Origin of the sequence: Citrobacter sp. Cu231 (assembly GCF_030332265.1) — a bacterium.
Classification (GTDB): Bacteria; Pseudomonadota; Gammaproteobacteria; order Enterobacterales; family Enterobacteriaceae; genus Citrobacter; species Citrobacter meridianamericanus.
The window spans coordinates 4,112-61,627 of sequence record NZ_JAOWIE010000053.1; the positions used below are offsets into that span (position 1 = coordinate 4,112).

At 52.9% G+C, this 57,516-nt stretch carries 52 protein-coding genes and 2 pseudogenes (1 of these 54 running past the window's edge); 36 read left to right on the plus strand and 18 right to left on the minus strand.

Features of this window, described 5'->3' with window-relative positions:
• Positions 1–119: 119 nt before the first annotated feature.
• Positions 120–557: an acetyltransferase gene (locus tag OGY15_RS22895; protein ID WP_151218097.1), complete on the minus strand. Its 438-nt coding sequence runs from the start codon at positions 555–557 to the stop codon at positions 120–122.
• A 157-nt stretch (positions 558–714) separates the two neighbouring features.
• On the opposite strand from OGY15_RS22895, the gene metA reads away from it, so the two are divergent.
• The 4 genes from metA to aceK all read left to right on the plus strand — a co-directional run bounded on the left by metA (position 715) and on the right by aceK (position 6,701).
• Positions 715–1,644 carry a homoserine O-acetyltransferase MetA gene (gene metA / locus OGY15_RS22900; RefSeq protein WP_151224594.1) on the plus strand — a complete coding sequence of 310 codons (930 nt, stop codon included), beginning with the start codon at positions 715–717 and terminating at the stop codon, positions 1,642–1,644.
• Between the two features lie 268 nt (positions 1,645–1,912).
• Positions 1,913–3,514, plus strand: a complete 1,602-nt coding sequence (gene aceB / locus OGY15_RS22905; RefSeq protein WP_187253996.1) for a malate synthase A — start codon at positions 1,913–1,915, stop codon at positions 3,512–3,514.
• A gap of 31 nt (positions 3,515–3,545) precedes the next feature.
• Positions 3,546–4,850, plus strand: a complete 1,305-nt coding sequence (gene aceA, locus OGY15_RS22910) for an isocitrate lyase (protein WP_016155323.1) — start codon at positions 3,546–3,548, stop codon at positions 4,848–4,850.
• Between the two features lie 102 nt (positions 4,851–4,952).
• Positions 4,953–6,701: a bifunctional isocitrate dehydrogenase kinase/phosphatase gene (aceK, locus tag OGY15_RS22915; RefSeq protein ID WP_286541242.1), complete on the plus strand. Its 1,749-nt coding sequence runs from the start codon at positions 4,953–4,955 to the stop codon at positions 6,699–6,701.
• Between the two features lie 21 nt (positions 6,702–6,722).
• Here the strand turns inward: aceK and iclR are convergent, their stop codons facing one another.
• Positions 6,723–7,547, minus strand: coding sequence for a glyoxylate bypass operon transcriptional repressor IclR (iclR, locus tag OGY15_RS22920; RefSeq protein WP_003031613.1), 825 nt, complete (start codon positions 7,545–7,547; stop codon positions 6,723–6,725).
• Positions 7,548–7,742: 195 nt separating this feature from the next.
• Here iclR and metH point away from each other — a divergent pair, with 195 nt between their 5' ends.
• Together metH and OGY15_RS22930 are read left to right on the plus strand one after the other, a co-directional pair.
• Entirely contained in the window at positions 7,743–11,426 is a 3,684-nt protein-coding gene (gene metH, locus OGY15_RS22925) for a methionine synthase (protein ID WP_187253993.1), read from the plus strand.
• A gap of 136 nt (positions 11,427–11,562) precedes the next feature.
• A complete protein-coding gene (locus tag OGY15_RS22930) occupies positions 11,563–13,194 on the plus strand; it encodes a Na/Pi cotransporter family protein (protein WP_003031618.1) in 1,632 nt (543 codons plus the stop codon).
• Positions 13,195–13,247: 53 nt separating this feature from the next.
• Here OGY15_RS22930 and pepE read toward each other — a convergent pair whose 3' ends face one another.
• Complete coding sequence (gene pepE / locus OGY15_RS22935; protein WP_151218102.1) at positions 13,248–13,937, minus strand: dipeptidase PepE; 690 nt, start codon at positions 13,935–13,937, stop codon at positions 13,248–13,250.
• 108 nt (positions 13,938–14,045) lie between these two features.
• Positions 14,046–14,325, minus strand: a pseudogene (locus tag OGY15_RS22940) (addiction module antidote protein).
• A 484-nt stretch (positions 14,326–14,809) separates the two neighbouring features.
• Between OGY15_RS22940 and OGY15_RS22945 the strand changes: the two are divergent.
• The gene (locus OGY15_RS22945; protein WP_286541246.1) at positions 14,810–15,196 is read left to right on the plus strand and encodes a VOC family protein; all 387 of its coding nucleotides are present in this window, start codon (positions 14,810–14,812) and stop codon (positions 15,194–15,196) included.
• 139 nt (positions 15,197–15,335) lie between these two features.
• Here the strand turns inward: OGY15_RS22945 and OGY15_RS22950 are convergent, their stop codons facing one another.
• The gene (locus OGY15_RS22950; protein ID WP_045378298.1) at positions 15,336–15,557 is read right to left on the minus strand and encodes a hypothetical protein; all 222 of its coding nucleotides are present in this window, start codon (positions 15,555–15,557) and stop codon (positions 15,336–15,338) included.
• A gap of 97 nt (positions 15,558–15,654) precedes the next feature.
• Here OGY15_RS22950 and OGY15_RS22955 point away from each other — a divergent pair, with 97 nt between their 5' ends.
• Both OGY15_RS22955 and OGY15_RS22960 read left to right on the plus strand, forming a co-directional pair.
• A complete protein-coding gene (locus tag OGY15_RS22955) occupies positions 15,655–16,167 on the plus strand; it encodes a GNAT family N-acetyltransferase (protein WP_286541248.1) in 513 nt (170 codons plus the stop codon).
• Positions 16,168–16,316: 149 nt separating this feature from the next.
• On the plus strand, positions 16,317–17,105 hold the full coding sequence (locus OGY15_RS22960; RefSeq protein ID WP_286541250.1) for a phosphotransferase family protein: 789 nt from the start codon (positions 16,317–16,319) through the stop codon (positions 17,103–17,105).
• Between the two features lie 87 nt (positions 17,106–17,192).
• Here the strand turns inward: OGY15_RS22960 and OGY15_RS22965 are convergent, their stop codons facing one another.
• Positions 17,193–17,354: a phage protein gene (locus OGY15_RS22965; protein ID WP_003841416.1), complete on the minus strand. Its 162-nt coding sequence runs from the start codon at positions 17,352–17,354 to the stop codon at positions 17,193–17,195.
• 103 nt (positions 17,355–17,457) lie between these two features.
• Here OGY15_RS22965 and OGY15_RS22970 point away from each other — a divergent pair, with 103 nt between their 5' ends.
• The 4 genes and pseudogenes from OGY15_RS22970 (at position 17,458) to rluF (ending at position 19,488) form a co-directional block, all read left to right on the plus strand.
• Entirely contained in the window at positions 17,458–17,616 is a 159-nt protein-coding gene (locus OGY15_RS22970; protein ID WP_187254001.1) for a hypothetical protein, read from the plus strand.
• A 130-nt stretch (positions 17,617–17,746) separates the two neighbouring features.
• Positions 17,747–18,040: a type II toxin-antitoxin system CcdA family antitoxin gene (locus OGY15_RS22975; RefSeq protein ID WP_187253990.1), complete on the plus strand. Its 294-nt coding sequence runs from the start codon at positions 17,747–17,749 to the stop codon at positions 18,038–18,040.
• Positions 18,040–18,357 carry a CcdB family protein gene (locus tag OGY15_RS22980; protein ID WP_286541253.1) on the plus strand — a complete coding sequence of 106 codons (318 nt, stop codon included), beginning with the start codon at positions 18,040–18,042 and terminating at the stop codon, positions 18,355–18,357. The genes OGY15_RS22975 and OGY15_RS22980 overlap by 1 nt, the downstream gene beginning before the upstream one ends.
• 250 nt (positions 18,358–18,607) lie before the next feature.
• Positions 18,608–19,488, plus strand: a pseudogene (gene rluF, locus OGY15_RS22985) (23S rRNA pseudouridine(2604) synthase RluF).
• Here the strand turns inward: rluF and OGY15_RS22990 are convergent.
• The 3 genes from OGY15_RS22990 to rtcR all read right to left on the minus strand — a co-directional run bounded on the left by OGY15_RS22990 (position 19,485) and on the right by rtcR (position 22,488).
• Positions 19,485–19,757 carry a YjbD family protein gene (locus OGY15_RS22990; RefSeq protein WP_003031655.1) on the minus strand — a complete coding sequence of 91 codons (273 nt, stop codon included), beginning with the start codon at positions 19,755–19,757 and terminating at the stop codon, positions 19,485–19,487. The pseudogene rluF and the gene OGY15_RS22990 overlap by 4 nt on opposite strands.
• A gap of 97 nt (positions 19,758–19,854) precedes the next feature.
• Positions 19,855–20,796: a ketopantoate/pantoate/pantothenate transporter PanS gene (gene panS / locus OGY15_RS22995; RefSeq protein WP_151218085.1), complete on the minus strand. Its 942-nt coding sequence runs from the start codon at positions 20,794–20,796 to the stop codon at positions 19,855–19,857.
• A gap of 111 nt (positions 20,797–20,907) precedes the next feature.
• Complete coding sequence (gene rtcR, locus OGY15_RS23000) at positions 20,908–22,488, minus strand: RNA repair transcriptional activator RtcR (protein ID WP_151218084.1); 1,581 nt, start codon at positions 22,486–22,488, stop codon at positions 20,908–20,910.
• Between the two features lie 448 nt (positions 22,489–22,936).
• On the opposite strand from rtcR, the gene OGY15_RS23005 reads away from it, so the two are divergent.
• Both OGY15_RS23005 and OGY15_RS23010 read left to right on the plus strand, forming a co-directional pair.
• Positions 22,937–24,064, plus strand: coding sequence for a slipin family protein (locus tag OGY15_RS23005; RefSeq protein WP_210905478.1), 1,128 nt, complete (start codon positions 22,937–22,939; stop codon positions 24,062–24,064).
• 5 nt (positions 24,065–24,069) lie between these two features.
• Positions 24,070–24,855: a nucleotidyltransferase domain-containing protein gene (locus OGY15_RS23010; protein WP_286541255.1), complete on the plus strand. Its 786-nt coding sequence runs from the start codon at positions 24,070–24,072 to the stop codon at positions 24,853–24,855.
• 42 nt (positions 24,856–24,897) lie between these two features.
• Here the strand turns inward: OGY15_RS23010 and lysC are convergent, their stop codons facing one another.
• Positions 24,898–26,247 carry a lysine-sensitive aspartokinase 3 gene (lysC, locus tag OGY15_RS23015; protein ID WP_252838893.1) on the minus strand — a complete coding sequence of 450 codons (1,350 nt, stop codon included), beginning with the start codon at positions 26,245–26,247 and terminating at the stop codon, positions 24,898–24,900.
• Positions 26,248–26,548: 301 nt separating this feature from the next.
• Between lysC and pgi the strand changes: the two genes are divergently transcribed.
• The 5 genes from pgi to OGY15_RS23040 all read left to right on the plus strand — a co-directional run bounded on the left by pgi (position 26,549) and on the right by OGY15_RS23040 (position 32,461).
• A complete protein-coding gene (gene pgi / locus OGY15_RS23020; RefSeq protein WP_151218080.1) occupies positions 26,549–28,195 on the plus strand; it encodes a glucose-6-phosphate isomerase in 1,647 nt (548 codons plus the stop codon).
• Between the two features lie 469 nt (positions 28,196–28,664).
• A complete protein-coding gene (yjbE, locus tag OGY15_RS23025) occupies positions 28,665–28,907 on the plus strand; it encodes an exopolysaccharide production protein YjbE (protein ID WP_061382702.1) in 243 nt (80 codons plus the stop codon).
• Positions 28,908–28,992: 85 nt separating this feature from the next.
• A complete protein-coding gene (locus OGY15_RS23030) occupies positions 28,993–29,631 on the plus strand; it encodes a YjbF family lipoprotein (protein ID WP_286541258.1) in 639 nt (212 codons plus the stop codon).
• On the plus strand, positions 29,628–30,365 hold the full coding sequence (locus OGY15_RS23035) for a capsule biosynthesis GfcC family protein (RefSeq protein ID WP_151218078.1): 738 nt from the start codon (positions 29,628–29,630) through the stop codon (positions 30,363–30,365). Before OGY15_RS23030 ends, OGY15_RS23035 begins: the two co-directional genes overlap by 4 nt.
• Positions 30,365–32,461, plus strand: a complete 2,097-nt coding sequence (locus tag OGY15_RS23040; RefSeq protein ID WP_151218077.1) for a YjbH domain-containing protein — start codon at positions 30,365–30,367, stop codon at positions 32,459–32,461. The genes OGY15_RS23035 and OGY15_RS23040 overlap by 1 nt, the downstream gene beginning before the upstream one ends.
• A 34-nt stretch (positions 32,462–32,495) precedes the next feature.
• Here the strand turns inward: OGY15_RS23040 and OGY15_RS23045 are convergent, their stop codons facing one another.
• Positions 32,496–32,948, minus strand: a complete 453-nt coding sequence (locus OGY15_RS23045) for an acyltransferase (RefSeq protein ID WP_151218076.1) — start codon at positions 32,946–32,948, stop codon at positions 32,496–32,498.
• Between the two features lie 138 nt (positions 32,949–33,086).
• Between OGY15_RS23045 and psiE the strand changes: the two genes are divergently transcribed.
• The gene (gene psiE / locus OGY15_RS23050) at positions 33,087–33,497 is read left to right on the plus strand and encodes a phosphate-starvation-inducible protein PsiE (protein WP_003031674.1); all 411 of its coding nucleotides are present in this window, start codon (positions 33,087–33,089) and stop codon (positions 33,495–33,497) included.
• A 45-nt stretch (positions 33,498–33,542) separates the two neighbouring features.
• Here psiE and xylE read toward each other — a convergent pair whose 3' ends face one another.
• The 4 genes from xylE to malE all read right to left on the minus strand — a co-directional run bounded on the left by xylE (position 33,543) and on the right by malE (position 39,169).
• The gene (gene xylE, locus OGY15_RS23055; protein ID WP_187253980.1) at positions 33,543–35,018 is read right to left on the minus strand and encodes a D-xylose transporter XylE; all 1,476 of its coding nucleotides are present in this window, start codon (positions 35,016–35,018) and stop codon (positions 33,543–33,545) included.
• Positions 35,019–35,341: 323 nt separating this feature from the next.
• The gene (malG, locus tag OGY15_RS23060) at positions 35,342–36,232 is read right to left on the minus strand and encodes a maltose ABC transporter permease MalG (protein WP_005132680.1); all 891 of its coding nucleotides are present in this window, start codon (positions 36,230–36,232) and stop codon (positions 35,342–35,344) included.
• A gap of 14 nt (positions 36,233–36,246) precedes the next feature.
• Entirely contained in the window at positions 36,247–37,791 is a 1,545-nt protein-coding gene (malF, locus tag OGY15_RS23065; RefSeq protein ID WP_151218075.1) for a maltose ABC transporter permease MalF, read from the minus strand.
• A gap of 187 nt (positions 37,792–37,978) precedes the next feature.
• A complete protein-coding gene (gene malE, locus OGY15_RS23070; protein ID WP_151218074.1) occupies positions 37,979–39,169 on the minus strand; it encodes a maltose/maltodextrin ABC transporter substrate-binding protein MalE in 1,191 nt (396 codons plus the stop codon).
• 360 nt (positions 39,170–39,529) lie between these two features.
• Between malE and malK the strand changes: the two genes are divergently transcribed.
• The 5 genes from malK (at position 39,530) to ubiA (ending at position 44,699) form a co-directional block, all read left to right on the plus strand.
• A complete protein-coding gene (gene malK, locus OGY15_RS23075) occupies positions 39,530–40,639 on the plus strand; it encodes a maltose/maltodextrin ABC transporter ATP-binding protein MalK (RefSeq protein ID WP_151218073.1) in 1,110 nt (369 codons plus the stop codon).
• Between the two features lie 79 nt (positions 40,640–40,718).
• A complete protein-coding gene (locus OGY15_RS23080; RefSeq protein WP_151218072.1) occupies positions 40,719–42,074 on the plus strand; it encodes a maltoporin in 1,356 nt (451 codons plus the stop codon).
• Between the two features lie 113 nt (positions 42,075–42,187).
• Entirely contained in the window at positions 42,188–43,135 is a 948-nt protein-coding gene (gene malM, locus OGY15_RS23085; protein WP_286541267.1) for a maltose operon protein MalM, read from the plus strand.
• Positions 43,136–43,315: 180 nt separating this feature from the next.
• Complete coding sequence (gene ubiC / locus OGY15_RS23090; protein ID WP_044715430.1) at positions 43,316–43,813, plus strand: chorismate lyase; 498 nt, start codon at positions 43,316–43,318, stop codon at positions 43,811–43,813.
• Positions 43,814–43,826: 13 nt separating this feature from the next.
• Positions 43,827–44,699, plus strand: a complete 873-nt coding sequence (ubiA, locus tag OGY15_RS23095) for a 4-hydroxybenzoate octaprenyltransferase (RefSeq protein ID WP_151218070.1) — start codon at positions 43,827–43,829, stop codon at positions 44,697–44,699.
• A gap of 53 nt (positions 44,700–44,752) precedes the next feature.
• On the opposite strand, the gene plsB is transcribed toward ubiA, so the two are convergent.
• On the minus strand, positions 44,753–47,173 hold the full coding sequence (gene plsB, locus OGY15_RS23100) for a glycerol-3-phosphate 1-O-acyltransferase PlsB (protein ID WP_286541272.1): 2,421 nt from the start codon (positions 47,171–47,173) through the stop codon (positions 44,753–44,755).
• A 171-nt stretch (positions 47,174–47,344) separates the two neighbouring features.
• Here plsB and OGY15_RS23105 point away from each other — a divergent pair, with 171 nt between their 5' ends.
• From OGY15_RS23105 to OGY15_RS23120, 4 genes are all read left to right on the plus strand, one after another.
• A complete protein-coding gene (locus OGY15_RS23105) occupies positions 47,345–47,713 on the plus strand; it encodes a diacylglycerol kinase (protein WP_003826594.1) in 369 nt (122 codons plus the stop codon).
• A gap of 109 nt (positions 47,714–47,822) precedes the next feature.
• On the plus strand, positions 47,823–48,431 hold the full coding sequence (gene lexA, locus OGY15_RS23110; RefSeq protein ID WP_003826596.1) for a transcriptional repressor LexA: 609 nt from the start codon (positions 47,823–47,825) through the stop codon (positions 48,429–48,431).
• A 70-nt stretch (positions 48,432–48,501) separates the two neighbouring features.
• Positions 48,502–49,821 (plus strand): MATE family efflux transporter DinF, encoded by a 1,320-nt coding sequence (gene dinF / locus OGY15_RS23115; protein ID WP_187260062.1) that lies wholly within the window; start codon positions 48,502–48,504, stop codon positions 49,819–49,821.
• Positions 49,822–49,957: 136 nt separating this feature from the next.
• Positions 49,958–50,167 (plus strand): CsbD family protein, encoded by a 210-nt coding sequence (locus OGY15_RS23120; RefSeq protein WP_003031706.1) that lies wholly within the window; start codon positions 49,958–49,960, stop codon positions 50,165–50,167.
• Between the two features lie 48 nt (positions 50,168–50,215).
• On the opposite strand, the gene zur is transcribed toward OGY15_RS23120, so the two are convergent.
• Entirely contained in the window at positions 50,216–50,734 is a 519-nt protein-coding gene (gene zur / locus OGY15_RS23125) for a zinc uptake transcriptional repressor Zur (RefSeq protein ID WP_151218068.1), read from the minus strand.
• Between the two features lie 115 nt (positions 50,735–50,849).
• On the opposite strand from zur, the gene OGY15_RS23130 reads away from it, so the two are divergent.
• The 3 genes from OGY15_RS23130 (at position 50,850) to pspG (ending at position 52,819) form a co-directional block, all read left to right on the plus strand.
• A complete protein-coding gene (locus tag OGY15_RS23130; RefSeq protein WP_003031710.1) occupies positions 50,850–51,338 on the plus strand; it encodes a cupin domain-containing protein in 489 nt (162 codons plus the stop codon).
• A gap of 106 nt (positions 51,339–51,444) precedes the next feature.
• On the plus strand, positions 51,445–52,443 hold the full coding sequence (gene dusA, locus OGY15_RS23135) for a tRNA dihydrouridine(20/20a) synthase DusA (RefSeq protein ID WP_151218067.1): 999 nt from the start codon (positions 51,445–51,447) through the stop codon (positions 52,441–52,443).
• Positions 52,444–52,576: 133 nt separating this feature from the next.
• Positions 52,577–52,819 carry an envelope stress response protein PspG gene (gene pspG / locus OGY15_RS23140; protein WP_151218066.1) on the plus strand — a complete coding sequence of 81 codons (243 nt, stop codon included), beginning with the start codon at positions 52,577–52,579 and terminating at the stop codon, positions 52,817–52,819.
• Between the two features lie 370 nt (positions 52,820–53,189).
• Here the strand turns inward: pspG and OGY15_RS23145 are convergent, their stop codons facing one another.
• On the minus strand, positions 53,190–54,173 hold the full coding sequence (locus OGY15_RS23145; RefSeq protein ID WP_187253976.1) for a quinone oxidoreductase: 984 nt from the start codon (positions 54,171–54,173) through the stop codon (positions 53,190–53,192).
• Positions 54,174–54,237: 64 nt separating this feature from the next.
• Between OGY15_RS23145 and dnaB the strand changes: the two genes are divergently transcribed.
• From dnaB to tyrB, 3 genes are all read left to right on the plus strand, one after another.
• Entirely contained in the window at positions 54,238–55,653 is a 1,416-nt protein-coding gene (dnaB, locus tag OGY15_RS23150; RefSeq protein ID WP_061067020.1) for a replicative DNA helicase, read from the plus strand.
• A gap of 214 nt (positions 55,654–55,867) precedes the next feature.
• Positions 55,868–56,947 (plus strand): alanine racemase, encoded by a 1,080-nt coding sequence (alr, locus tag OGY15_RS23155; protein WP_286541279.1) that lies wholly within the window; start codon positions 55,868–55,870, stop codon positions 56,945–56,947.
• A gap of 133 nt (positions 56,948–57,080) precedes the next feature.
• Positions 57,081–57,516, plus strand: the 5' portion of a protein-coding gene (tyrB, locus tag OGY15_RS23160) for an aromatic amino acid transaminase (protein WP_151218065.1). Its footprint extends 758 nt past the window's final position; 436 of the gene's 1,194 nt are visible here — the first part of the coding sequence; the start codon lies at positions 57,081–57,083; the stop codon falls past the right edge of the window.

Genomic DNA, 57,516 nt, shown 5'->3' on the forward strand with positions numbered 1-57,516 from the left:
CCATGCGAGAGTAGGGAACTGCCAGGCATCAAATAAAGTGAAGAAGCCCATCCTGCCGGATGGGCTTTTTTGCGTCTGTGTGCCGTGAAATCCGCCGGCTGCGGCGTCCGGAAGTACGGCTAGCCGTGTACGAGGCTGAGTAACGGGTACGGTCGTCCAAGATCGTCCACTTCTGTCCGTTCCGTCACGTTAAATCCCATCTTTTTATAGAATCCAACCGCCTGCTCATTCTGTTCATTAACGTTGGTCGTTAGCATTGAAGTCATTGATAAAGCATGTTCAATGAGTAACTTACCAATACCACGACCACGTGCATCCGGGTCGACGAACAGGGCATCCATATGCTGATCGGTCAGAAGCATAAAGGCGATAGGCTCATCTTGTTCTGTCACTGCAACCCATAGTGGAGCTTCTGGTAAAAATGAACGTACCAGCTCTTCCAGCTCAATGCGATAATCCGGTGAGAGAAAATGGTGCGTCGCATCGACTGAACGACCCCAGATAGATACGAGCTTATCGCCTTCGTCCTTACGCGAACGACGAATGGTAAAGGGCATAGCATTCTCCTTTTTTCTTTACTGCACTATTCTACAGCAAGGGGCCGTGAAACTTTCTCAACTTGAGGATGCAGGCTCGACATTCGCATGATTCCTGGGTATCTTCAGCTGTCTGGATGTCTAAACGTTTAAACGTATGTAGTGAGGTTATCAGGTTATGCCAATTCGCGTGCAGGACGAGCTACCCGCCGTCAATTTCTTGCGTGAGGAAAACGTCTTTGTCATGACGACATCCCGCGCTTCCGGTCAGGAAATTCGACCACTGAAGGTGCTCATCCTCAACCTGATGCCCAAGAAGATTGAAACGGAAAACCAGTTCCTGCGCTTACTGTCTAACTCACCGCTACAGGTAGATGTTCAGCTATTGCGCATCGATGCCCGGGAGTCACGCAACACCCCTACGGAGCATCTGAATAACTTTTACTGTAATTTCGAGGATATCAGCGATCAGAACTTTGACGGACTGATCGTGACCGGCGCGCCGTTGGGTCTGGTTGAATTTAATGACGTGGCTTACTGGCCTCAGATTAAACAAGTGCTTGAATGGGCCAAAGATCACGTTACCTCGACGCTATTTGTCTGTTGGGCGGTACAAGCCGCGCTGAATATCCTGTACGGAATTCCTAAGCAAACCCGTACGGATAAACTCTCAGGCGTTTATGAGCATCATATTCTGCACCCACATGCACTACTGACGCGTGGATTTGATGATGCGTTCCTGGCTCCGCATTCGCGCTATGCCGATTTTCCTGCTGCACTTATCCGGGACTACACCGATCTCGAGATTTTTGCCGAGACAGAAGAGGGAGATGCTTACCTGTTTGCCAGCAAAGATAAACGAATTGCCTTTGTGACGGGTCATCCTGAGTATGACGCTCATACGCTCGGCAGTGAGTATTTTCGTGATGTCGAAGCGGGCCTAATGCCGGAAGTACCCTATAACTACTTCCCGAAAGATGACCCGCAAAACAAACCGCGGGCAACCTGGCGTAGCCACGGCAATCTGTTGTTTACTAACTGGCTCAACTATTACGTCTACCAGATCACGCCATATGATCTGCGTCACATGAATCCAACGCTGGATTAATCTTCTGTAGCAGACGATCCTTAAGCGTTTCAGCATGTTGAATCAGGCACCTTCGGGTGCCTTTTTTATTTCCGAAATGCACCTCATCATGTAATTAAATTTTATTTATATTGTTATCAATGAGTTAATTGATATTTAAATTAAAAATGGAAATTGTTTTTGATTTTGAAAATTAAATGAGTAGTCTTAGTTGTGCTGAACGAAAACCGCACAACGATCCTTCGTTCGCATTGGGGATGTGTTTGGATCAATGACGAGGAACTACGCAATGAATCAACAGGCAACGACAACCGATGAACTGGTCTTCACCAGGCCGCGTGGCGAACAGGAGCAACAGATTCTGACCGCTGAAGCGGTGGAGTTTCTGACCGAATTGGTGACAAGATTTACACCAAAACGCAATAAACTTCTGGCTGCACGTATCCAGCAGCAGCAGGATATTGATGACGGTAAGTTGCCTGATTTTATTTCGGAAACGGCTTCCATTCGTGAGGGCGACTGGAAAATTCGCGGTATTCCTGATGATTTACTGGATCGCCGCGTAGAGATAACCGGGCCTGTTGAGCGCAAGATGGTCATCAACGCGCTGAACGCAAATGTCAAAGTCTTTATGGCTGATTTTGAAGATTCGCTGGCTCCTGAGTGGAGCAAAGTAATCGATGGGCAGATCAACCTGCGCGATGCGGTCAATGGCACCATTAGTTACACCAACGAAGCCGGTAAAATTTATCAACTTAAACCCAATCCGGCCCTGTTGGTGTGTCGCGTTCGTGGTTTGCACTTGCCGGAAAAACACGTCACCTGGCGTGGTGAATCCATCCCGGGCAGCCTGTTTGACTTTGCCCTCTATTTCTTCCACAACTACAAAACGTTGCTGGCAAAAGGTAGCGGCCCTTACTTCTACCTGCCAAAAACGCAGGCCTGGCAAGAAGCAGCATGGTGGAGCGAAGTGTTCAGCTATGCAGAAGATCGCTTTAATCTGCCGCGCGGCACCATCAAAGCGACTCTGCTGATTGAAACTCTGCCGGCCGTCTTCCAGATGGACGAAATTCTGCACGCGCTGCGAGACCATATTGTCGGCCTGAACTGCGGTCGCTGGGACTACATTTTCAGCTATATCAAAACGCTGAAGAACCACCCGGATCGCGTGTTGCCGGACCGTCAGGTGGTGACGATGGATAAGCCATTCCTCAGCGCCTATTCACGCCTGCTGATTAAAACCTGCCATAAACGCGGCGCGTTCGCGATGGGCGGTATGGCGGCGTTCATTCCCAGCAAAGATGCAGAACGTAACAACCAGGTGCTGACCAAGGTAAAAGCGGACAAAGCGCTGGAAGCCAATAACGGTCATGACGGCACATGGATTGCTCATCCGGGACTGGCTGATACCGCAATGGCGGTGTTCAACGACGTGCTCGGTGAAAACAAAAATCAGCTGTTCGTGACCCGTGAAGAAGATGCGCCGATTACCGCAGAACAACTGCTGGCACCTTGTGAAGGTGAGCGTACTGAGGAAGGTATGCGCGCCAACATCCGTGTCGCAGTGCAGTACATCGAAGCGTGGATCTCCGGTAATGGCTGCGTACCGATTTACGGTCTGATGGAAGATGCGGCCACAGCCGAAATCTCCCGTACCTCCATCTGGCAGTGGATCCACCACCAGAAAACGCTCAGCAATGGCAAACCGGTGACCAAACCGCTGTTCCGCCAGATGCTGGCCGAAGAGATGCTGGTGATTCAGGACGAGCTGGGCGAACACCGCTACAGCAGCGGACGTTTTGACGATGCCGCGCGCCTGATGGAGCAAATCACCACATCAGATGACTTAATCGACTTCCTCACCCTGCCAGGTTACCGCCTGCTTGCGTAATCCACCACATAACAATATGGAGCATCTGCACATGAAAACCCGTACTCAACAAATCGAAGAATTACAGAAAGAATGGACTCAACCGCGTTGGGAAGGCATTACCCGCCCATATAGCGCGGAGGAAGTGGTGAAATTACGTGGCTCGGTCAACCCGGAATGCACGCTGGCACAGCTTGGCGCGGCGAAAATGTGGCGTTTGCTGCACGGTGAATCGAAGAAAGGGTATATCAACAGCCTCGGTGCGCTGACCGGCGGCCAGGCGCTGCAGCAGGCGAAAGCCGGTATTGAGGCGGTCTACCTTTCAGGCTGGCAGGTGGCGGCAGATGCCAACCTGGCGTCAAGCATGTACCCGGATCAATCGCTGTATCCGGCGAACTCCGTCCCGGCAGTGGTGGATCGAATCAACAACACATTCCGTCGCGCCGATCAGATCCAATGGTCAACCGGTATTGAACCGAACGATCCGCGCTATGTGGATTACTTCCTGCCGATCGTTGCCGATGCGGAAGCGGGTTTTGGCGGTGTACTGAACGCGTTTGAACTGATGAAGTCGATGATTGAGGCTGGTGCAGCGGCCGTTCACTTCGAAGATCAGCTCGCATCGGTGAAAAAATGCGGTCATATGGGTGGCAAAGTGCTGGTACCGACTCAGGAAGCTATCCAGAAACTGGTGGCGGCCCGTCTGGCGGCCGACGTTATGGGCGTTCCGACGCTGGTGATTGCGCGTACCGATGCTGACGCAGCCGACCTGATTACTTCTGATTGCGATCCCTACGACAGCGAGTTCATCACCGGCGAACGCACCAGTGAAGGGTTCTACCGTACACATGCGGGTATTGAGCAGGCGATTAGCCGTGGTCTGGCCTACGCACCGTATGCGGATCTGGTGTGGTGTGAAACCTCCACGCCGGACCTCGAACTGGCGAAGCGCTTTGCCGATGCTATTCATGCCAAATTCCCTGGCAAACTGCTGGCCTACAATTGTTCACCGTCGTTTAACTGGCAGAAAAACCTGGATGATAAAACCATTGCCAGCTTCCAGCAGCAGCTGTCAGATATGGGATACAAATATCAGTTCATTACCCTGGCGGGCATCCACAGCATGTGGTTCAACATGTTCGACCTCGCACACTCCTATGCGCAGGGTGAAGGCATGCGCCACTACGTTGAGAAGGTTCAGCAGCCAGAATTTGCGGCGGCGAAAGACGGTTACACCTTTGTATCCCATCAGCAGGAAGTGGGCACTGGTTACTTCGATAAAGTTACCACCATCATTCAGGGCGGTACTTCCTCGGTGACCGCACTGACCGGCTCGACTGAAGAATCGCAGTTTTGATCAATGCCCGGTGGCGCTGCGCTTACCGGGCCTACGAAGGGATGTAGGCCGGATAAGCGAATGCGCCATCCGGCATGACGTTGTGCCGGATGGGAGAAATCAATGACGCGTGGCCTGGAATTACTGATTGCTCAGACGATTTTGCAAGGTTTCGACGCCCAATACGGGCGTTTTCTGGAAGTCACCTCCGGCGCGCAGCAGCGTTTTGAACATGCCGACTGGCATGCGGTTCAGCAGGCGATGAAAAGCCGTATTCACCTTTATGATCATCACGTCGGTCTGGTGGTGGAGCAGTTGCGCTGCATTACTGACGGTAAAAGCACTGATGCGGATTTTTTACTTCGCGTGAAAGAGCATTACACCCGGCTATTGCCGGATTACCCGCGCTTCGAGATTGCGGAGAGCTTTTTTAACTCCGTTTACTGCCGGTTATTTGACCACCGCTCGCTGACTCCCGAGCGGCTGTTTATTTTCAGTTCTCAGCCAGAGCGCCGTTTTCGCACGATCCCACGCCCGCTGGCGAAAGACTTTTTCCCTGATTCAGGTTGGGAGTGGCTGCTCACACGCGTCCTTAGCGATCTGCCCTTGCGTCTACCGTGGCAGAACAAACATCGGGATATCCACTACATCATTGAGCACCTGACCGAAACCCTCGGTGCGAATGTGTTGCAGGGCTGCCATTTACAGGTGGCGAATGAACTGTTTTATCGCAATAAGGCCGCCTGGCTGGTCGGTAAGCTGATTACCCCTTCCGGGACGCTGCCGTTTTTATTGCCAATTCACCGGACAGACGAAGGTGAATTGTTTGTCGATACCTGCCTGACTACGACGGCGGAGGCGAGCATTGTGTTTGGCTTTGCCCGTTCCTATTTCATGGTGTATGCACCGTTGCCGGCCGCACTGGTGGAGTGGCTGCGCGAGATCCTGCCCGGTAAAACCACCGCGGAATTGTATATGGCGATTGGCTGTCAGAAGCACGCCAAAACCGAAAGCTACCGTGAATATCTGCTCTATCTTGCCCATTGCGATGAGCAATTTATCGAAGCGCCGGGGATCCGCGGCATGGTCATGCTGGTGTTTACCCTGCCGGGCTTTGATCGGGTGTTTAAAGTTATCAAAGATAAATTTGCCCCGCAAAAAGAGATGTCTGCCGCCCACGTCCGCGCTTGTTATCAACTGGTCAAAGAGCACGATCGCGTTGGGCGAATGGCTGACACCCAGGAGTTCGAAAACTTTGTGCTGGATAAACGGCAAATCGCCCCGGCGCTGATGGCGCTGTTGCTACAGGAAGCCCCGGACAAAATTACCGATCTCGGCGATCAGATTGTCATTCGCCATTTGTATATCGAACGGCGCATGGTGCCGCTGAATATCTGGCTGGAGCAGGTCGAAGGCCAGCAACTGCGCGATGCCATTGAAGAGTACGGCAACGCGATTCGTCAGCTGGCCGCCGCCAATATTTTTCCCGGCGATATGTTGTTTAAGAACTTTGGCGTGACCCGCCACGGGCGCGTGGTGTTCTATGACTACGACGAAATTTGCTATATGACGGAGGTGAATTTCCGCCATATCCCGCCACCGCGTTACCCGGAAGATGAGATGAGCGCTGAACCGTGGTACAGCGTATCTCCAGGGGATGTTTTCCCGGAAGAGTTTCGCCACTGGCTGTGTGCTGACCCGCGTATTGGTCCGCTATTTGAAGAGATGCACGCTGACTTATTCAACGCCGACTACTGGCGGGGTTTGCAAACGCGGATCCGTGAAGGGCATGTGGAAGATGTTTACGCCTATCGGCGCAAGCAGCGGTTTTGTGTGCGTTATGAAACCGACCGTAAGCCGGGTAAGGCGTAGCCGCAACCCGGCAATGCCATCTTAGCGAAAGCCGCCATACGCCAGCGTTACTTCTTTCGCCGCTTTGATCGCCATGGCGCCAAACTCGGTCACGCGATCGTCGGTAATGCGCGAAATCGGACCGGAGATGGAAATGGCGGCAAACGGCTGGCGGTGCTCGTCATAAATGCATGATGCCACGCAGCGCAGGCCCAGCGCATGTTCCTCATCATCAAAGGAATACCCGCGCTTACGCGTCTGGGCGAGATCCTCTTTCAGATGCACCGGCGACACCAGCGTGGCGTGGGTGTATGCGTGCAGCCCTTTACGGTGCAGCAGCCCAGTCACCTGTTCTTCGCTCAGCTGGGATAAAAACGCTTTACCCGCACCGGAGGCGTGCATCGGCAGTTTGCCGCCGATGGGTGCAGACATGCGCATCAGTTGGGTACACTGCACCTGGTCGATAATAATCGCCTGATGGTCGCTTTGATCCAGCACGGCGAGGTTGACCGTTTCACCGGAATCTTCCATCAGTTTGCGCAGGATTGGGTGGACAATCGCCAGCAGATTGCGACTTTGCAGAAAGCTGCTGCCGACAATAAACGCATGCGCGCCCACGGCCCAATGCCCTAATTCACCGACCTGACGAACAAATCCCTGCTGCTGCATGGTGGTCAATAATCGGTGAGTCGTGGAGTTTGGCAGGCCGGCCTGCTGCGCCAGCTCGGTCAGCGCCACGCTGCCGTTGGATTCCGCAATCCACTCGAGCAGTTTCAGGCCGCGCGTCAGGGACTGAACCTGCCCGGTTGCGGGCGCAGTGGTAGCTGCGGGTTTTCTACCGCGTTTCGCGGGAACGGGGGCAACCATGGCAGACTCCTTTTCTGTATCGTGGAAATCATTTTCGTTTTATTCAAATATAATGCAAGAATTCCTGTACTGATCGGATGAGTGAAGCTGAACATGTCTCATGTTGGCCGTTGTTCTCTTTTCCGCCTCTCAGGTTTGTGCCAGTATGGTCTGTTGAGTTTTTTTCGGTCTGGTTGAGCGTTGTCGGGAGCGAGTGTGAGCAGCAAAGTTGAACAATTACGTCAGCAGTTAAATGAACGTATTCTGGTGCTGGACGGCGGTATGGGCACCATGATCCAGGGATATCGTCTGAGTGAAGAGGATTTCCGCGGCGAACGCTTTGCCGACTGGCCGTGCGATCTGAAAGGCAACAACGACCTGCTGGTGCTCAGCAAACCGGAAGTGATCGCTGCGATTCACAACGCCTACTTCGAGGCGGGTGCGGATATCATCGAGACCAACACTTTTAACTCCACGACTATCGCCATGGCGGATTACCAGATGGAATCCCTGTCGGCGGAAATCAACTTTGCGGCAGCCAAACTGGCGCGCGCGGCAGCAGACGAATGGACGGCGCGTACGCCAAATAAACCGCGCTACGTCGCGGGCGTGCTTGGCCCAACCAACCGTACGGCGTCTATATCGCCCGACGTCAACGACCCGGCTTACCGCAATATTACCTTTGATCAGCTGGTGGCCGCCTACCGGGAATCCACCAAAGCGCTAGTGGAAGGCGGCAGTGACCTGATCCTGATTGAAACTGTATTTGATACCCTGAATGCCAAAGCCGCTATTTTCGCGGTAAAAACCGAATTTGAAGCGCTGGGCGTTGAGCTGCCGATTATGCTCTCCGGCACCATCACCGACGCTTCTGGCCGTACGCTCTCCGGTCAAACCACCGAAGCGTTTTATAACTCGCTGCGCCACGCCGACGCGCTGACTTTTGGTCTGAACTGCGCCTTAGGGCCGGATGAACTGCGCCAGTATGTGCAGGAACTGTCGCGTATTGCCGAATGCTACGTTACCGCACACCCGAACGCCGGGCTGCCGAACGCCTTTGGCGAATACGATCTTGATGCCGACACTATGGCGGCGCAAATTCGCGAGTGGGCCGAAGCGGGCTTCCTGAATATTGTTGGCGGCTGCTGCGGCACCACGCCGGAACACATCGCCGCCATGAGCCGCGCAGTGGACGGGCTGCCGCCGCGCAAACTGCCGGAAATCCCGGTGGCCTGCCGCCTGTCTGGCCTCGAACCGCTGAATATCGGCGATGACAGCCTGTTTGTGAACGTCGGCGAAAGGACCAACGTTACCGGCTCAGCGAAGTTTAAGCGCCTGATCAAAGAAGAGAAATACAGCGAGGCGCTGGACGTCGCCCGCCAGCAGGTAGAAAGCGGCGCACAGATTATCGATATCAACATGGATGAGGGGATGCTCGACGCCGAAGCGGCGATGGTTCGTTTCCTTAACCTGATTGCCGGTGAACCGGATATCGCCCGGGTACCGATCATGATCGACTCCTCAAAATGGGACGTTATCGAAAAAGGGCTGAAGTGCATTCAGGGCAAAGGCATCGTTAACTCCATTTCGATGAAAGAGGGGGTTGAGACCTTTATTCATCACGCGAAGCTGCTGCGTCGCTACGGTGCGGCGGTGGTGGTGATGGCCTTTGACGAGCAGGGCCAGGCCGACACACGCGCGCGCAAAATTGAGATCTGTCGTCGCGCCTACAAAATTTTGACCGAAGAAGTCGGCTTCCCGCCGGAAGATATTATCTTTGACCCGAACATCTTCGCGGTCGCGACCGGCATTGAGGAACACAACAACTACGCGCAGGACTTTATCGGTGCCTGTGAAGACATCAAACGCGAACTGCCGCATGCGCTGATCTCCGGCGGCGTTTCTAACGTGTCGTTCTCGTTCCGTGGCAACGACCCGGTACGTGAAGCCATTCATGCGGTATTCCTCTACTACGCCATTCGCAACGGCATGGATATGGGGATCGTCAACGCCGGACAACTGGCGATCTATGACGACCTGCCCGCCGAGCTGCGTGATGCGGTTGAAGATGTGATCCTCAATCGTCGTGACGATGGCACCGAGCGTCTGCTGGAGCTGGCCGAGAAATATCGCGGGAGCAAAACCGACGAGACTGCCAATGCCCAGATGGCGGAATGGCGCAGTTGGGACGTGAAAAAGCGCCTCGAATACTCGCTGGTGAAAGGCATAACCGAATTTATTGAACTGGATACCGAAGAAGCGCGCCAGCAGGCCGCGCGTCCGATCGAGGTGATTGAAGGGCCATTGATGGACGGCATGAACGTGGTTGGCGACCTGTTCGGCGAGGGCAAAATGTTTCTGCCGCAGGTGGTGAAATCCGCCCGCGTGATGAAGCAGGCGGTGGCCTACCTCGAACCGTACATCGAAGCCAGCAAAGAGAAAGGCTCCAGCAATGGCAAAATGGTCATCGCGACCGTGAAGGGCGACGTGCACGACATCGGTAAAAACATCGTCGGCGTGGTGCTGCAGTGCAACAACTACGAAATCGTCGACCTTGGCGTGATGGTACCCGCGGAGAAAATCCTCAGAACCGCGCGTGAAGTGAATGCCGATCTGATCGGCCTGTCCGGGCTGATTACCCCGTCGCTGGATGAAATGGTCAACGTAGCGAAAGAGATGGAGCGTCAGGGCTTCACTATTCCGCTGCTGATTGGCGGCGCGACCACCTCGAAAGCGCACACGGCGGTGAAAATTGAGCAGAACTACAGCGGCCCGACGGTGTACGTGCAGAACGCCTCGCGTACCGTAGGCGTAGTGGCCGCGCTACTCTCTGACACTCAGCGCGATGACTTTGTCGCCCGTACGCGTAAAGAGTACGAAACCGTGCGTATCCAGCATGCGCGTAAGAAACCGCGTACCCCGCCGGTAACGCTGGCTGCCGCGCGTGAAAACGATTTGGCGTTTGACTGGGAAAATTACACCCCGCCGGTGGCGCACCGCCTCGGCGTACAGTCAGTCGAAGCCAGTATCGAAACGCTGCGTAACTACATCGACTGGACGCCATTCTTTATGACCTGGTCGCTGGCGGGAAAATATCCGCGCATTCTCGAGGATGAAGTGGTGGGTGAAGAGGCGAAGCGCCTGTTCAAAGACGCCAACGACATGCTGGATAAACTCAGCGCAGAGAAGACCCTGAATCCGCGTGGCGTGGTGGGGTTGTTCCCGGCCAACCGTGTCGGCGATGACATCGAGATTTACCGTGACGAGACGCGGACGCACGTCATCAACGTGAGCCATCACCTGCGTCAGCAGACGGAGAAAGTCGGTTTCGCCAACTACTGCTTGTCTGACTTTGTCGCGCCGAAACTGAGTGGCAAAGCAGATTACATTGGGGCTTTCGCAGTTACCGGTGGTCTGGAGGAAGATGCGCTGGCGGACGCCTTCGAAGCCCAGCATGACGACTACAACAAGATTATGGTGAAAGCGATCGCTGACCGTCTGGCGGAAGCCTTCGCAGAATACCTGCACGAGCGCGTGCGTAAAGTCTACTGGGGCTATGCGGCGAATGAGAACCTCAGTAATGAAGAGCTGATCCGCGAAAACTACCAGGGCATTCGCCCGGCACCGGGCTATCCGGCGTGCCCGGAACATACCGAAAAGGCCACCATCTGGGAACTGCTGGATGTGGAGACGCACACTGGAATGAAGCTCACCGAATCCTTCGCGATGTGGCCTGGTGCGTCGGTATCCGGTTGGTATTTCAGTCATCCGGACAGCAAGTACTACGCCGTGGCGCAAATTCAGCGCGATCAGGTTGAAGATTACGCCTTCCGTAAAGGCATGAGCGTGGCGGAAGTCGAGCGTTGGTTAGCGCCTAATCTGGGTTACGACGCTGACTGAGCCACAAAACTGTCATCTTTATTTACAACAAACAGGGCACTCAATGAGTGCCCTGTCTCTTTATTACGTTTAAACCCTTATACTGAAAGAAGGCTTCGGCCTCAGGAACATATAACGATAAGGAGTACCTGATTCCGTGTTAACTCTGTTACACCTGCTTTCTGCCGTCGCGATGCTGGTTTGGGGTACGCATATTGTGCGTACCGGTGTGATGCGCGTCTTCGGCGCTCGTTTACGCACCGTCCTCAGCCGTAGCGTTGAAAAGAAACCGCTCGCCTTCTGTGCTGGCATCGGCGTCACTGCCCTGGTGCAAAGCAGTAACGCTACCACCATGCTGGTGACGTCGTTTGTCGCGCAGGATCTCGTGGCGCTCACTCCTGCGCTGGTGATTGTGCTCGGTGCCGACGTGGGGACCGCGCTGATGGCGCGTATCCTGACCTTCGATCTCTCCTGGCTGTCGCCGCTGCTGATTTTTATCGGCGTGATCTTCTTTCTCGGACGGAAACAGTCCCGCGTGGGACAACTTGGGCGAGTCGGCATTGGGCTGGGATTGATTTTACTGGCACTGGAGCTGATTGTGCAGGCGGTAACGCCGATCACCCAGGCTAACGGCGTACAGGTTATTTTCGCCTCACTTACCGGCGATATCATGCTGGATGCGCTGATTGGCGCCATGTTTGCGATTATCAGTTACTCCAGCCTGGCGGCGGTACTGCTGACGGCTACGCTGACCGCCGCAGGCATTATCTCGTTCCCGGTAGCGTTGTGTCTGGTGATTGGCGCCAACCTCGGCTCGGGTCTGTTGGCGATGCTCAACAACAGTGCTGCGAATGCTGCTGCCCGTCGTGTGGCGCTCGGCAGTCTGCTGTTTAAGCTGGTGGGCAGCCTGATTATCCTGCCGTTTGTTCATCCGTTGGCGAATTTGATGGATGAGCTACCGCTGCCGAAATCCGAACTGGTTATCTACTTCCACGTCTTCTACAACCTGGTACGCTGTGTGGCGATGGTACCGTTCGCTGAACCGATGGCGCGTTTTTGTAAGCGCATCATCCGCGATGAACCGGAGCTGGACGCGCATCTGAAGCCCAAGCATCTGGACGTCAGCGCGCTGGATACGCCAACGCTCGCTCTCGCCAATGCCGCCCGCGAAGCGCTGCGCATCGGTGATGCGATGGAACAGATGATGGACGGGTTGAAGAAGGTGATGCACGGCGAGCCGCGCGAAGAGAAAGAGTTGCGCAGGATGGCGGATGACATCAACGTGCTGTACACGGCGATTAAGCTCTATCTGGCGCGGATGCCAAAGGATGAACTGGCGGAAGAGGAGTCACGCCGTTGGGCGGAGATTATCGAAATGTCGCTCAACCTCGAACAGGCATCCGATATCGTCGAACGTATGGGGAGTGAGATTGCTGATAAGTCGCTGGCCGCCCGTCGGGCATTCTCTGTGGAAGGGCTGAAAGAGCTGGATGCGCTTTACGATCAGCTGCTCAGCAATCTGCAACTGGCGATGTCGGTGTTCTTCTCGGGCGATGTGACCAGTGCCCGTCGTCTACGCCGCAGCAAGCACCGTTTCCGTATTCTCAACCGTCGTTATTCGCACGCGCACGTTGACCGACTGCATCAGCAGAACGTGCAAAGCATCGAGACCAGTTCCCTGCATCTGGCGTTGTTGGGCGATATGCAGCGTCTGAACTCGCTGTTTTGCTCCGTGGCCTACAGCGTGCTGGAACAGCCGGATGAAGATGATGAGCGCGACGATTACTAACTGAGTCAATGCCGGATGGCACTGCGTTTATCCGGCATCAGACAACCAATCAATTAAAAGCAGTGACCCGCCTCAACGGCAACCGCCTCTTCACCTGCTTTAAAGATATATGTGGTGTTCGGGCCGCCGAGCACAGATTGACCGTTGCTTACCTTAATCCAGTTACCTTCCGGCAAGCCAATCACCGTCAGCTCTGGCGCAACCACCAGCAGCTCGCGAATACGCTGTTCACGTGTTTCGCCTTTGTGACCTTCCGGCAGCGCGTTGGTGAAATGTGGGTTAATCTGCAGCGGGAACAGACCCAGCGCATCAAAGCCTTTGGGATCGACAATTGGCATGTCATTGGTGGTGCGGATGGTCTGGCAGGCAAGGTTGGAACCCGCGCTCCAGCCAATGTACAGCGCCCCGCGCTTGACGACATCGACAATCGGCGACAGCAGCCCACGCTCGCGGCTCTCTTTCAGCAACTGGAAGGTATTACCCCCGCCGACAATCACCAGCTCTGCATTTTCAATGGCAGCAATCGGATCGGCAACGGTATGAATGCCTGTAACATTGACGCCCATTGGCGCAAAGATGGCTGCCGTTTTCGCTGTGTACTCATCCCAGGTTTGCGTCACGCCGGCGAACGGAATAAACACCGCCGTACGGCGACCATTCAGTTGCTCAGCAATCAGCGGCAGCGCATGTTCCATCCATCCCTTGCCCGGCAGCGTCGAGTTACTCAATAAAAGCAGTTCCATCATTTCTCCCTGTAATCAGAAAATTACAAACCGCGCTAATGCTACCACTATCAGCCTGACGCCTTACTGATATGGCTCACGATGTTGGAAGGGGGACAGAAGCTATGGCTATTTTATAAGTGTCAATCCAATACCGAGCGCCTTCATCACAGCCAACGTGGTTTTTCAGCGTCGGATTTCCTTTCTCACTAAACGAGCGATAGAGTTGTTCGCGGGATAATCCCGTTTCTGCCGCGATGTTCGCCATTCCCTTCGCGCGTGCCACCACGCCCAACGCTTTTGCAATGTACGTTGCTTCGCCTGTTTCGAGGGCATCCGCCATAAATACAGCAATTTCTTCATCATCAACTAGCGCAGCAGCGGGATCGTACTGAGTAAGCTTATTCATGGCGGAATGTCTCCTGATAGTCCAGTGAACGGGCGAGCATTCCCCAACAGGTTTAACATCGCCAGCTAAACCATTCGCCAGTCGGAAAAGGCGTGCGGCAATGAGCGTTTTGGCCCTGCGATCCCGTAGATTCTGCTCCCAGCGTTGGAAAACCGTGGTCTGAAGAATTTCCATTATTACGTTCCATGTATTTTATAAACTACATTCTGAATTGACACGTTGAGACCAGAGAATAAAAAAATGGGGAGTAAGGGGAAATGCTGGCAGGAGGAAACAGGAAGGCGCCTCGCAGTAATGCATAATTTTCCAGGATGCTGCGGTTGATACGCGAAACGATAACAGGGGAGAGGCGGCTTTGTGCCAATAGCAGACGTTAACAAGGCAGTATATTTCGCGGGCACTCCTGAACAAATTAAAAACATGATAGCGTGTAAACTCTGGTTAGATTTCAACGTACAAGCGGTATCTTCCAGGAGAATTCCAGATGTTTACTCATATGCGTATTGCTAAACCCGTCACCAATCTTGAAAAGTCTTTCCTGATGTACAGTCAGGGGCTCGGCCTGCATAAAATTGCTGAATTCAACGATCATAATGGTTTCGATGGAATCATGTTAGGACGAGAGGAATTAAACTGGCACATAGAATTCACTTTTTGTCTTAACCATCCAGTACAACCTTTGCAAACCGAGGAAGATTTGCTCGTTCTTTATTACTCGGATAAAAACGAATGGGTACATGCCTGTAAAAGAATGACTGACGCTAGTTTTAAAATGGTGAATTCGTTTAACCCTTATTGGGATATGAATGGAAAGACATTTATTGACTCCGACGGATATAAAGTAGTTCTCCAAAATAAGGCCTGGGTGTAACTGTTCGTCTTGTTGCAAACCTAAACTTCCGCTTCTCGCTCAAAGCTGCCCCTCAGCTCCATGCCAGACGCGGAGTAAACGCATCCGTGTAAGTGCACAATTTTCATGCGCTACTTAAGCAGCGTGCTCCCATCGACATTCAGTCAGCTTTATACGCCTGCCACTCGCGCCAGACATTCTCAGGATCAATATCGCGGTAACCGCGCTCTCTGATTATATCCTCGGCTGCTTCGGCCGGCAGGCGGATGGCTGTAGCACCATCGCGGATAGACTCAACCTCATCGCGGGTCAATTCCCGTCCCATGTCCTGTTCTTTATCAATCAGGACGACGATCAGCGCAGGGATAAAAACAATCTTCATACTGATAAGCCTCTGAAATATTCGCATACCACTGTATCACTGACAGTTTTGATATAGTTCAGTAATCGTTAATTTATTACCAGGACAGGAATCATTCATGACATTACAAATCCGTGAAGCCACACCTGCCGACGCGATGTTGCTTAATGCGCTGGGCTACCGCATCTACCGCGCACACTTTGAACATCTGTGGGAGTCAAAGTCTGAACTGGAAGCTTTTTTAGCAAGCGAATATTCTCTGGACGAGCTGGAACAGAGCCTGAAAGAGCAAGCGGTCTGTTGGTATGTAGCAGAGACCGATAGGCCAATTGGTTTTGCGAAAGTGACCTATGAAAGCAGCATCCCTGATACGAATATGTCAGGGATGCAGCTTAACAAACTCTATCTTGATCCTGCAGACACCCGTAAAGGTTACGGTCAGGTGATGTTTGACACCGTCAAAGAGCTGGCCCGGGCCAAGGGGAAAGACTTTGTATGGTTGGAGGTTCTTGAACAGAACGAACGTGCCTGTAATTTCTACCGCAAACAGGGCATGACCTTAATTAAAAGAGACTATTTCAAAACAGCTTCACAGCAGAGCGTCATCAGGATCATGGGGATTGCTGTCTAGCGGGTGACCGGCCGCTTCGTGCCAGGAGCGGACGTTGCCATACGCGCAAATTAGGAATGGTGCTTTATAACTTCATCCGCACCACTACCTATTTGCATTACACTTAATAAACAAGAACAACCAATCCGCTAATTTTGAAGGGATAGTGCATGTCTGCCATGGATTTATCCAAAATGGGCACTGCCAGAGTGGCTCTGAATACCAGTGATTGTGATCATATAGTTATAGAGAAGTGGCCTGTCAGCGAAGTTGAGTGGGCCTTTTATAAATACGTGGCAACAGAGCTTAATCAGGCAGAGGTTGCAACTCCTAAGCTCTTGTCTGCTGATGCAGCCTTACGCCAATTAAGTATGGAGTATATTCCTTATTCGGTTGAACAAGCCAATGTGGCCAATGATTATGCCATAGCTATGCTGGGCCGCCTGCATCGTTATCCTGCGCATTCTGAATGGCTTTATCACACTCATACTTGGACAGAAAAAGCGTTAGAAAACTCTCTCGTGCTTTTGGCGTTACCAGAAAAAAGTGCACAGCAGCTACGACGATTTCAGCAATGTAGTAATGAGTTATTTGGCTACCAAAGCCTGGTTTCAGGCGACAGCAACGCAGGCAACTGGGGAATGAGAGAAAACGGTGATTTAGTTCTTTTTGACTGGGAAAGATTTGGCAAAGGGAGTCCTGCTATCGACCTGGCTCCCCTTATAAATGGAATGGGGAAAAAACAAATGTTTATGGCCCTTTCAGAACGCTATTGCAAGCTATCCTCCCACAAAAATATCATAGATCTGGCCAGAGAAATTGCTATAGCCAAAGCCTGGATTGTCACGGAAGTGATTACCCTACTTCAAAAGCGGAAAAAGGCTGCATTTCCCATTTATCTAAACTGGTATAGAGAGCATCTTCCAGACTGGTTAGACAACGTCAAAAAAATGTTATGAAGAATGAATTTAAAAAAATGCACTTTACCGGAATGTCCGCTCCTCGCTCTAAGCAGACCTCCAGAAAACGATACATAATGTCGATCGCTAGACTTCAATCCCTTTCTGCTTCAGTTCTTTTCTAATCACACGTTTAATCCAGGCTGCCAACGATTCGTCGCCATCCTGCCGTTGTGCTTCTTCCATCGCTTTGCGCAGTTCCGGATCCAGACGGAATTGAAACGGGGGATTGCCTCTTCTTTCGTTCATGTGTGGTGACACCTTAATTACACAAGAGTGGTGTGGGTATGTGTGATGACACATTACGCTCACATATCAAAAATAACAACGCCCCGAAAGTGCGGGAACACGCATGCCGCAAGCTGATCTGCTTTATTTTCCACTCGCCGAGGCGTTCCGCCATCTTGATTGTCGCCATCTCACTACCGAAGAGAATCTGGTGCTGTCGTTCGGTTGTGAAGAGGCGCTGGCAGGGCTGTACCATACGCTGAGTTTTATGGGCGAAAGCTGACCAGCAACTGTTTGTCAGCGCCCCCCTAAACTCATCTGGAAAGCGCCTCGCAGACTTCTTCTTCGGGATGTGACAGACCTGTGCAACCACCTTAGTGTGACATAATGATTTGTTGGTCTGGGAATAGGAAATGCTCGTTTATTACGCTAATCTTAGGCATGTCATGCGCACTGTTATGGGGGTTGTCATGCGCACTGTGTCTAAGGTAAAAAAATCAGTCAATGTCTCTCTGGCTCCAGAGATACTGGAAGAGGCGCGCAAGCTTAAAATCAATCTGTCAGCTGTTTTAACTGAAGCCCTAATCGAAAAATTTCGCGAGAACAAACGTGAAGAATGGTTGCGGGATAATAAAAAATCGATAGAAGCATTGAATCAATGGGTGGAAGAAAACGGTTCGTTCAGTGATTTTCAAAGGACATTCTGATGGAGCAGTATTGCGCTTATGAGAATACTGGCAGTGGAAAAAGCGTTTATCCGTTTTTAATTAGCTTACAGCATCCGGTGGCCGCTGTTTTGCAACATGTACTGGTTGCCCCCGTTATCGTGCTAAGCCAGTTCCCCAACGAAGTACCGCCAGCTAAAATTTGTCCTGTTGTTAGTATTGGTGGGCAAGCCTATGTGGTGATGACGCATATGATGACAGGCATACCGGTGAAGAATATGGGTAACTGTGTGGGAGATCTGACCGCAAACAGGGCTGAACTTCGCGATGCGATTGATTTCCTGCTTAACGGTTATTAGAGCACCATGACGGGGCTGATTATGTTGAAAGGTGTGACGGATCACAAATAGCCCTCGGGCATTCGCGCACGATTATTTTTATCGCCTGCAAGGTAAGGTATATTTCGCTTTTAATACACAAAAGCATTCAAGTTGTATCAAGGCGGCAAGGGAACGAATTCCTGGGAGCATAGATAACTATGTGACCAGGGTGAGTGAGGGCAGCCAACGCAGAGACGGCTTGAAGGATGAAGTGTATACAGGAGAAATTATGCTGCCCGACTCATCCATCCGATTAAATAAATACATCAGTGAAAGCGGAATCTGCTCGCGTCGCGAGGCGGATCGCTTTATCGAACAAGGGAATGTCTTCCTGAATGGTAAACGCGCCACCATTGGCGATCAGGTGATGCCTGGCGACGTCGTAAAAGTGAATGGTCGGTTGATTGAGCCGCGTGAAGCGGAGGATCTGGTTTTTATCGCACTGAACAAGCCGGTAGGGATTGTCAGCACCACCGAAGATAGCGAACGCGACAACATTGTTGATTTCGTTAACCACAGCAAGCGCGTGTTCCCCATTGGCCGTCTGGACAAAGATTCCCAGGGGCTGATCTTTCTGACCAACCACGGCGACCTGGTGAATAAAATCCTGCGGCCGGTAACGATCACGAAAAAGAGTATCTGGTGACGGTCGATAAGCCCGTAACCGACGACTTTATTCGTGGGATGGGAGCCGGTGTGCCAATCCTCGGCACCGTTACCAAGAAATGTAAGGTCAAGAAAGAAGCGCCGTTTGTGTTTCGCATCACGCTGATTCAGGGGCTGAACCGCCAGATCCGCCGTATGTGTGAGCACTTTGGTTATGAAGTGACGAAGCTTGAGCGCACACGCATCATGAACGTGAGTTTGTCCGGCCTGCCGCTAGGTGAATGGCGCGACCTGACGGATGACGAACTGATCGATTTGTTCAAGCTGATTGAGAATTCTTCTTCAGAAGCTAAACCGAAGGCGAAAGCGAAGCCAAAAGCCGCCACCGCAGGTATCAAGCGCCCGGTAGTGAAAATCGAAAAATCAGCGGAGAAAGAGAAATCGCGCCCGGCGGCAAACGGGAAGCGTTTTACCTCGCCGGGGCGTAAGAAGAAAGGACGTTAACGTCTGCCGCGCGTTGGCGTATTCGCCGACCAGGAGAATGACGCCTCTGAGTCCGGTTTATAAGCCTGCTTTTTCTTCAACTGGCGGGCTTTTTTAGCTTCGGCTTCGCGCAAGGCCATCAGCTTATCGATGTACTCTTTCTTGATGCTGTTGGTCTCTGCGTTGGTCAGCAGTCGACCATGCGCAATGCGTGCGCGGTCAAGCAGCGTTTTCAGTTCACGCTGTTCGCGCTCAGTCATCTCTTTTTGGGTAATGCGGGGGAGTGCCATACGGGTGCCCTCTGTTAGCCGATACTCTCAGTGTACGGTAATCCTGGTCAGGCTGATAGCACTCAGGCCGGGTAAGCATGTGCTACCCGGCATTTTTTTAACTTTCCTTCACTGTTTGCTGTGGTTCTTTAGCAATCGGTTTACCGGACCAGTAACCCGCAAGCAGCGAACCGGAAAGGTTATGCCAGACGGAGAACAACGCGCCGGGCAGAGCGGCGAGCGGACCGAAGTAGATTTTGCCCAGCGCAGCGGCGAGGCCGGAGTTCTGCATGCCGACTTCAATCGCCAGTGTGCGGCAGGTGGATTCATCAAAGCCGAACAGTTTCCCGCCCCAGTAGCCGCCAAGCAGGCCAATGGTGTTATGCAGAATAACGGCGATAATTACCACAAAGCCGACCGACGCTATGTGCGACGCAGAACCTGCCACAACAGCGCTGATGATGGCCAGGATGCACACCATAGAAAACGCGGGCAGATACGGTTCTACGGCTTTTACGACGCGTGGGAACAGATGGTGAATGACCAGGCCCAAAGCAATCGGAATAACCACGATCTGCAGAATGCTCAGCAGCATACCCATCACATCTACCTGAATATGCGCGTCGACGTAAAGACGGGTGAGCAGCGGTGTGGCGACAACACCGACCAGCGTTGAAACCGATGAAATCGTCACGGAGAGCGCCACATCGCCCTTCGCCAGGTAAATCATTACATTAGATGCCGTTCCGCTGGCGACGCTACCGACCAGCACCATACCTGCGGACAGTTCCGGTGGCATATTAAAAGCCAGCGCCAAAATCCATGCGGCGAGCGGCATCACCAGATAGTGTAGAAAAATACCTGCCGCAACCGGCGCAGGGCGTGAGAGTACGCGTTTAAAGTCATCCACCTTCAGGTGCACGCCCATGCCGAACATAATCAGCATCAGTAACGATGGCACGAATGGCCCGACAGGCGTAAATGTGGAGGGCGTGTAATACGCGATAACAGAGAGCAGCAGCGCCCATAACGGGAACAGCCGCGTGAGAGTAGCGAGCATGTTGTATTCCTTGCGATTGAAATGTGTTGTGTTGTTATAAAAAAGCCGGGATCGAGCCCGGCCATAGTTATTGTGTATCGCGTGATGGAATATTATTCAAACAAATTATGTTTATGTTCCGCAGTGAATGTTTTCCCAGCTCAGCCCGAAACGCGCGAGATATTTGCGCAGGCGGTCCGCATCGTTAGGATTGGCTTTTTTCTGCCGCGAGACGGCGAACAGTTCGCGTCCGGCTTCCGACAGCGACGCGCAGCGGCGGCACACTTCCAGTACCGTTTCTAACTGGCGGCGATCGAACAGGTCAATGTCCATATTCAGTTCAGGCTGCGGAGTGGCTATCTGCCAACTCTCCTTTAGCAGCGCAATCTCTTCTTCGACAAGGGATAAGGTAATGCGACCTTGTTCGGCAAGTGTCGCCATGCGCGCGATGGATGAACTGAGTTCACGAAAGTTGCCGCGCCATTGCGCCTGCGGGGAGCAGGCAAACGCCAGATAGGAAGTGCGTGCCTCTTTATCGAAACGGATTTGCGTCTGCTTGTTGCTGGAAAAACGTTGCAGCTCATACTCGACGTTCGGCGCGATATCCTCCCGCCGCTGCGCGAGACCGGGCAGGGTGAAACTCCACATGTTGATACGCGCGTAGAGATCCTCGCGAAAACGGCCCTCAGCGACCCATTGCCGCATGTCGCGATGGGTGCCGGCAATCAGCTGAAAATCGCTGTGTACTTCTTTGTCCGACCCAAACGGGAAAAAGGTTTTTTCTTCAATCGCTTTGAGTAACATGGCCTGCTCGTCCAGCCCCAGCTCGGCGATCTCATCGAGAAACAGCACGCCGCCATCGGCCTCTCGCAGCAATCCGCTACGCGCCGTGAGCGCACCGGTAAACGCCCCCTTCACATGGCCAAACAGCGTTGACATCGCATTATCACCGCGCAGGGTCGCGCAGTTAACCGCCACCAGTTTTCCCGCCACCAGATGCCGCGACTGGCGTAGCTGAAAAATACGTTTCGCGAGGAAGGATTTGCCCGCGCCGGTAGGGCCGGTGAGCAGGATCGGGTCTGTTGAGCGCAGAGCTACCCGCTCAATGCGATCGATCAGTTTATTGAAAGTGGCGTTGCGCGTATCAATCCCGGCTTTCAGAAAGGATACCGACTGCTGCTGTTCGCGCTGAAAACGACTGGTGAGCGTGGCATAGCGGCTTAAATCGAGATCGATAACCGAGCAGACGCCAGCGGCGACGGCTTCATCTGATGAACCGCGTGGTGCCGGGCTGGTTTGCAACAGGCTGGCGGGCAGGTAACGCGCTTCCGTCAGCAAAAACCAGCAGATTTGTGCCACGTGAGTCCCGGTGGTGATGTGCACCAGATACTCTTCGTTTTCCGTATCAAACTCATAATGCGTGGCAAAGTCGAGAAACGCGGCGTAGACCTCTTCAAAGTCCCACGGATCGTTAATGGTAACGGTATGCGGGCGGACTTGGGTGTGCGGCGAAAGCAGCGCGACGTCTTCAATCAACCTTTGCGCCATGCTCTCATCGCGTGGCTGGTGGAGGAGTTCCAGCCTGTCGACAGGGAAATCGGGTTGTTGGCATAGCCCAACCGTGGGTCGCCACTTCTTAAACCGATTGGCCCGCTTGCCGCGCTTATCCAGCACCGTTCCCAGTACGCCAATCACTACCCGTTGCTTCTTCATGGTTTATCCAAAAAGATAAATAAGAGATTAAAAGATAAAAAAATAAACCCATCGAGACAACCGCCATGATTGGCGTAAATAATTAAATCTATGAAAATCAATTAATTAAAAATTAATCATGCCTGTTTTAATTCCTGGCACGCTTCTGGCAATAACACTTGCGTCAATCACGCTGAAAGCGCAGGGGGTTAAACCCCGCCGGCACGTCAGGAACGGCACAGGCTGTTTTCCGGAAGTGTTCCGTCAGCCGATGACCACCAAACGGGTTCGATTCCCGATTCATTCTCCCAATGAAACTGGTTGTTAATCATAGAAATAAAGCGGAGCAATGCGCAGTTAGCACGCTCAAGAACAGGCTGCCGGTAAAGATGCCGTGCGGCAGGCAAAAGGGAATTCCCCTGCCGCTTCGCCCCTGCACCCGCGCCTGAACGATATTAAGGAATATAAAATGGCTAAGAAAATTACTATTCGTAAAGGCCAGCTTGGCCTGTTATCCCGACAGGGTGACTACTATCAGGTGCTGAATACAGGTGAACACCGTTTGCCATGGTTTAACACTCCGGACGTTCTGGTAATCAATACCGATGGCAGCGAAATTCCGGAAGCGCTCGCGGAGTATTTACGTCGCTTCCAGCCTACATGGGTGGAGCAGTACTGTGTGGTGGCTGATCTAACCGATACTGAAGCAGGTGCGCTGTATGTGAACGGCGTCTTGCAGGAAATTTTGCCACCGGCAACGCGCCGTCTGTACTGGCAGGCCGATGAAGCGCTGAAGCTGGTGCAGATGGATACACGTCAGGTTTTGGTTCCTGTTGATGTGATGAACGCGGTGTTACAGCCCCGTCGCAGCGGTGCGGTGAAAGGTCGCGAAGCGATCTTAACGGTGCAGGTTCCGGCGTGGCACGTCGGTGTACTGAAAATTGATGGTGAAACTCAGGCGCTGTTGCCGCCGGGGTTAACAGCATACTGGAAGGTAAATCATCTGATTGAAGCGGAAGTGGTGGATACCCGCTTGCAGGTGCTGGAGGTCGGCGGCCAGGAGATCCTGACCAAAGATAAGGTCAACCTGCGTTTGAACCTGGCGGCGAACTGGCGTTATAGCGATGTACTGCTGGCATTTGGTCAACTGACTAAACCGCTGGATCACCTTTACCGTGAGTTGCAGTTTGCGCTGCGTGAAGCGGTGGGAACGCGCACGCTGGACGAACTGCTGGAAGATAAACAGGTGATTGATGAGGTGGTGAGCGCGCAGGTGAAAGCCCGCATGACGCCGTTTGGTATCGAGGTGGCTTCGCTGGGGGTGAAGGATATTGTCCTGCCCGGCGATATGAAGGCCATTTTGTCGCAACTGGTTGAAGCGGAAAAATCCGCCCAGGCCAACGTGATCCGACGTCGTGAAGAGACTGCCGCCACGCGATCGCTGTTGAATACCGCCAAAGTAATGGAAAACAACCCGGTAGCGCTGCGCTTAAAAGAACTGGAAACCCTCGAAAGAGTCGCGGAACGGATCGATAAAATCTCGGTATTCGGTGGCCTCGACCAGGTGTTGCACGGTCTTGTGAACATAAAAGGATAAAAATAATGAGTTACAACACAGTGGACGGTGCAATGCGCGAACGGGTATTGCGCCAGCTAAAAGAGGTGGAGAAACGCTATAACGTCAGGGTGCTGTACGCCTGTGAGTCCGGCAGCCGTGGCTGGGGATTTGCCTCGCCAGACAGCGATTACGACGTGCGGTTCCTCTATGTTCATTCCCCTGAATGGTATCTGCGGATCGAAGCGCCACGTGATGTTATCGAGCTGCCGATAGATGATGAGCTGGACGTGTGCGGCTGGGAATGGCGCAAGGCGCTGGGGTTACTCAAAGGCGCAAACCCGACGCTTATCGAGTGGCTGGATTCGCCGGTGGTCTATCAGCAGGATGATGCGACCGTGTCGGCGCTGAAAGCGTTGGTGCCTGAATGGTTTTCCCCGCTGCGTGCCCGCTGGCACTACTATTCAATGGCGCGGAAAAACTTTCGCGGTTATCTGCAGGGCCACGACGTGCGATTGAAGAAGTACTTCTACGTCATTCGGCCGCTGCTGGCGGTACGTTGGGTGGAAGCGGGCAAGGGCGTACCGCCGATGCGTTTTGCCGAGCTGCTGGCGGGAAGTGAACTGGATGCGCCATTGCGTCAGGAAATCGACGAATTGCTGGCGCGCAAACAGCGCTCAGGTGAGGCTGAGTATGGTCCGCGTCGTCCATTGTTACATGCGTTTATCCGCGCCGAACTGGAGAGAGGAGAAATCCCGCCAACCTTACCAGACAGCCGGGAGGGGAATGTCCGGACACTGGACCGACTATTATATGACACGGTGATGCGGTGAAAATGCCCGATGGTACAAGAGCCATCGGGCGTTAGCGTCTACTCACTCAAACAAATTATGGTGCAGCTTCTGTACCACTTGCTCAGCTTCGTTACCGGGCACCAGGAAGCACAGGTTATGACTGGACGCGCCGTAGCAAATCATTCGAATGTTGAACGGCTCCAGTACGCCGAACACCTCTTTACCCACGCCGCAGGCTTTGGACAGGTCGTTGCCAATCAATGCCACCAGCGCCAGGCCTTCTTCGACTTCAACCCGACACAGGGCCGACAGTTCCATCAGCAGAGACTGCGTTAACAGCGTATCGCCGGTGGACGTTGAACCGGTGGTATCCAGCGTCAGCGCGACGCTGACTTCGGATGTGGTGATTAAATCGACCGAGATATTGTGGCGTGCCAGGATGCCGAACACTTCCGCTAAAAAGCCGCGAGAGTGCAGCATATTCAGGCTATGCAGCGTCAGCAGCGTCTGCTTACGGCGTAACGCCAGCGCACGAAACAGTGGTGGATTCGCGGTTTTATTGCAGACCAGCGTACCGCCTGCTTTTGGATCCTTACTGGAGCCAACAAATACCGGGATATCGCTACGTACGGCTGGCAACAGGGTTGCCGGATGCAGTACTTTCGCGCCAAAGGTCGCCATTTCTGCGGCCTCTTCAAAAGCGATTTCATCAATACGCTGCGCAGCCGGAACCACGCGCGGATCGGTAGTGTAGATGCCGGGAACGTCGGTCCAGATATCAACGCGCGTTGCGTGCAGCGCTTCGGCCAGCAGGGCGGCGGTATAATCGCTGCCGCCGCGTCCCAGCGTGGTGGTGCGGCCCTTGCTTTCACTGCCGATAAAGCCCTGAGTAATCACCAGACCTTCGCTCAGGCGCGGGGCCAGCTGGTGCGAAGCCAGTTCAGCCAGCGCCGCAACGTCGGGCTCTGCACGGCCAAAACGATCGTTGGTGCGCATCACTTTACGCACGTCAAACCACTGCGCTTGCACGTTGCGCTCACGCAGGATCTCGACGAATAGGAGGGTAGACATCAGTTCACCGTGGCTGACCAGTTCGTCGGTCAGCGCGGTTGAGGTCGCCAGTGACGCCGCTTCTGCCAGTGTGGTGATGTTCTCCAGCAAACGTTCGATCTCTTCACGAATGACGTTCGGATAACGCAGGCGTTCCAGAATATTGAACTGAATTTGACGAATGGCGTCGAGTTTTTCGAAGCGTTCGGTTGGCTCCAGACCTTCTGCCAGCGCGACCAGCAGGTTAGTAATACCCGCTGAAGCGGACAGCACCACTAAACGTACGTTAGCATCAGAAAGCACGACATCAGCGCTGCGATTCATGGCATCAAAATCCGCCACGCTGGTACCGCCAAATTTGGAGACAACTACATCAGTCATAACTACCTCGTGTCAGGGAATGAATAGAGCGACCATGGCACAAAGGCAGAACGGAAACCGGTGCAGGCGCAAATGCAAATACCGTATTTATAAATAAAATGTGTGGCCTGTACTGTCAACGCTGGGATTATGCGGATTTTTCATGCTGCGTTAACGCTGAGTAACAGTACTTATAACAGCTATACTTTTTAGCCACATTTGGCGGATGCCCTGGCAATGGCATTAAAACAATCACACTTTTCTGTGGCTGGCGTTACAATCGATCTCAGTCACAATTCTCAAAATCAGAAGAGTATTGCTAATGAAAAACATCAATCCAACACAGACCTCAGCCTGGCAGGCACTACAAAAACACTTTGAAGAAATGAAAGACGTTACTATCGCGGATCTGTTCGCGAAAGATAGCGATCGTTTCACTAAGTTTTCCGCGACGTTTGACGATCTGATGCTGGTGGATTTCTCCAAAAACCGCATCACTGAAGAAACGCTGGCTAAACTGCAGGATCTGGCAAAAGAAACCGATTTGGCCGGTGCTATCAAGTCCATGTTCTCCGGTGAGAAAATCAACCGCACTGAAGACCGTGCCGTACTGCACGTGGCGCTGCGCAACCGTAGCAATACGCCAATCATCGTTGACGGCAAAGATGTGATGCCGGAAGTGAACGCGGTGCTGGAAAAGATGAAATCCTTCTCTGAAGCGATTATCTCCGGCAGCTGGAAAGGCTATACCGGCAAAGCCATTACTGATGTCGTGAACATCGGTATCGGCGGCTCTGACCTCGGCCCGTTCATGGTGACTGAAGCGCTGCGTCCGTACAAAAATCACCTGAATATGCACTTTGTGTCGAACGTCGATGGTACGCACATTGCCGAAGTGCTGAAAAAAGTGAACCCGGAAACCACGCTGTTCCTGGTCGCTTCCAAAACCTTCACCACCCAGGAAACCATGACCAACGCCCACAGCGCGCGCGACTGGTTCCTGGCGACCGCTGGCGACAACAAGCACGTAGCCAAACACTTCGCAGCGCTGTCTACCAACGGTAAAGCGGTTGGCGAGTTCGGTATTGATACTGCCAATATGTTTGAGTTCTGGGACTGGGTTGGCGGTCGTTACTCCCTGTGGTCTGCAATTGGTCTGTCCATCATCCTGTCCGTAGGCTTCGACAACTTTGTTGAGCTGCTCTCTGGCGCGCACGCGATGGACAAACACTTCTCCACCACCCCGGCTGAGAAAAACCTGCCGGTGCTGCTGGCGCTGATCGGTATCTGGTACAACAACTTCTTCGGTGCCGAAACCGAAGCGATTCTGCCGTATGACCAGTATATGCACCGTTTCGCGGCCTACTTCCAGCAGGGCAACATGGAATCCAACGGTAAATACGTTGACCGTAACGGCAATGCGGTGGATTACCAGACTGGCCCAATCATCTGGGGTGAGCCGGGCACTAACGGCCAGCATGCGTTCTACCAGCTGATCCACCAGGGTACCAAAATGGTGCCGTGCGATTTCATCGCCCCGGCCATCACTCACAACCCGCTGTCGGATCACCATCCGAAACTGCTGTCTAACTTCTTCGCGCAAACCGAAGCGCTGGCATTCGGCAAGTCTCGTGAAGTGGTTGAGCAGGAATATCGCGACCAGGGTAAAGATCCGGCTACGCTTGAGCACGTTGTGCCGTTCAAAGTGTTCGAAGGTAATCGTCCAACGAACTCCATCCTGCTGCGCGAAATCACGCCGTTCAGCCTGGGTGCGCTGATTGCCCTGTACGAGCACAAAATCTTCACTCAGGGCGCGATCCTGAACATCTTCACCTTTGACCAGTGGGGCGTTGAGCTGGGCAAACAGCTGGCGAACCGTATTCTGCCAGAGCTGAAAGATGGTTCCGAAGTGAGCAGCCACGATAGTTCTACCAACGGTTTGATTAACCGTTATAAGTCCTGGCGCTAATCTGCTTCTTCCTTCGAACCGCAGCGGTGTTGGCTGCGTTCGTTAACCCCGGGAACATAGCTATCTATGGCCTCGGGGATTAACGATCTTGCCGCCTTGCTGCAATTCGAATGAATTTGCAGATTACCTGTGATAGAAGCTGATATTATTATCAGCTTTTTTTATAAGATAATTCCACTTCTCCACGTTATTACCTAAAAATTTAATTGAGCTTAATCCTAAAATAATTTATTCACCGTTATCCTGTTTCTGATATTTTCAGATTTACCGGATATTGTGTTTTTACTATTATATTTTAACTATTTGAATTAATTTGTTTTTATTATTTGCTATTAATAATTTTTTCTCTCGTTATCTAATTGTCCTAAATTCCCTCTCGACCTAATTTACAAACTTCGCTTGTGTATACTCGATCTCGCCCGAAATTCTTTTGGGTAAATCTCCATTCATACAATGAAGGGAATTTGTGATGAAAAAAGTTCTGTATGGCCTTTGGGCTATATCTGCGCTTGCGGTGACCTCTGTCTATGCCGCCCCCGTTCAGGTGGGTGAGGCTGCAGGGTCGGCTGCCGCGTCGGTTTCGGCGGGAAGTTCCTCCGCGACCAGCGTGAGCACCGTAAGTTCTGCGGTGGGGGTTGCCCTGGCGGCGACCGGCGGCGGCGATGGTTCTAATACCGGAACCACCACCACGACAACCACCAGTACCCAGTAACACCAGTACGTAGCCCCTGAAGTATGACGGGGATTAACCATAACCACACTTCGGTGTGGTTATTTTGCCGCTGCGGAGAAACGTCGTGAAGCGACCAGCGCTCATAATGGTTTGCCTGTTACTACAGGCGTGCTCAGCCACCACCGAAGGGTTGGGGCATTCGCTGTGGGATAGCGTGTTTGGTACTCCCAGCGTACAGATGACGGACGATGAAATTCAAAACATGCCTTACGCCAGCCAGTACATGCAGCTCAACGGCGGTCCCCAACTGTTTGTGGTACTCGCGTTTGCAGAAAACGGACAGCAGAAATGGGTGACTCAGGATCGGGCTATTCTCGTCACGCAGCATGGGCGCATTGTGAAAACGCACCTTGGCGGGGACAACCTGATCGAGGTGAATAATCTGGCGGCAGACCCGCTCATAAAGCCAAATCAGATAGTCGACGGCGCAACGTGGACCCGCACGATGGGCTGGACCGAGCATCGGCAGGTACGCTATGCCTCCGCGCGCTCGGTTTTCACCTGGGATGGCGCAGACACCATCAAAGTCGGCAGCGATAACACGCTGGTACGGATCCTCGATGAAGAGGTCACCACCGATCAAACGCGCTGGCATAACCGCTACTGGGTAGACAGTGACGGCATGATTCGCCAGTCAGAACAGTATCTTGGCGCAGGTTTCTTCCCGGTGAAAACTACGCTGATTAAGGCGGAAAAACCATGATGAAACAAATGATTACTGCGCTGACATTCAGCCTGTGCGCGGCATCTGTTTTTGCTGTGGGCAGTGTAAAAGTGATCACGACAGGTAGCACAGAAGCAAAAACGCTGACCGGGGCTGAACATCTGCTCGACCTGGTCGGACAGCCGCGGTTGAGCAATAGCTGGTGGCCAGGCGCGGTTATCAGCGAAGAGCGGGCAACAACTGAGGCCCAACGTCAGCAGCAGGCATTACTGGCTCGCCTGGTGACGTTGGGCGCTGAAGCAAGCGGTGATGATGCTGGCGCTATCAACGCATTACGCCAGCAAATTCAGGCGCTGAAGGTGACCGGCAGGCAGACAATTAATCTCGACCCGGATGTAGTGCGTACCAGTGAGCGAGGCAACCCGCCGTTGCAGGGTAATTACACGCTGTGGGTCGGACCGCAGCCCACGGATATCACGCTGTTGGGTTTGCTAAGCCACTCGGGTAAACAGCCGTTTATACCCGGACGTGATGTTGCCAGCTATCTCGATGGGCAGCATCGGCTCAGCGGCGCGGATCGTAGCTACGCCTGGGTTGTCTATCCCGACGGACGCACACAAAAAGTACCGGTCGCCTACTGGAACAAACGTCATATTGAGCCGATGCCCGGCAGCATCATTTTTGTCGGGCTGTCGGACTCTGTCTGGAGCAGCACCCCGGATGAAATCAATGCCGACATTCTTCGCACCCTGACCCAGCGGATACCCGAATAATGAGAAAAACTTATCTGCTCAGCCTGTTGGCGCTGGGTATCAGCGCGGCCTGTCACGGTGAAACGTATCCTGCGCCGATTGGTCCTTCCCAGTCTGATTTTGGTGGCGTAGGGCTGCTGCAAACCCCAACTGCACGCATGGCGCGTGAGGGCGAAATGAGCCTTAACTACCGCGATAACGATCAGTACCGCTATTACTCTGCGTCGGTGCAACTGTTTCCGTGGCTGGAAACGACCCTGCGCTATACCGATGTGCGCACTAAAAAATACAGCAGCGTGGAGTCGTTTTCAGGCGATCAGACATACAAGGATAAGGCTTTCGACCTTAAACTGCGATTGTGGGAAGAGAGCTACTGGATGCCGCAGGTGGCGGTGGGCGCGCGCGATATTGGCGGAACCGGCCTGTTCGATGCGGAGTATATTGTGGCGAACAAAGCCTGGGGACCGTTTGATTTCTCACTCGGTCTCGGCTGGGGATACCTCGGGACCAGTGGTAACGTCAGCAATCCGTTTTGCTCATACAGCGATAAATTCTGTCATCGCGATAACAGTTACAAGCAGGCGGGTTCCATTGACGGCAGCCAGATGTTCCACGGCCCGGCGTCGCTGTTTGGCGGCGTGGAATATCAGACACCCTGGCAGCCGCTGCGTCTGAAACTGGAGTACGAGGGCAATAATTACCAGCAGGATTTTGCGGGCAAGCTGGATCAGAAGAGCAAGTTTAACGTCGGCGCTATTTATCGCGTCACCGATTGGGCCGACGTTAACCTCAGCTATGAGCGCGGGAACACCTTTATGTTTGGGTTCACGCTGCGGACTAACTTTAACGACTTGCGACCACACTATAACGATAACGCCCGTCCGAAGTATCAGCCGCAGCCGCAGGATGCCATCCTGCAACATTCGGTAGTGGCGAATCAGCTAACGCTGCTGAAATACAATGCCGGGCTGGCGGATCCTAAAATCCAGGTGCAGGGCGATACGCTGTATGTAACCGGCGAACAGGTGAAATACCGTGATTCGCGCGAGGGGATCGAGCGTGCCAACCGGATCGTGATGAACGATCTTCCAGACGGGATCCGCACGATCCGTATTACGGAAAATCGCCTTAACTTGCCGCAGGTGACGACCGAAACAGAAGTTTCCAGCCTGAAGCACCATCTGGAAGGCGAACCGTTGGGCCATGAGACTCAGCTGGCGCAAAAACGCGTGGAGCCGGTGGTGCCGAAAACGACCGAGCAGGGCTGGTATATCGATAAGTCGCGCTTCGATTTCCACATCGATCCGGTGCTTAACCAGTCGGTGGGCGGCCCGGAAAATTTCTATATGTATCAGTTGGGCGTGATGGGTACGGCGGATTGGTGGGTTACCGATCATCTGCTGACCACCGGGAGTTTGTTCGCCAACCTCGCCAATAACTATGACAAGTTTAACTACACCAACCCGCCGCAGGATTCGCATTTGCCGCGTGTGCGCACCCATGTACGTGACTATGTGCAAAACGATGTTTACGTGAATAACCTGCAGGCCAACTACTTCCAGTCACTCGGCAACGGGTTTTACGGACAGGTGTACGGCGGCTATCTGGAGACCATGTATGGTGGGGCGGGGGCAGAAGTGCTGTATCGCCCGCTGGACAGCGATTGGGCGTTTGGTGTTGATGCCAACTACGTGAAACAGCGTGACTGGCGTAGCGCGCAGGACATGATGAAATTCACCGACTACAGCGTGAAGACCGGGCATTTGACGGCGTACTGGAATCCTTCTTTCGCCCAGGATGTGCTGGTGAAAGCCAGCGTGGGTCAGTATCTGGCCGGGGATAAGGGCGGAACGTTGGAGATCGCCAAACGCTTCGACAGCGGTGTCGTGGTGGGTGGTTATGCGACTATCACTAACGCCTCGCCGGATGAGTATGGCGAAGGTGATTTTACTAAAGGGGTGTACGTTTCCGTGCCGCTGGATCTGTTCTCGTCAGGCCCAACCCGCAGTCGCGCGGCGATTGGCTGGACGCCGTTAACGCGCGATGGCGGTCAGCAGCTTGGGCGTAAGTTTGGTCTGTACGATATGACCAGCGACAGAAGTGAAAACTTCCGCTGACTGATGGCCGGATGCGACTTGCGCTCATCCGGCTCTATAAACGGCGCAATAATTTTGCCGGGTTTCCCGCATACACGCCTTTCTCGGTGATCGATTTGGTCACTACGCTGCCCGCGCCGATGACCGCGCCATCGCAGACAGTGACCGCCAGAATGGTCGCCCCGCTGCCGATCGAAACATCGTCGCCAATCGTAATGCGACCCCAGCTGTTGCGGTCGGCGTTGGGTTTTCCTCCGCGAAACATATCGTTGGCGAACATCACGCCATGCCCGATAAAACAGCGGGCGCCGAGGGTGACATATTCGCAGATGAAGGTATGCGACTGAATTTTGCTGTCTGCGCCAATCTGCGTGTTGCCCTGGATTTCAACGAATGGTCCGACAAAAACGTTGTCACCCAATATGCAATCGTAGAGATTGGCGGGTTCATAAATCACCACGTTCTCACCGCAGGTCACGTTGCGGATAGCAGATTGTCTTAGCTGCATAATTCATCCTGTGAAATGTATCGTGGTATTCATCATTCTCTGTTGACCTTTCTTGCACAAAACATAAACAAAAAATGTAGATCTCTGTCACATTTTTGCGTTATACAGGAACCTCGCCACTGAGTATGAGGTGCTGTTATGACGTCGCTATCTCGTCCGCGCGTGGAGTTTATCTCCACCATTTTACAGACCGTGTTGAATCTGGGACTGCTGAGTCTGGGCCTGATCCTGGTCGTATTCCTCGGGAAAGAAACGCTGCATCTGGCGGATGTGCTGTTCGCGCCGGAACAAACCAGCAAATATGAGCTGGTGGAAGGGCTGGTGGTTTACTTCCTGTATTTTGAATTTATCGCGTTGATTGTGAAGTACTTTCAGTCAGGGTTTCACTTTCCGTTGCGCTACTTTGTCTATATCGGGATCACCGCGATTGTGCGGTTGATCATCGTCGATCATAAAGCGCCGATGGATGTGCTGATCTATTCTGCGGCGATCCTGCTGCTGGTGATTACCCTGTGGCTGTGTAATTCCAAACGGCTGAAGCGAGAGTAAAAAACAACACGCCGCATTCGGGCTGCGGCGTGTTGATGGTCAGGGTTACTGCGCAGAGGCAGGTTTCGCTTTCTCTGCTGCGGGCTCCCACAGTTGTTCAAGTTCTTCCAGCGTTTTGCCCTTGGTTTCCGGTACGAACCGCCACATAAACAAGGCTGCCAGAATGCCCATACAACCGTAGATCCAGTAGGAAAAACCGTTGTGGAAATGGGAAACCAGCCACGAATTTTTGTCCATCATCGGGAAGGTCCAGGAAACGAAGTAGTTTGCCAACCATTGAGCGGCAACCGCAATGGCGAGTGCCTTGCCACGAATCGCATTGGGGAAAATTTCGGCCAACAGCACCCAGCAAACCGGCCCCCAGGACATGGCGAATGCGGCGACGTAAAACAGCATCGACAGCAGCGCTATCAGCCCGGAAGCCTGGGTGTAAAACGCAGTACCGAGACTGAACATACCAATGGCCATACCTAAGGCGCCAATAATTTGCAGCGGTTTGCGACCAAATTTATCCACCGTCATGATCGCCAATACGGTAAAGCTCAGGTTGATCACGCCGACAATAATGGTCTGCAGCAGCGCCACATCGGTACTGGCTCCCAGCGTTTTAAACACCTCCGGGGCGTAGTACAGCACGACGTTGATACCGACGAACTGCTGGAAAATGGAAAGCATTACGCCGATGACGATAACGCCTGCACCAAACATCAGCAGGCGACCACCGGTTTTGCGACCATGTTCCAGAGACTGATTGATCTCCTGCATGGCCTGAGTGGCGAGTGTGCTACCCATAATCTTGCGCAGAATACCTTCTGCTTGTTCGTGTCGACCACGCGCCATCAGCCAGCGCGGGCTTTCTGGTACGGTGTACAGCAGCAGTAAAAACAGCAGGGCGGGAATACTTTCTGACGCAAACATATATCGCCAGCCATCGGTATTCAGCCAGTTAGCGTCGCCTGAACGCGCGATGAAATAGTTAACGCAATACACTAATAGTTGACCAAAAATAATGGCGAACTGGTTAAACGAGACCAGTTTCCCACGAATGTGTGCGGGGGCCAGTTCGGCAATATACATTGGTGAGAGCATCGAGGCTAAACCTACGCCAATACCACCAATGATACGATAAATAACAAATTCGGGAACGTATCCGGCCAAATAAACGGGTACGGCGTTATCTGGATTAATCGTGGTAAAGCCTAATTCAGGCCAGGCGGAACCAATACCGGAAATAAAAAAAAGCAGGGCCGCGATTTTCAGCGAGTCCCGACGACCAAAGCGGTTACTACAATAGCCGCCCAGCGCACCGCCGATGATGCAGCCAATCAACGCGCTGGCGACGCAAAAACCCAACAATGAGTTGGCGGCGGATTCACTTAAGTGTTGTGGAGCGACAAATACGGTATTTAAGGATTCTACCGTTCCGGATATGACAGCAGTGTCGTAACCGAATAATAGTCCTCCTAAAGTTGCGACTAATGTAATCGAAAAAATATAACTAGAATTATATTGAGTGTTCATTCAGACCTGCCTTAGAGGGTACAGCTCTTTTGATCAGTGCCGTGATGGTGAATTTAACAGGCAGGGAAGACAATTATCATTTTTTACATTGCAATTACGTTTTGTCTTTTCTGTGATCTTAATTCCGTTTAATTAGTTCATTTTCAGGCGCAAAATATAATTGCAGTGATGGGGAGCACGAAAGGAAATAATCGTAAGCGTAATGCAAAATAACATAAAAAAAGGGCGCTCCGTAGAGCGCCGAATAACAGTCACAGGTTGGGATAACATAAGTTGAGGGTTGCAGTGGCTTGCCCGTTGCCGGGCGTTTACTTCGGTAAAACTTAACCTTTCACACCACCTGCCGTCAGGCCGTTGACCAGCCAGCGTTGTGCCAGCAGGAACACCAGTGTGATCGGAATGGCTGAAAGTACAGCTGCGGCGGCAAAGTCGCCCCACAAATAGTTCTGTGGATTGAGGTACTGCTGCATACCTACCGCAAGGGTGTAGCTGTTCACATCACGCAGCAGCAGTGACGCGACCGGTACTTCGGTAATAGCGGCAATGAATGACAGAATAAACACCACCGCCAGAATCGGAACGGAAAGCGGCAGCAGCACCAGGCGGAATGCCTGCCACGGCGTCGCGCCGTCCAACGAGGCCGCTTCTTCCAGCGAACCATCGATGGTTTCGAAATAGCCCTTAATCGTCCACACATGCAGCGCAATACCGCCAAGATAGGCGAAGATCACGCCGCCGTGAGTGTTCAGACCAATAAACGGAATGTACTGGCCCAGGCGGTCAAACAAGGCATACAACGCGACCAGAGACAGCACCGCCGGGAACATCTGGAAAATCAGCATCCCTTTAAGCAGGGTTGCTTTACCGGGGAAGCGCATACGGGCAAAGGCGTAAGCGCAGGTGGTGGAAAGCGTCACAATACCGATCGCGGTAATGGTGGCCACTTTCACTGAGTTCCACAGCCACAGCAGTACCGGGAACGGCGGCGGCGTCACACGGCCATCTGCGTGCTCAACGCTAAAGCCCAGCGCCAGTTTCCAGTGTTCCCAGGAGATGTTTTCCGGGATCAGGCTACCGGTGGCGAAGTTACCTTCGCGCAGCGAGATAGCGATAACCATCAGCAGCGGGAACATGATCGCTGCGATGAAAATCAGCAACAGCAGGTGCGTTGTTAAGAGACGCAGTTTCTGAGATTTGGGTTGTACCATAGCCATGTTCGTTGTCTCCCTTAATCAAACTTCATTCGTGTGGCTTTCAGGTTAACAATCGCCAGCGCACCCACCAGCAGGAAGATCAGCGTGGCAATCGCCGCTGCCAGACCGAAGTCCTGACCGCCGCCGCCTTCAAAGGCGATACGGTAGGTGTAGCTCACGAGCAGGTCGGTATAGCCTGCTGGCGTGGTGGTGCCAAGACGGTCCGGGCCACCGTTGGTCAACAGTTGAATCAGCACGAAGTTGTTAAAGTTAAAGGCGAAGCTGGCAATCATCAGCGGTGTCAGCGGTTTAATCAGCAGCGGTAGCGTAATCTTAAAGAAGTTCTGGAACGGGCCAGCGCCGTCCATCGCCGAGGCTTCATATAAATCGTCAGGAATCGCTTTCAACAGACCCATGCACAGGATCATCATGTACGGATAACCCAGCCAGGTATTGACGATAATAATCATCGAGCGTGCGGTGGTTGGGTCGCTGAACCAGGCCGGTTTGATGCCAAACAGTGCGCTCAGCATCATGTTGATTTCACCAAAGCTCTGGTTGAACAGCCCTTTGAAAATCAGAATCGAGATAAACGACGGCACAGCGTACGGCAGGATAAGCAGCACACGGTAAATCGCTTTGCCTTTGAGTGACTCCCACTGTACGAGACAAGCCAGCACCATCCCGACGGCCACGGTGAGGATCACGGTCAGAACGGAGAAGACCACCGTCCAGACAAAGATGGCGAAAAACGGTTTCTGGATACCTTCGTCGGTAAATACGCGGGTGAAGTTATCCCAGCCGATGGTCACGGTATAGCCAGGGCTTAACTTTTCTGCACCCCAACTACCGTCGGCGTTAATCGCCTGGTAATAACCAATGTCGTTGTTCGGACGGTATTTCACGCCGCTCTGGTTGTTGGTGAGCGTACCGTCATCAGCGAGCGTATAAAGTGGCTGCGTGCCGGAGAACTGGCGCAACGAGCTCATAATCACTTTGCTTTCATCCGGCAGGATGGCGGTCAGTTGGTTCAGCGCCTGGCGATTCTGCGTGATGATGCGCAGCGTCCCACGCTCGCCCGCTGGCAAGGCATCCGTTTCTTTCAGTTGCAGTTTCTGTTCGCCGCCAAATTTAAAGGCGTCGGAAACATAATTCTTGCCGGTTTCACCGTCGGTGAGGGCCAGTTGCCACTCCGCACCCGCCGGATACAGACCAAAGTTGTAGGTTTTCCCAGCCTGATAAGAACGATCCATCAGGACTTCCTGAGCACGTTCAAAGGTCAACTGGTTGGTGCTACTGTAGTTGGTAAAGGCAATCGCGATCGTACAAATCAGCGGAAACAGGACAAACAGCCCCATACCGGCAACGCCCGGGTAAACATAGCGCCAGGCATAGGTTTTGCGGTTAGCGAAAATATACAGGCCAGCAGAGCTTAAAATCAGCGTCATGATGGCAAACAGGTACTCCCCCTGAGCGTACATCAAAACAACAAGGTAACCGACCAGTAGCCCAAGCAGACCTATCACTGACCATTTCAGCGTGTCGCTTTGCCACCAGTGTTTCTTTTTAATGACATCCATGGGGTTCAATCCTCTTTACGCTTTATCCTTCGCACTACCTCTTTGTTGGCTGCGGAAGCGCACCCCAGTCACTTACTTATGTAAGCTCCTGGGGATTTGCCTCCTTGCCGCCTCGATGTAGCGCGAATGCTTTCGCGTAACAACGTATTCAATAAACCTGATTCCCTAAGAAATAAGGGAAACCGTATTACTTGGTGATACGACCCTGCGCGTCTTTCAGTGCAGCATCAACTGTCTGACGACCGCTGGCGGCGTTGATCACTGCAGTACGAACGGCATACCAGAATGCAGACATCTGCGGGATGTTCGGCATGATTTCGCCTTTCTGGGCGTTATCCATGGTGGCCGCGATACGTGGGTCTTTGGCTAACTGATCCTGGAAGGATTTCAGCGCAACCGCACCCAGTGGTTTATCCTTGTTCACTTCATCCAGACCCTGATCGGTCAGCAGGTAGTTTTCGAGGAACTCTTTCGCCAATTCTTTGTTCGGGCTGGCAGCGTTGATACCGGCGCTCAGCACGCCAACAAACGGTTTAGACGGCTTGCCTTTGAAGGTTGGCAGTAGAGTCACGCCGTAGTTGATTTTGCTCTTGTCGATGTTCGACCATGCCCACGGACCGTTGATGGTCATCGCCGTATCGCCTTTGTTAAAGGCGGCTTCGGCGATGGAATAGTCGGTATCCGCGTTCATGTGTTTGTTCTTGATCAGGGAGACCAGGAAGGTCAGACCCGCTTTCGCGCCGGCGTTATCCACGCCCACGTCTTTCACATCGTACTTGCCGTTTTCAAACTTGAATGCATAACCGCCGTCGGCGGCAATCAGTGGCCAGGTGAAGTACGGTTCTTGCAGATTGAACATCAGCGCGGATTTACCTTTCGCCTTCAGCTCTTTATCCAGTGCAGGAATTTCTTCCCAGGTTTTCGGTGGGTTTGGCACGAGGTCTTTATTGTAAATCAGCGACAGCGCTTCAACCGCGATCGGGTAGGCGATCAGTTTGCCGTTATAGCGCACGGCATCCCAGGTGAACGGATAGAGCTTGTCCTGGAATGCTTTGTCTGGCGTGATTTCAGCCAGCAGGCCAGACTGAGCGTAACCGCCAAAACGGTCATGCGCCCAAAAAATGATGTCCGGGCCGTCACCGGTTGCGGCAACCTGAGGGAATTTCTCTTCCAGTTTGTCCGGGTGCTCAATGGTGACTTTGATACCGGTGTCTTTTTCGAATTTTTTGCCCACTTCAGCGAGGCCGTTATAGCCTTTGTCGCCGTTAATCCAGATAACCAGCTTACCTTCTTCAATCTTGGCGAGAGCCGAGGCGGAAAACATCATCGTCGTTAATGCGGACAATGCGAGGATGCGTGCGCCAGTTTTGATTTTCATAGTTCCCATCCTGTTTGGTGATTTTGCAGAGGTGGCTTAACGGTGACTAGTTTCTTTATACGACAACCTCTTTCCATCCTCCTTACCCCTACGCCCCACCCGCTCTTTATGTGATCTGTGTTACATAAATGTGAGTATTGCGTACTGGCGCACATAAAAACCCACCGATTTTTGCAGGCTGCATCACGAAATTCCTCTGAAGCAGGAGGGCCGGGTCTCAGACGCTGCTCTCTCATCCTCCCGCCTCCTCCCCCATAAAAAAGCCGGGGGGTGGAGGATTCACGCCATCAAGGGATAACGCATAGTCAGCCCATCATGAATGTTGCTGTCGATGACAGGTTGTAACGAAGGGAGAAGGGCATGGCGAGCGTACAGCTGCGTAATGTAACGAAAGCCTGGGGTGACGTGGTGGTATCAAAAGATATCAATCTCGACATTCACGAAGGGGAGTTCGTGGTGTTTGTCGGACCGTCAGGCTGTGGTAAGTCGACCTTGCTGCGTATGATCGCCGGACTTGAAACCATCACCAGTGGCGACCTGTTTATCGGTGAGACCCGGATGAACGACATTCCGCCCGCCGAACGCGGTGTGGGCATGGTCTTTCAGTCCTACGCGTTGTATCCCCATTTATCCGTTGCGGAAAATATGTCGTTCGGCCTCAAGCTGGCTGGCGCAAAAAAAGAGGTGATGAACCAGCGCGTGAATCAGGTGGCGGAAGTTCTGCAACTGGCCCATCTGCTGGAGCGTAAACCGAAAGCACTTTCCGGCGGACAACGTCAGCGCGTGGCGATTGGTCGTACGTTGGTCGCTGAACCGCGCGTATTTCTGCTCGATGAACCTCTCTCCAACCTCGATGCAGCACTGCGCGTACAGATGCGCATTGAAATTTCCCGTCTGCATAAACGTCTTGGCCGCACGATGATTTACGTCACCCACGATCAGGTCGAGGCGATGACGCTGGCCGACAAAATCGTGGTGCTGGATGCGGGGCGCGTGGCGCAGGTTGGTAAACCGTTGGAGCTGTACCATTACCCGGCTGACCGCTTTGTTGCCGGGTTTATTGGCTCGCCGAAGATGAACTTCCTGCCGGTGAAAGTTACCGGGACGGCCATCGATCAGGTGCAGGTTGAACTGCCCAACCGCCAGCAAATATGGCTGCCGGTAGACAGCCACGCGGTGCAGGTTGGCGCCAACATGTCTTTAGGTATCCGTCCGGAGCATTTGCTGCCCAGTGATATCGCCGATGTCACCCTCGAAGGTGAAGTGCAGGTGGTCGAGCAGCTTGGTCACGAAACACAAATTCATATCCAGATCCCCGCCATCCGTCAAAACCTGGTTTACCGCCAGAACGACGTGGTGTTGGTACAAGAGGGTGCCACATTCGCTATCGGCCTGCCGCCAGAGCGTTGCCATCTGTTCCGTGAGGATGGCACTGCATGTCGTCGGTTGCATCAAGAGCCGGGCGTTTAAGGCCCCCATAAAAAAACGAAACGCAAAACTATCAAGTCGATGCGTTTAGAGAAAAGCAATGATCTCAGGAGATAGAACGATGATTACTCTGCGCAAACTCCCTCTGGCGGTTGCTGTGGCGGCAGGCATTATGTCTGTTCAGGCAATGGCTGTGGATTTCCATGGTTATGCACGTTCCGGCATAGGCTGGACGGGTAGCGGCGGTGAACAACAGTGTTTCCAGGCAACCGGTGCTCAAAGTAAATACCGTCTTGGTAACGAATGTGAAACCTATGCGGAAATCAAATTAGGTCAGGAAGTGTGGAAAGAAGGCGATAAGAGCTTCTACTTCGACACCAACGTAGCCTACTCTGTGGCACAACAGAATGACTGGGAATCGACCAGTCCGGCATTCCGTGAAGCCAACGTGCAGGGTAAAAACCTGATTGAATGGCTGCCAGGCTCCACTATCTGGGCCGGTAAACGTTTCTATCAGCGTCATGACGTCCACATGATCGACTTCTACTACTGGGATATTTCAGGTCCTGGCGCTGGTATTGAAAACATCGATCTGGGCTTCGGTAAACTGTCTCTGGCCGCCACCCGTTCTCAGGAAGCTGGGGGGTCTTATACCTTCAGTAGCCAGAATATCTACGACACCTCTAAAGATACCGCGAACGACGTATTTGACGTACGTTTAGCGCAGATGGCTACTAACCCTGACGGCATGCTGGAGCTGGGTGTGGACTATGGCCGCGCGAATAAAACCGACGGTTACAGCTACGCGGATGACGCAACGAAAGATGGTTGGATGTTCACCGCAGAACACACCCAAAGCATGCTGAAAGGCTATAACAAATTTGTTGTTCAGTACGCGACTGACGCCATGACAACGCAAGGTAAGGGCGGCTCGCAGGGGACTTACGGCTCTACCTTCGATACGCAGGTATCTCCAGATGCACCTGTCATCCATCATGTTGACAACAACATCAATAACAACGGTAGCCTGGTACGCGTACTTGACCACGGTGCAATCTCTCTGGGCGACAAGTGGGACCTGATGTACGTCGGTATGTATCAGAACATCGACCTGGATAACGACCTGGGTACCGAATGGTACACCGTCGGTATCCGTCCGATGTACAAATGGACGCCGATCATGAGCACCTTGCTGGAAGTCGGTTACGACAACGTCAAATCTCAGCAAACTGGTGATCGCAACAGCCAGTACAAAATCACCCTGGCGCAACAGTGGCAGGCGGGCGACAGCATCTGGTCTCGCCCGGCAATCCGCGTCTTCGCAACCTATGCCAAATGGGATGAAGAGTGGGGTTACGTGAAAAATGGCGACAAAGTTTCTAAATATGCCGCCGCAACCAACTCTGGTATCAGCACAACCAGCCGTGGCGACAGCGATGAGTGGTCCTTCGGTGCCCAGATGGAAATCTGGTGGTAATTCAGCACTAATCTGACGTAAAGACCGAAAGAGGGGCGCCAGCCCCTCTTGATTACGGTTTAGCGCGCTATTGCCTGGCCACCGCTGAACCCATGCTATCTGAGGTGATAACAATGAAAATGAAGAAAAGTCTCGTTGCCCTTTGTTTATCTGCAGGGTTATTTGCCAGCGCGCCTGGCATCAGCCTGGCCGATGTAAATATTGTTCCGCAGAACACCACCGCGGCTCCAGCTATTCCCACTGCTGCGCTACAACAGTTAACCTGGACGCCGGTTGATCAATCCAAAACCCAGTCGACACAGCTAGCGACAGCGGGTCAGCATCTGGATGTTGCTGGTATTACTGGCCCAGTCGCTGCGTACAGTGTACCCGCGAATATTGGTGAGTTAACCCTGACGCTGACCAGTGAAGTCAACAAACAAACCAGCGTATTTGCACCAAACGTTTTAATTCTTGATCAGAACATGACGCCATCTGCGTTCTTCCCCAGCAGTTATTTCACTTATCAGGAACCCGGCGTGATGAGTGCCGATCGCCTGGAAGGAGTCATGCGTCTGACGCCTGCGCTGGGCCAGCAAAAACTCTATATGCTGGTCTTTACCACGGATAAAGATCTCCAGCAGACCACGACCCTGCTTGACCCGGCAAAAGCCTATGCCAAAGGTGTAGGGAACGCGATTCCGGATATTCCAGACCCGATTGCCCGTCATACCACCGACGGTCTGCTGAAGCTGAAAGTCAAAACCAGCTCCTCTTCCAGTGTTCTGGTTGGGCCGCTGTTTGGTTCATCCGGCCCTGGCCCTGTCACGGTTGGCAATACCGCCGCGCCTGCGGTGGCCTACGCGGCCCCGGCTGCAACAGTGGCTACTCCAGCGCCACAACCGGTGAAGAAAAGTGAGCCAATGCTAAATGACACGGAAAGTTATTTTAACCAGGGCATTAAGGATGCCGTGGCGAAAGGCGATGTCGATAAAGCGCTGAAGCTGCTTGATGAAGCTGAGCGTCTGGGATCCAAATCCGCCCGATCCACCTTTATCAGCAGTGTAAAAGGCAAGGGGTAAACATTTCCCCGCAGTGCTGATTTTGCAACAACTGGTGCGTCTCCTGGCGCACCTTTTTTTATCCTTCGGTGCTAATTGTTACACTTATGTTGCTTTGACGATCACTTAATTGTGTTTGCTCACCCCGTAATGCATTTTCTGCGATACAATGCCTTCAGGTTATAAATCGGAGAGTAAGGCATGCCACACCCTGCGTTAACGCAACTGCGTGCGCTGCGTTATTTTGATGCGATTCCGGCGCTGGACCCGCAACTGCTCGACTGGTTGTTACTGGAAGATTCCATGACTAAACGTTTTGAGCAGCAGGGAAAAAAGGTTACCGTCACGTTACTTCGCGAAGGATTTGTTGGGCAAAATGAGGTGGCTGAAGAACTGATGCTGCTGCCGACAGAACCCCGTTATTGGTTGCGTGAAATCCTGCTCTGCGCGGACGGTGAACCCTGGCTTGCCGGGCGCACAGTGGTGCCTGAATCAACTTTGTGCGGCCCTGAACTGGCCTTACAAAACCTGGGAAAAACCCCACTTGGGCGCTACCTGTTTACGTCATCGACATTGACCCGAGATTTTATTGAGATTGGCCGTGATGCTGCGCTGTGGGGGCGACGTTCCCGCCTGCGGCTGAGCGGTAAGCCGCTGATGCTTACCGAACTTTTCCTACCTGCATCGCCGTTGTACTGAGAGGAAGATAAAGATGGAGTGGAGTCTGACGCAGAATAAGCTGCTGGCGTTTCACCGCTTGATGCGTACGGATAAGCCAATCGGCGCCTTACTGCTGCTCTGGCCTACGCTATGGGCATTGTGGGTGGCGACCCCAGGCATGCCGCAACTGTGGATCCTGGCGGTATTTGTCGCCGGCGTTTGGTTAATGCGCGCCGCCGGATGCGTGGTGAATGATTATGCCGACAGGAAATTTGACGGACACGTTAAACGCACCGCGAATCGACCGCTGCCGAGCGGGGCCGTCACCGAAAAAGAAGCCCGAACGCTGTTCGTCGTATTGGTATTGCTCGCCTTCCTGCTGGTTTTAACGCTCAACACAATGACCATTATGTTGTCCGTTGCGGCGTTAGCGTTGGCGTGGGTTTACCCGTTTATGAAACGCTATACGCATTTGCCGCAGGTGGTGCTGGGGGCGGCGTTTGGCTGGTCTATTCCGATGGCGTTTGCTGCCGTGAGCGAGTCTGTGCCGCTGAGCTGCTGGCTGATGTTCCTCGCCAACATTCTCTGGGCGGTGGCCTATGACACCCAGTATGCGATGGTTGACCGGGATGATGACCTGAAGATTGGCATTAAATCGACCGCGATCTTGTTTGGTCAAAACGACAAGCTGATCATTGGTATTCTGCAGGTGGGCGTGCTGGTGCTGATGGCGCTGGTGGGCTGGCTAAACGGGCTGGGGCTGGGCTATTACTGGTCACTGCTGGTGGCGGGTGCGCTGTTTGTGTATCAGCAGAAGCTGATCGTTAATCGTGAACGGGATGCCTGTTTTAAAGCGTTTATGAACAATAACTATGTAGGGCTGGTACTGTTTTTAGGACTGGCGATGAGCTACTGGCATTTTTGAGTTTGGCTTAGCCTGCAAAATAAAAACCGGTCATTTCGACCGGTTTTTTTTACTTACTCGCCCTGTGTGGCACTCTCGATGGTCAGACGAACATCCGATGTGACCAGTTCAGCCAGCATCTGATAGATCTTCATCGTCTCTTCCGGCTCGGCATCTCCGGTATCGCTAATGAATCCTTCGTCACGCAGCGTCAGCACCAGAGAGCTGAATACCGCTTTGTCGAAGAATTCCGGCGCGTTAATGCCGTGCAGTACGGAGAGGCGTTGCGCCACGGTGCGGCTCTCTTTCTCAAGCGTACCACGGTTGATGGACGGGTTGGCGCTCAGCAGCCAGAAGGTAATGGCGTAGCGTTGCAACGTCTCGCGAGCACCCGCAGCCAACAGCTGGAGCGTACGGGAGCGGGCTGGGTTAATATGCAGTTCGCCATCCTGCTGAGCGATCAATCCCTGGCGCTGCATTTCGCTGGCCAATTCGTCAATCACTCCGGCAAGCTCATTGCGTTCCCAGCGCAGGAACAGCTCGGCTTTCAGCATTGGATACAACGCATCAATATGCTGCTGTAGCGCGACGCGTGAAATACGACGGCGCTGAGTTACAATGGCTGCCATCAACGAAGGCAGAACCAGCATGTGCGCAATGTTGTTGCGATAGTAGGTCATCAATACGGCCTGCTCGCGCGGCAGTATGATGATGTCGCCGATGGTGTCTTTCTCGACCTCAAACTTGTTCATCTGCAAGGCGTGGTCGATCAACTCACTGGCGCTCTGTGCAGGAACAGTTGAGTCTGCTGCGTACGGCACGTTGCGCAGCAGGCTAAGGTAGCAGTCAAGCTGCTCGGTTAACTGTTCACGGGTCAGAGAGCGCTGGCGGGAAGCCAACAGCGCGGTACAACACAGGTTCATGGCGTTGGCCGCGCCAGCGTTGTTAATGCGCACCATCAGATCGGCGGCAATGTTATTCACTGTCGGCGTCAGCCAGGCCGGGCGGATAGACTCGATAGGATCGATAGATTCACGCCACTCCGGCACATGCTGATTGAGGTACGTCATCAGCGGCATCGGCTCGCCAAAGTTAACGTAGCCCTGACCCAGATTACGCAGCTTGCTTAAGCCACGCAGCATTTGTGGCAGACTCTCTTTTTCTTTTGTCGCGCCACGCAGCTCTTTTGCGTAGGTGCCTACTTCCATTACGTGCTCATAGCCGATGTAGATCGGTACGAGGGTAATCGGACGCGTACCGCCGCGCAGCATCGCCTGAATGGTCATCGACAGCGTGCCGGTTTTCGGGTCGAGCAGACGACCGGTACGTGAACGGCCGCCTTCGACAAAATACTCAACCGAGTAACCGCGGCTGAACAGCTCGCCCAGGTATTCACGGAAAACGGTGGAGTAGAGCTTATTGCCCTTGAAGGTACGACGAATAAAGAACGCGCCCAGGCGGCGGAAAATCGGACCTGCCGGCCAGAAATTCAGGTTGATACCGGCAGCGATGTGCGGTGGAACCAGCCCCTGATGATACAGAACGTACGACAGCAGCATATAGTCCATATGGCTGCGGTGGCACGGAACATAAACGATTTCATGCCCATCGTGCGCCAACTGACGTACACGTTCCGCATTATGAACGTTAATCCCCTGATACAGACGGTTCCAGGTAAAGCCCAGAATTCGGTCCGTGAGGCGGATCATCTCGTAGGAGAAGTTGGCGGCAATCTCTTCCATCAGTGCAATGGCATTTTGCTGTGCTTTTTCGTGGGAGATTTTTTTACTGCGCGCTTCATCTTCTACCGCGCGAGCGATCGCTTTTGACGCCAGCAGCTTATTAAACAGATCCTGGCGGGCAGGGAGGCGAGGGCCAACCGCGGCCAGACGCTGGCGAGCAAAATGCATACGCGCCACGCGTGCCAGTTTCTGAGCGATTATCTTATCCGTACCGTGTTCATCCGCCATACGACGCAGGGAGACTGATGGGGAGAAACGGACAAAACTGTCGCGACCCAGCCAGGACACAGCAAAGAATTTCTGTACGCCGTTCAGCATGCGCAGCGGCGGATTGACTTCGCCTTTTTCGCGTCCTGGCGCACGGCCAAACATCACCGAAACCGGCACCATCTGCACATCCAGGTCTGGATTGCTGCGATGCAGGTCGAGATAGTTATGGAACAGCTTGATGGACTCTTCTTTCGGCGTGTAATAGGTGAACACGCGCGGGCCGCCGTGAATAAACACGTAGCGCGGCAGCAGAGTCCCGTCTATCTCCAGCGGTTCCAGGGGATCGGGGAGATCGTGCACCAGACATTGGGCACGCAGCGTCAGCAAGTCTGCTTTTGAATTGTACGGTAGGACGTACATAATGGGACGAGACGTATCGAGTCCCAATTCCGGGGCAGGTTCTGCCGGAATAGACTTACTTTTTACCAGGATGCTTAATGGTAAATTCAGTAATTTGTAGTAAATTCGTGGCCAGCCGGACATAAACGATGTAAAGCCTCTGGTTAATAATGCAAATGCGCTGCAAGGATATCAGAAAGTTTAGTGAATTTCTGTGGTATCCCGTCATACTTCGCGCTGCTTTGCCACCCCATGAAACAAACGGGGTAACGTTACAATGACATTGACGCTAATAATGTAAAAAGGTTCTTTTTGATGGCCAATAATACCACTGGATTCACCCGAATTATCAAAGCTGCAGGCTATTCCTGGAAAGGTTTTCGCGCCGCATGGATCAATGAGGCGGCATTCCGCCAGGAAAGCGTTGCCGTACTGCTGGGCGTAGCTATCGCCTGCTGGCTGGACGTCGATGCGATTACCCGCGTGCTGTTAATTGGTTCCGTGATGCTGGTGATGATCGTTGAAATCCTCAACAGTGCGATTGAGGCGGTGGTTGATCGCATAGGCTCTGAGTATCACGAACTTTCCGGCCGGGCGAAAGATATGGGTTCTGCGGCGGTGTTGTTGTCTATTTTCGTTGCTCTGATCACCTGGGGCATTCTGTTGTGGTCGCATTTGCGATAAGGATTCCACATCTTCATAAATCTCCTGCTTTTTGTGCAGTTTGCGGTTCCAAAATCACCTTTAGCTGTATATACTCACAGCATAACTGTATATACACCCAGGGGGCGGAATGAAAGCGTTAACGGCCAGGCAGCAAGAGGTGTTTGATCTCATTAGAGATCACATCAGCCAGACAGGTATGCCACCGACGCGTGCGGAGATCGCGCAGCGTTTGGGGTTCCGTTCCCCAAACGCTGCTGAAGAACATCTGAAAGCGCTGGCGCGTAAAGGTGTGCTGGAAATTGTCTCCGGTGCATCGCGTGGTATTCGACTGCTGCAGGAAGAAGAAGAAGGATTACCGCTTGTCGGTCGTGTGGCGGCAGGCGAGCCACTTCTGGCGCAGCAGCACATCGAAGGCCACTACCAGGTCGATCCCTCATTGTTCAAACCGAACGCCGATTTTCTGCTGCGGGTTAGCGGTATGTCGATGAAAGATATCGGTATTATGGACGGCGATTTGCTGGCGGTGCATAAAACTCAGGACGTGCGTAACGGACAGGTTGTTGTTGCCCGTATCGACGACGAAGTCACGGTTAAGCGCCTGAAAAAGCAGGGCAACAAGGTTGAACTTCTGCCAGAAAACAGTGAATTTAAACCTATCGTTGTCGATCTGCGCGAGCAAAACTTCACCATTGAAGGGCTGGCGGTAGGCGTCATTCGTAACGGTGAATGGCTGTAATCATGTATTAATACTGTGGCGCATTCTGCGCCACAGCTAGTTTTCACTTCTATTCATCAGGCTTTCCTGTATGCCTTTCTTTACCGCCTCTGATAAAGCACTCTGGCACCTCGCCTTACCGATGATCTTCTCCAATATCACCGTTCCCTTGCTGGGGCTGGTGGATACTGCTGTGATTGGTCATCTGGACAGCCCGGTCTATCTTGGCGGCGTTGCTGTCGGGGCCACGGCGACCAGTTTTCTCTTTATGCTGCTTCTTTTTTTGCGCATGAGTACCACCGGTCTTACCGCGCAGGCATTTGGTGCGAAAAATCCACAGGCGCTGGCGCGCGCGCTGGTACAGCCGCTGATGCTGGCACTGGGCGCAGGGGTACTTATCGCGCTGTTTCGCACGCCGATTATCGATTTAGCGCTGCATATTGTCGGGGGAAGTGAACCTGTACTTGAACAAGCCCGGCGTTTCCTTGAAATCCGCTGGCTCAGCGCGCCAGCCTCGCTGGCGAATCTGGTGCTGCTCGGCTGGTTGCTGGGCGTGCAGTATGCGCGAGCGCCGGTTATCCTGCTGATTGTCGGCAATATTCTCAACATTGCGCTCGATTTATGGCTGGTGATGGGTCTGCATATGAACGTGCAGGGTGCTGCACTGGCAACGGTGATTGCTGAATATGCCACACTGCTTATCGGTCTGATGATGGTGCGCAAAGTCCTGCATATGCGCGGAATATCGCTGGCAATGTTGAAACAGGCGTGGCGGGGCAACTTCCGTCGTTTGCTGGCACTCAACCGTGACATCATGCTGCGTTCGCTGCTGTTGCAGCTCTGCTTTGGGGCCATTACGGTGCTGGGGGCGCGTCTGGGAGGCGATATCATTGCGGTTAATGCCGTACTGATGACTTTGCTGACGTTTACCGCTTATGCACTGGACGGATTTGCCTATGCCGTGGAAGCGCATTCGGGCCAGGCCTATGGGGCGCGGGACGGCAGCCAGTTGCTGGATGTCTGGCGAGCAGCGTGTCGACAGTCAGGAATTGTGGCAATCCTTTTTTCGCTGATCTATGCCTTGTTTGGCGAGCAGATTGTGGCGCTGCTGACCTCACTGTCGCAAATCCAACTTTTGGCCGATCGCTATCTTTTCTGGCAGGTGGTTTTACCGCTGGTGGGCGTGTGGTGTTATCTGCTTGACGGTATGTTTATTGGCGCAACGCGGGCTGCAGAAATGCGTAACAGTATGGCCGTTGCCGCAGTGGGATTCGCCTTAACGCTGCTGGCTTTGCCGTGGCTCGGAAATCATGGTTTGTGGCTGGCGTTAACTGTTTTCCTCGCGCTGCGCGGACTGTCGTTGGCCTTTATCTGGCGGCGTCACTGGCGTAATGGAACCTGGTTTGCCTGATTAGAATGGTTAAAAATTCCGAATAGTAAATAAAACCCAGAATCACTGACTACACTTATTATCACGTCCAGAGAAAACAGCATGTGTCTGGACATGGCACTCTCGCTATTCACAACCTAACGATGAGGACTTGATGATGAATAAAGACGAAGTCGGCGGCAACTGGAAGCAGTTTAAAGGTAAAGTGAAAGAGCAATGGGGCAAACTGACCGATGATGATATGACGGTCATTGAAGGTAAACGTGACCAACTGGTTGGTAAAGTCCAGGAGCGTTACGGTTACGCCAAAGATCAGGCGGAAAAAGAAGTTAACGATTGGGAAAAACGTAATGATTACCGCTGGTAATTGACCCTTCCCTCCTGAGAGTACAAGGACGTACGCTCTCCCACCTGACTAACGCCCAACTTTCTTCTTCACCTGAATTGTGTGGTCATGCTGGCAGTCGCCTGGATGACGGCATGACTCAACTTCCACACAGGCCGGACACAGCCCGTGGGCTTCAATAACATTATGTCGCAAAGCAAAGCCCATTTTGGCCGCCAGCGTATGCATGATGTCTTCCACACCTTCTGCGCACTCTTCTTTTACCACGCCACAGCGGTCGCAAATGAACATCGCAGAACTGTGCGTTGGCTGATCGAACAGATGACAAAGGACATAGCTGTTGGTGGATTCCACCTTATGCACAAACCCTTGTTCAAGCAGAAAATCGAGCGCGCGATACACGGTTGGTGGTTTGGCCTGCGGCTCGGTTTCCCGTAACAGGTCGAGCAGGTCGTAAGCGCTGATGGCGCCTTCCTGCAGGCTCATCAGTCGCAGCACTTCGAGGCGTTGTGGCGTAAGCCGCACGTTGCGTTGCGCACAGAGTTTTTCAGCTTGAGCCAATAACTCTTGCGTAGTGGTTTTGTCCATTTGGCGCCTCGATTTGCGTGGAAGGTTAATCCCTTACTTTAACATGTTCTGCTTAAAACGCCGAGATCCGCCGCGATGTGCTATACCTGAGCCATCGCAATACTGGAAAATAAACATGAAAAGACCCGATTGTATTCGTCACTGGCGTGAAGTTGAGGGGGCCGATGATTCCACCTACCCAGACAGCGATGAGCTGTTTGCCATAGGAGCGCCGCTTGCCCGCAAATTGGGGTTAGGACGACTCGGCATTCATCATGAACGCCTGCCGCCAGGTCGGCGCACGTCTTACCCGCATGCTGAAAGTGATGAAGAAGAGTTTATCTATGTGCTGGAAGGATATCCTGAGGCCTGGATTAACGGTTATTTATGGAAGCTGGAGCCCGGCGACAGCGTTGGTTTTCCTGCAGGAACCGGGGTGTGTCACACCTTTATCAATAACACCAGTGAAGAGGTGCGCCTGCTGGTCGTGGGTGAGGCGAACAAAAAATACAATCGCATTTATTATCCGCTTAATCCGGTCTATGCCGCCACGCGCGAGGATCGCTGGGTTGACCATCCGCCGCAGTTTTTTGGATCTCACGACGGAAAACCGGGGCGTAAGTAGCGTTGGTCGGCACCAGAGATGGAGAACTGTGAGGATGTGGCTCACTATCGTAACGGTCTATGCTATAGTAGCGCCCCTTTTTTAACCGGATGCTTGAATATTCGCCATGCTGCCTGAATCTCAGTCTACCGCTTTTCCCGCTCATCGTTTTTCTATCGCGCCGATGCTCGACTGGACGGACAGGCACTGCCGCTACTTTTTGCGCTTACTGTCCAGCCAGACGCTCCTCTATACGGAGATGGTAACTACCGGTGCGATCATTCATGGCAAAGGCGATTATCTGGCGTATAGCGAAGAAGAACATCCGGTCGCATTGCAACTGGGTGGGAGCGATCCGGCTGCACTGGCGCAGTGCGCAAAGCTCGCTGAACAGCGGGGGTATGATGAAATTAACCTCAACGTGGGCTGCCCTTCCGATCGTGTTCAAAATGGGATGTTTGGCGCTTGTCTGATGGGAAATGCGCAACTGGTCGCTGATTGCGTCAAAGCGATGCGTGATGTGGTGTCGATACCGGTCACGGTGAAAACGCGTATCGGCATTGATGACCAGGACAGTTACGAATTCCTCTGCGATTTCATCAACACGGTATCTGGCAACGGCGAATGTGAGATGTTTATCATTCACGCCCGCAAGGCCTGGCTGTCCGGGTTAAGCCCGAAAGAAAACCGCGAAATTCCACCGCTGGATTATGACCGCGTTTATCAGCTAAAGCGCGATTTCCCGCATCTGACGATGTCGATCAATGGCGGCATTAAATCGTTGGCAGAAGCGAAAATCCATTTGCAGCATATGGATGGCGTAATGGTGGGGCGCGAAGCTTATCAAAACCCAGGTATTCTGGCCTCCGTTGACCGCGAGATTTTTGCCGCTACTACTCAGGATGCCGATCCGGTCGCCGTGGTGCGTGCCATGTATCCCTATATTGAGCGTGAACTGAGTAAAGGTACGTATCTTGGACATGTGACGCGTCATATGCTGGGGCTGTTCCAGGGGATTCCTGGGGCCCGTCAGTGGCGTCGTTATCTGAGCGAAAATGCGCATAAAGCCGGGGCAGATATTAACGTTCTGGAACACGCCTTGCAGCTGGTCGCTGACAAGCGTTAATTTTTCACCAAAAGTTAGTGAATTTCACCACGCTCTGCGCTTTGTCGCGGGGCGTTTGCTTTATAAATCAATATAATAATTTTGGCATGTTTCTTGTAATGCAGTGGAGAGTATTTAATTTCGGGAGAGAGCTATGCTGGAACTACTTTTTGTGATTGGGTTTTTTATCATGCTGATGGTCACCGGCGTATCTTTGCTGGGGGTATTGGCCGCATTAGTGGTCGCCACTGCAGTGATGTTTTTGGGCGGACTATTTGCCTTGATGATAAAACTTTTACCCTGGCTGCTACTGGCCGTTGCTGTGGTGTGGATTATCAAGGCGATAAAAGCGCCAAAAGTCCCACAGTATCAGCGTAATAACCGCCGATTTTACTAAGGTATTGAGCGGTGCGTCACAACCTGTAACATTGCCTTTAGAACCAAATAGGAATTGATTATCAAATCTGTCACTATTGCCAGGTTATCGAATTCATCGAGCTGTACCCTACATACAGCCGAACTAAAAAAAGAAAGGGCTTCCCACGGGAAGCCCTAATTCTTTATTTCCCCGTCATAATTCAAACCGCAGGTGTGTTGGCTGCTTTCATTCACCCCAGTCACTTACTCCAGTAAGCTCCAGGGGATTCATTCAATTGCCGCGTTACTCAGCTTAAAGCCTAGCCCCTTCAGGGTCAGCGCAAGCGCTGCTCAAAAACGCCTAATCATTTTTATCCTGCTGTTTGAATTGTTTAGGGGAAGTCGGAGCATTATGGGATGAGTAAACTCGAGCCCTGCGTGGCCCGGCTTTCCAGCACTTCATGGGCTCGTTGCGCGTCACTTAGCGCAAATTTCTGACCCGGCGCGACATCCACTTTGATCACCCCGCTGGCAATCAGCGAGAACAGCTCATTGCTGGCTTCGGTTAATTCATGGTGGTTGGTGATGTAACCCTGGAGCGAAGGGCGGGTCACGTACAGCGAACCTTTCTGATTCAGAATGCCTAAGTTAACGCCAGTCACCGGTCCGGAGGCGTTACCAAAGCTGACCATCAGCCCTCGACGCTGTAAACAATCCAATGAGGCTTCCCAGGTATCTTTTCCCACTGAGTCATAGACCACCCGCACTTTTTTACCGCCGGTTACCTCTTTCACTCGCTCAACAATGCTCTCTTCACGATAGTTAATGACCTGCCATGCACCGGCCTGCAGCGCAATTTGCGCTTTTTGCGCATTGCCGACGGTACCAATCAGCTTCGCACCCAATGCTTTTGCCCACTGGCAGGCAATCATCCCGACGCCGCCCGCAGCCGCATGGAACAAAAATGGTTCATCAGGCTGAATTTCATAGGTTTTACGCAACAGATAAAAAACAGTTAACCCTTTCAGGAATGAGGCTGCAGCTTGTTCAAATGAGATAGCGTTGGGCAGGATGGCGGCTTTATCGGCCGGAACGTTATGTACTGAGCTGTAAGCGCCAAGCGCAGACTGGGCGTAAACCACGCGATCGCCTGCTTTAATGTGCGTTACTTTACTCCCCACTTTGCTGACTATGCCCGCGGCTTCGGTTCCCAGGCCGCTGGGCAGAGAAGGCGGCGGATAAAGACCACTACGGATGTATGTGTCGATATAGTTGATCCCAATCGCTTTGTTCTCGACCTGGATTTCGTTCTCCGCCGGATCTGCAGGCGTAAACTCGACGACCTGAAGCACTTCAGGACCACCATGCTTGTGAAATTCAATACGTGTTGCCATGCTTCCTCCAAAAGAAATGTGGTAATCTTTCGACCCAATCATTATCTCGGTAACTCCATTCACTATGGCAGGAAATAAACCCTTCAACAAACAACAGACTGATGCTCGTGAGCGCGATCCCCAGGTCGCCGGGCTGAAAGTACCGCCGCACTCGATTGAAGCGGAACAGTCGGTGTTGGGCGGTTTAATGCTGGATAACGAACGCTGGGACGATGTGGCCGAGCGTGTGGTGGCGGAAGATTTTTATACCCGACCGCACCGGCACATCTTCACCGAAATGCATCGACTGCAGGAGATGGGAAAACCCATCGACCTGATCACGCTCGCAGAATCGTTGGAGGTTCAGGGACAACTGGACAGCGTCGGCGGCTTTGCTTACCTGGCTGAGTTATCTAAAAATACCCCAAGTGCGGCGAACATTAGTGCTTATGCGGATATCGTCCGTGAACGTGCTGTTGTTCGTGACATGATTTCGGTTGCGCACGAAATCGCGGAAGCCGGGTTTGATCCGCAAGGCCGTTCCAGTGAAGATCTGCTGGACCTCGCGGAATCACGCGTTTTTAAAATCGCTGAAAGTCGGGCCAACAAAGACGAAGGCCCGAAAAACATCACCGATGTGCTCGACGCAACCGTCGCGCGTATTGAGCAGCTGTTCCAGCAGCCGCACGACGGCGTCACCGGGGTGAACACCGGCTATGACGACCTCAACAAAAAGACGGCGGGTTTGCAGCCGTCAGACTTGATTATCGTCGCCGCGCGTCCGTCGATGGGTAAGACGACATTTGCAATGAACCTCGTCGAAAATGCGGCGATGTTGCAGGATAAGCCAGTTCTTATCTTTAGTCTTGAAATGCCCTCGGAACAGATCATGATGCGTTCCCTGGCTTCGCTTTCACGCGTAGACCAAACCAAAATCCGTACCGGTCAACTGGATGATGAAGACTGGGCGCGAATTTCCGGAACAATGGGTATTTTGCTGGAGAAACGAAACATCTATATTGATGATTCTTCCGGCCTGACGCCAACGGAAGTGCGCTCGCGTGCTCGTCGTATCGCCCGTGAACACGGCGGTATCGGCCTGATCATGATCGACTACCTGCAACTGATGCGCGTGCCGTCGCTCTCCGATAACCGTACGCTGGAAATTGCTGAAATTTCCCGCTCGCTGAAGGCGTTAGCAAAAGAACTGCATGTGCCGGTGGTGGCGCTGTCGCAGCTTAACCGCTCACTGGAACAACGCGCCGACAAACGTCCGGTTAACTCGGATCTGCGTGAATCCGGCTCCATCGAACAGGATGCCGACTTAATCATGTTTATCTATCGTGATGAGGTTTATCACGAAAATAGTGACTTAAAAGGCATCGCCGAAATTATTATTGGTAAGCAGCGTAACGGTCCGATTGGCACGGTGCGCCTGACGTTTAACGGACAGTGGTCGCGATTCGATAACTATGCGGGCCCACAATACGACGACGAATAAATCTCCGTCATCCTTCATGCTGCAGATGCGTTGACTACGCCCGTTCACCCCAGTCACTTAGCTTACTAAGCTCCCGGGGGTTCTCTGGCTTGTCGCGTGACTCGGACTGCGTCCTCGCCCCTTTGGGGCCAGCGCAGGCGCTGTTCAAAAACGCCAAAGCGTTTTTGTCCTGCAACACGAATGATTTAGGGGATTCTTTTATTAAGGAATACGAATGCAAGCGGCAACTGTAGTTATTAACCGCCGCGCTCTGCGACACAACCTGCAACGTCTGCGTGAACTGGCTCCTGCCAGCAAACTGGTTGCGGTCGTGAAAGCGAACGCTTATGGCCATGGTCTGTTAGAGACCGCGCGAACGCTCCCCGATGCGGACGCTTTTGGTGTCGCTCGTCTTGAAGAAGCCCTGCGGTTGCGAGCGGGAGGGATCACGCAGCCCATCCTGCTGCTGGAGGGATTTTTTGATGCCTCCGATCTGCCGACGATCTCCGCGCAGCGTCTGCATACTGCCGTCCACAACCTGGAGCAGCTTGAAGCCCTGGAAGCCGCAGAACTGGCTGAACCGGTCACCGTCTGGATGAAGCTCGATACGGGAATGCACCGCCTGGGCGTGCGCCCTGAGCAGGCCGAAGCGTTTTATCAGCGCTTAACGCAATGTGACAACGTGCGCCAGCCGGTTAACATCGTCAGCCACTTTGCGCGCGCAGACGAACCTGAATGCGGCGCGACGGAAAAACAGCTCGATATCTTCAACAGCTTTTGCGAGGGCAAACCGGGACAGCGTTCAATTGCCGCGTCGGGCGGTATTTTGCTGTGGCCCCAGTCCCACTTCGACTGGGCGCGTCCAGGGCTGATTCTGTATGGCGTATCGCCGCTGGAAAACCACTCTATCGGCGCCGATTTTGGCTGTCAGCCGGTGATGTCGTTGACCTCCAGCCTGATAGCGGTGCGTGAGCACAAAGCGGGCGAACCGGTTGGCTATGGTGGAACCTGGCAGAGCGAGCGCGATACGCGTCTCGGCGTGGTGGCGATGGGCTACGGCGACGGTTATCCGCGCGCAGCGCCGTCAGGGACACCGGTGCTGGTTAATGGCCGTGAAGTGCCGATCGTCGGTCGTGTCGCGATGGATATGATCTGCGTCGATTTAGGCCCCGAGGCGCAGGACAAAGCTGGCGATTCGGTGATCCTGTGGGGTGAAGGACTGCCCGTTGAACGCATTGCTGAAATGACGAAAGTAAGTGCTTACGAACTTATTACGCGCCTGACGTCGCGCGTGGCGATGAAGTATATCGATTAATTAAGCGCATGATATGCCGGATAAGGCGGTTACGCCGCTATCCGGCAATATTCCTCTCAACATCCTCTCGATCTTCTCCTGCTTCCGGTTTATTGTGTTCTTATCCTCTGCCTGTAAACCTGGAGAACCACACGTGTTTCAAAAAGTTGACGCCTACGCTGGCGACCCGATTTTATCGCTTATGGAGCGGTTCAAAGAAGATTCACGTAGCGACAAAGTGAACCTCAGCATTGGCCTGTATTACAACGAAGACGGGATTATTCCTCAGCTTAAAGCGGTCGCGGAAGCGGAAGCCCGACTCAATGCCAAACCGCATGGCGCTTCGCTGTACCTGCCGATGGAAGGTCTGAACGCTTATCGTCATACCATTGCACCACTGCTGTTTGGCGCAGATCATCCGGTTCTCCAGCAGCAGCGCGTCGCAACCATTCAGACGCTGGGCGGCTCCGGCGCGCTAAAGGTTGGCGCAGACTTCCTGAAGCGCTATTTTCCTGATTCTGGCGTGTGGGTTAGTGATCCGACCTGGGAAAACCACATCGCGATTTTTGAAGGTGCTGGATTCAATGTAA

What these genes read in the sequence shown, in the direction of transcription:
- rtcR (WP_151218084.1), bottom strand. Translation starts at nt 22,488, where the DNA reads ATGAAGAAGCAACGGGTAGTGATTGGCGTACTGGGAACGGTGCTGGAT.
- pspG (WP_151218066.1), top strand. Translation starts at nt 52,577, where the DNA reads ATGCTGGAACTACTTTTTGTGATTGGGTTTTTTATCATGCTGATGGTC.
- yjbE (WP_061382702.1), top strand. Translation starts at nt 28,665, where the DNA reads ATGAAAAAAGTTCTGTATGGCCTTTGGGCTATATCTGCGCTTGCGGTG.
- OGY15_RS23145 (WP_187253976.1), bottom strand. Translation starts at nt 54,173, where the DNA reads ATGGCAACACGTATTGAATTTCACAAGCATGGTGGTCCTGAAGTGCTT.
- OGY15_RS23045 (WP_151218076.1), bottom strand. Translation starts at nt 32,948, where the DNA reads ATGCAGCTAAGACAATCTGCTATCCGCAACGTGACCTGCGGTGAGAAC.
- OGY15_RS23010 (WP_286541255.1), top strand. Translation starts at nt 24,070, where the DNA reads ATGAGTTACAACACAGTGGACGGTGCAATGCGCGAACGGGTATTGCGC.
- iclR (WP_003031613.1), bottom strand. Translation starts at nt 7,547, where the DNA reads ATGGTTGCCCCCGTTCCCGCGAAACGCGGTAGAAAACCCGCAGCTACC.
- dinF (WP_187260062.1), top strand. Translation starts at nt 48,502, where the DNA reads ATGCCTTTCTTTACCGCCTCTGATAAAGCACTCTGGCACCTCGCCTTA.
- OGY15_RS22975 (WP_187253990.1), top strand. Translation starts at nt 17,747, where the DNA reads ATGCTCGTTTATTACGCTAATCTTAGGCATGTCATGCGCACTGTTATG.
- OGY15_RS22945 (WP_286541246.1), top strand. Translation starts at nt 14,810, where the DNA reads ATGTTTACTCATATGCGTATTGCTAAACCCGTCACCAATCTTGAAAAG.
- malG (WP_005132680.1), bottom strand. Translation starts at nt 36,232, where the DNA reads ATGGCTATGGTACAACCCAAATCTCAGAAACTGCGTCTCTTAACAACG.
- OGY15_RS22955 (WP_286541248.1), top strand. Translation starts at nt 15,655, where the DNA reads ATGACATTACAAATCCGTGAAGCCACACCTGCCGACGCGATGTTGCTT.
- OGY15_RS22960 (WP_286541250.1), top strand. Translation starts at nt 16,317, where the DNA reads ATGTCTGCCATGGATTTATCCAAAATGGGCACTGCCAGAGTGGCTCTG.
- malM (WP_286541267.1), top strand. Translation starts at nt 42,188, where the DNA reads ATGAAAATGAAGAAAAGTCTCGTTGCCCTTTGTTTATCTGCAGGGTTA.
- aceB (WP_187253996.1), top strand. Translation starts at nt 1,913, where the DNA reads ATGAATCAACAGGCAACGACAACCGATGAACTGGTCTTCACCAGGCCG.
- ubiA (WP_151218070.1), top strand. Translation starts at nt 43,827, where the DNA reads ATGGAGTGGAGTCTGACGCAGAATAAGCTGCTGGCGTTTCACCGCTTG.
- aceK (WP_286541242.1), top strand. Translation starts at nt 4,953, where the DNA reads ATGACGCGTGGCCTGGAATTACTGATTGCTCAGACGATTTTGCAAGGT.
- xylE (WP_187253980.1), bottom strand. Translation starts at nt 35,018, where the DNA reads ATGAACACTCAATATAATTCTAGTTATATTTTTTCGATTACATTAGTC.
- dusA (WP_151218067.1), top strand. Translation starts at nt 51,445, where the DNA reads ATGCTGCCTGAATCTCAGTCTACCGCTTTTCCCGCTCATCGTTTTTCT.
- OGY15_RS23105 (WP_003826594.1), top strand. Translation starts at nt 47,345, where the DNA reads ATGGCCAATAATACCACTGGATTCACCCGAATTATCAAAGCTGCAGGC.
- plsB (WP_286541272.1), bottom strand. Translation starts at nt 47,173, where the DNA reads ATGTCCGGCTGGCCACGAATTTACTACAAATTACTGAATTTACCATTA.
- panS (WP_151218085.1), bottom strand. Translation starts at nt 20,796, where the DNA reads ATGCTCGCTACTCTCACGCGGCTGTTCCCGTTATGGGCGCTGCTGCTC.
- pgi (WP_151218080.1), top strand. Translation starts at nt 26,549, where the DNA reads ATGAAAAACATCAATCCAACACAGACCTCAGCCTGGCAGGCACTACAA.
- OGY15_RS22980 (WP_286541253.1), top strand. Translation starts at nt 18,040, where the DNA reads ATGGAGCAGTATTGCGCTTATGAGAATACTGGCAGTGGAAAAAGCGTT.
- OGY15_RS23040 (WP_151218077.1), top strand. Translation starts at nt 30,365, where the DNA reads ATGAGAAAAACTTATCTGCTCAGCCTGTTGGCGCTGGGTATCAGCGCG.
- OGY15_RS22950 (WP_045378298.1), bottom strand. Translation starts at nt 15,557, where the DNA reads ATGAAGATTGTTTTTATCCCTGCGCTGATCGTCGTCCTGATTGATAAA.
- malE (WP_151218074.1), bottom strand. Translation starts at nt 39,169, where the DNA reads ATGAAAATCAAAACTGGCGCACGCATCCTCGCATTGTCCGCATTAACG.
- psiE (WP_003031674.1), top strand. Translation starts at nt 33,087, where the DNA reads ATGACGTCGCTATCTCGTCCGCGCGTGGAGTTTATCTCCACCATTTTA.
- OGY15_RS23120 (WP_003031706.1), top strand. Translation starts at nt 49,958, where the DNA reads ATGAATAAAGACGAAGTCGGCGGCAACTGGAAGCAGTTTAAAGGTAAA.
- metA (WP_151224594.1), top strand. Translation starts at nt 715, where the DNA reads ATGCCAATTCGCGTGCAGGACGAGCTACCCGCCGTCAATTTCTTGCGT.
- dnaB (WP_061067020.1), top strand. Translation starts at nt 54,238, where the DNA reads ATGGCAGGAAATAAACCCTTCAACAAACAACAGACTGATGCTCGTGAG.
- malF (WP_151218075.1), bottom strand. Translation starts at nt 37,791, where the DNA reads ATGGATGTCATTAAAAAGAAACACTGGTGGCAAAGCGACACGCTGAAA.
- OGY15_RS23080 (WP_151218072.1), top strand. Translation starts at nt 40,719, where the DNA reads ATGATTACTCTGCGCAAACTCCCTCTGGCGGTTGCTGTGGCGGCAGGC.
- ubiC (WP_044715430.1), top strand. Translation starts at nt 43,316, where the DNA reads ATGCCACACCCTGCGTTAACGCAACTGCGTGCGCTGCGTTATTTTGAT.
- OGY15_RS22970 (WP_187254001.1), top strand. Translation starts at nt 17,458, where the DNA reads ATGCCGCAAGCTGATCTGCTTTATTTTCCACTCGCCGAGGCGTTCCGC.
- lysC (WP_252838893.1), bottom strand. Translation starts at nt 26,247, where the DNA reads ATGACTGATGTAGTTGTCTCCAAATTTGGCGGTACCAGCGTGGCGGAT.
- pepE (WP_151218102.1), bottom strand. Translation starts at nt 13,937, where the DNA reads ATGGAACTGCTTTTATTGAGTAACTCGACGCTGCCGGGCAAGGGATGG.
- OGY15_RS23035 (WP_151218078.1), top strand. Translation starts at nt 29,628, where the DNA reads ATGATGAAACAAATGATTACTGCGCTGACATTCAGCCTGTGCGCGGCA.
- OGY15_RS22965 (WP_003841416.1), bottom strand. Translation starts at nt 17,354, where the DNA reads ATGAACGAAAGAAGAGGCAATCCCCCGTTTCAATTCCGTCTGGATCCG.
- zur (WP_151218068.1), bottom strand. Translation starts at nt 50,734, where the DNA reads ATGGACAAAACCACTACGCAAGAGTTATTGGCTCAAGCTGAAAAACTC.
- aceA (WP_016155323.1), top strand. Translation starts at nt 3,546, where the DNA reads ATGAAAACCCGTACTCAACAAATCGAAGAATTACAGAAAGAATGGACT.
- malK (WP_151218073.1), top strand. Translation starts at nt 39,530, where the DNA reads ATGGCGAGCGTACAGCTGCGTAATGTAACGAAAGCCTGGGGTGACGTG.
- alr (WP_286541279.1), top strand. Translation starts at nt 55,868, where the DNA reads ATGCAAGCGGCAACTGTAGTTATTAACCGCCGCGCTCTGCGACACAAC.
- lexA (WP_003826596.1), top strand. Translation starts at nt 47,823, where the DNA reads ATGAAAGCGTTAACGGCCAGGCAGCAAGAGGTGTTTGATCTCATTAGA.
- OGY15_RS22990 (WP_003031655.1), bottom strand. Translation starts at nt 19,757, where the DNA reads ATGGCACTCCCCCGCATTACCCAAAAAGAGATGACTGAGCGCGAACAG.
- OGY15_RS23005 (WP_210905478.1), top strand. Translation starts at nt 22,937, where the DNA reads ATGGCTAAGAAAATTACTATTCGTAAAGGCCAGCTTGGCCTGTTATCC.
- OGY15_RS23130 (WP_003031710.1), top strand. Translation starts at nt 50,850, where the DNA reads ATGAAAAGACCCGATTGTATTCGTCACTGGCGTGAAGTTGAGGGGGCC.
- OGY15_RS22895 (WP_151218097.1), bottom strand. Translation starts at nt 557, where the DNA reads ATGCCCTTTACCATTCGTCGTTCGCGTAAGGACGAAGGCGATAAGCTC.